The 54,980-nt window shown below is 73.9% G+C and carries 41 protein-coding genes; 9 read left to right on the top strand and 32 right to left on the bottom strand.

The window, feature by feature from the left end; all coding sequences use genetic code 11:
- Positions 1-27: 27 nt before the first annotated feature.
- From ABZW03_RS02285 to ABZW03_RS02210, 16 genes are all read right to left on the bottom strand, one after another.
- A complete protein-coding gene (locus tag ABZW03_RS02285; RefSeq protein WP_355250847.1) occupies positions 28-4,374 on the bottom strand; it encodes a LamG-like jellyroll fold domain-containing protein in 4,347 nt (1,448 codons plus the stop codon).
- A 275-nt stretch (positions 4,375-4,649) separates the two neighbouring features.
- Positions 4,650-5,783 (bottom strand): MAB_1171c family putative transporter, encoded by a 1,134-nt coding sequence (locus ABZW03_RS02280; RefSeq protein ID WP_355250844.1) that lies wholly within the window; start codon positions 5,781-5,783, stop codon positions 4,650-4,652.
- Positions 5,776-6,291 carry a ParH-like protein gene (locus ABZW03_RS02275; protein ID WP_355250841.1) on the bottom strand — a complete coding sequence of 172 codons (516 nt, stop codon included), beginning with the start codon at positions 6,289-6,291 and terminating at the stop codon, positions 5,776-5,778. Before ABZW03_RS02275 ends, ABZW03_RS02280 begins: the two co-directional genes overlap by 8 nt.
- Positions 6,292-6,400: 109 nt before the next feature.
- Positions 6,401-6,823, bottom strand: coding sequence for an XRE family transcriptional regulator (locus tag ABZW03_RS02270; protein ID WP_355250838.1), 423 nt, complete (start codon positions 6,821-6,823; stop codon positions 6,401-6,403).
- 190 nt (positions 6,824-7,013) lie between these two features.
- The gene (locus ABZW03_RS02265; protein WP_355250835.1) at positions 7,014-7,208 is read right to left on the bottom strand and encodes a hypothetical protein; all 195 of its coding nucleotides are present in this window, start codon (positions 7,206-7,208) and stop codon (positions 7,014-7,016) included.
- Between the two features lie 22 nt (positions 7,209-7,230).
- The gene (locus tag ABZW03_RS02260) at positions 7,231-7,422 is read right to left on the bottom strand and encodes a hypothetical protein (protein ID WP_355250832.1); all 192 of its coding nucleotides are present in this window, start codon (positions 7,420-7,422) and stop codon (positions 7,231-7,233) included.
- Between the two features lie 37 nt (positions 7,423-7,459).
- Positions 7,460-7,648 carry a hypothetical protein gene (locus ABZW03_RS02255; protein WP_355250829.1) on the bottom strand — a complete coding sequence of 63 codons (189 nt, stop codon included), beginning with the start codon at positions 7,646-7,648 and terminating at the stop codon, positions 7,460-7,462.
- A 37-nt stretch (positions 7,649-7,685) separates the two neighbouring features.
- Positions 7,686-7,877 (bottom strand): hypothetical protein, encoded by a 192-nt coding sequence (locus ABZW03_RS02250; protein WP_355250826.1) that lies wholly within the window; start codon positions 7,875-7,877, stop codon positions 7,686-7,688.
- 103 nt (positions 7,878-7,980) lie between these two features.
- Positions 7,981-10,191 carry a peptidase domain-containing ABC transporter gene (locus tag ABZW03_RS02245; RefSeq protein ID WP_355250823.1) on the bottom strand — a complete coding sequence of 737 codons (2,211 nt, stop codon included), beginning with the start codon at positions 10,189-10,191 and terminating at the stop codon, positions 7,981-7,983.
- Positions 10,188-13,565 carry a type 2 lanthipeptide synthetase LanM family protein gene (locus ABZW03_RS02240; protein ID WP_355250820.1) on the bottom strand — a complete coding sequence of 1,126 codons (3,378 nt, stop codon included), beginning with the start codon at positions 13,563-13,565 and terminating at the stop codon, positions 10,188-10,190. Before ABZW03_RS02240 ends, ABZW03_RS02245 begins: the two co-directional genes overlap by 4 nt.
- A gap of 336 nt (positions 13,566-13,901) precedes the next feature.
- A complete protein-coding gene (locus ABZW03_RS02235) occupies positions 13,902-14,597 on the bottom strand; it encodes a formyltransferase family protein (protein ID WP_355250818.1) in 696 nt (231 codons plus the stop codon).
- 38 nt (positions 14,598-14,635) lie between these two features.
- Positions 14,636-14,833 (bottom strand): MbtH family protein, encoded by a 198-nt coding sequence (locus ABZW03_RS02230; RefSeq protein ID WP_355250816.1) that lies wholly within the window; start codon positions 14,831-14,833, stop codon positions 14,636-14,638.
- Positions 14,830-16,071, bottom strand: coding sequence for a cytochrome P450 (locus ABZW03_RS02225; protein ID WP_355250814.1), 1,242 nt, complete (start codon positions 16,069-16,071; stop codon positions 14,830-14,832). The genes ABZW03_RS02230 and ABZW03_RS02225 overlap by 4 nt, the downstream gene beginning before the upstream one ends.
- Positions 16,068-17,846, bottom strand: coding sequence for a type I polyketide synthase (locus tag ABZW03_RS02220; RefSeq protein WP_355250810.1), 1,779 nt, complete (start codon positions 17,844-17,846; stop codon positions 16,068-16,070). Before ABZW03_RS02220 ends, ABZW03_RS02225 begins: the two co-directional genes overlap by 4 nt.
- A gap of 38 nt (positions 17,847-17,884) precedes the next feature.
- Positions 17,885-19,708 (bottom strand): non-ribosomal peptide synthetase, encoded by a 1,824-nt coding sequence (locus tag ABZW03_RS02215; RefSeq protein WP_355250807.1) that lies wholly within the window; start codon positions 19,706-19,708, stop codon positions 17,885-17,887.
- The gene (locus tag ABZW03_RS02210) at positions 19,705-25,782 is read right to left on the bottom strand and encodes an acyltransferase domain-containing protein (protein ID WP_355250805.1); all 6,078 of its coding nucleotides are present in this window, start codon (positions 25,780-25,782) and stop codon (positions 19,705-19,707) included. Before ABZW03_RS02210 ends, ABZW03_RS02215 begins: the two co-directional genes overlap by 4 nt.
- Positions 25,783-26,437: 655 nt before the next feature.
- Here ABZW03_RS02210 and ABZW03_RS02205 point away from each other — a divergent pair.
- Positions 26,438-27,808 carry an MFS transporter gene (locus tag ABZW03_RS02205; protein WP_355250802.1) on the top strand — a complete coding sequence of 457 codons (1,371 nt, stop codon included), beginning with the start codon at positions 26,438-26,440 and terminating at the stop codon, positions 27,806-27,808.
- A 177-nt stretch (positions 27,809-27,985) separates the two neighbouring features.
- Here ABZW03_RS02205 and ABZW03_RS02200 read toward each other — a convergent pair whose 3' ends face one another.
- Positions 27,986-28,711 (bottom strand): helix-turn-helix transcriptional regulator, encoded by a 726-nt coding sequence (locus ABZW03_RS02200; RefSeq protein WP_355250799.1) that lies wholly within the window; start codon positions 28,709-28,711, stop codon positions 27,986-27,988.
- 403 nt (positions 28,712-29,114) lie between these two features.
- Positions 29,115-29,789: a TetR/AcrR family transcriptional regulator gene (locus ABZW03_RS02195; RefSeq protein ID WP_355250796.1), complete on the bottom strand. Its 675-nt coding sequence runs from the start codon at positions 29,787-29,789 to the stop codon at positions 29,115-29,117.
- Positions 29,790-30,000: 211 nt separating this feature from the next.
- On the opposite strand from ABZW03_RS02195, the gene ABZW03_RS02190 reads away from it, so the two are divergent.
- From ABZW03_RS02190 to ABZW03_RS02165, 6 genes are all read left to right on the top strand, one after another.
- Entirely contained in the window at positions 30,001-31,524 is a 1,524-nt protein-coding gene (locus ABZW03_RS02190) for an MFS transporter (protein ID WP_355250793.1), read from the top strand.
- 249 nt (positions 31,525-31,773) lie between these two features.
- Positions 31,774-32,580, top strand: a complete 807-nt coding sequence (locus tag ABZW03_RS02185) for a TIGR03084 family metal-binding protein (RefSeq protein WP_355250790.1) — start codon at positions 31,774-31,776, stop codon at positions 32,578-32,580.
- A 38-nt stretch (positions 32,581-32,618) separates the two neighbouring features.
- Positions 32,619-33,989, top strand: a complete 1,371-nt coding sequence (locus ABZW03_RS02180) for an FAD-dependent oxidoreductase (protein ID WP_355250787.1) — start codon at positions 32,619-32,621, stop codon at positions 33,987-33,989.
- Between the two features lie 126 nt (positions 33,990-34,115).
- On the top strand, positions 34,116-34,484 hold the full coding sequence (locus tag ABZW03_RS02175) for a YciI family protein (protein WP_355250785.1): 369 nt from the start codon (positions 34,116-34,118) through the stop codon (positions 34,482-34,484).
- A gap of 116 nt (positions 34,485-34,600) precedes the next feature.
- Positions 34,601-35,374: an SDR family oxidoreductase gene (locus ABZW03_RS02170; RefSeq protein WP_355250782.1), complete on the top strand. Its 774-nt coding sequence runs from the start codon at positions 34,601-34,603 to the stop codon at positions 35,372-35,374.
- Positions 35,375-35,658: 284 nt separating this feature from the next.
- Complete coding sequence (locus ABZW03_RS02165; protein ID WP_355250779.1) at positions 35,659-37,191, top strand: MFS transporter; 1,533 nt, start codon at positions 35,659-35,661, stop codon at positions 37,189-37,191.
- Positions 37,192-37,264: 73 nt separating this feature from the next.
- On the opposite strand, the gene ABZW03_RS02160 is transcribed toward ABZW03_RS02165, so the two are convergent.
- From ABZW03_RS02160 to ABZW03_RS02140, 5 genes are all read right to left on the bottom strand, one after another.
- Positions 37,265-37,462: a ferredoxin gene (locus tag ABZW03_RS02160; RefSeq protein ID WP_355250776.1), complete on the bottom strand. Its 198-nt coding sequence runs from the start codon at positions 37,460-37,462 to the stop codon at positions 37,265-37,267.
- A gap of 11 nt (positions 37,463-37,473) precedes the next feature.
- The gene (locus ABZW03_RS02155) at positions 37,474-38,688 is read right to left on the bottom strand and encodes a cytochrome P450 (protein ID WP_355250774.1); all 1,215 of its coding nucleotides are present in this window, start codon (positions 38,686-38,688) and stop codon (positions 37,474-37,476) included.
- 30 nt (positions 38,689-38,718) lie between these two features.
- Entirely contained in the window at positions 38,719-39,909 is a 1,191-nt protein-coding gene (locus tag ABZW03_RS02150; RefSeq protein WP_355250771.1) for an acyltransferase, read from the bottom strand.
- Between the two features lie 278 nt (positions 39,910-40,187).
- The gene (locus ABZW03_RS02145; protein WP_355250769.1) at positions 40,188-40,832 is read right to left on the bottom strand and encodes a dihydrofolate reductase family protein; all 645 of its coding nucleotides are present in this window, start codon (positions 40,830-40,832) and stop codon (positions 40,188-40,190) included.
- Between the two features lie 156 nt (positions 40,833-40,988).
- Entirely contained in the window at positions 40,989-42,551 is a 1,563-nt protein-coding gene (locus ABZW03_RS02140) for an MFS transporter (protein ID WP_355250766.1), read from the bottom strand.
- Positions 42,552-42,762: 211 nt separating this feature from the next.
- On the opposite strand from ABZW03_RS02140, the gene ABZW03_RS02135 reads away from it, so the two are divergent.
- Positions 42,763-43,125, top strand: a complete 363-nt coding sequence (locus ABZW03_RS02135; RefSeq protein ID WP_355250763.1) for a YciI family protein — start codon at positions 42,763-42,765, stop codon at positions 43,123-43,125.
- A gap of 4 nt (positions 43,126-43,129) precedes the next feature.
- Complete coding sequence (locus ABZW03_RS02130) at positions 43,130-44,380, top strand: sigma-70 family RNA polymerase sigma factor (RefSeq protein WP_355250760.1); 1,251 nt, start codon at positions 43,130-43,132, stop codon at positions 44,378-44,380.
- Between the two features lie 19 nt (positions 44,381-44,399).
- Here the strand turns inward: ABZW03_RS02130 and ABZW03_RS02125 are convergent, their stop codons facing one another.
- The 9 genes from ABZW03_RS02125 to ABZW03_RS02085 form a co-directional block, all read right to left on the bottom strand.
- On the bottom strand, positions 44,400-45,791 hold the full coding sequence (locus tag ABZW03_RS02125; RefSeq protein ID WP_355250757.1) for a nucleotide pyrophosphatase/phosphodiesterase family protein: 1,392 nt from the start codon (positions 45,789-45,791) through the stop codon (positions 44,400-44,402).
- The gene (gene eboE / locus ABZW03_RS02120) at positions 45,788-46,906 is read right to left on the bottom strand and encodes a metabolite traffic protein EboE (protein WP_355250754.1); all 1,119 of its coding nucleotides are present in this window, start codon (positions 46,904-46,906) and stop codon (positions 45,788-45,790) included. Before eboE ends, ABZW03_RS02125 begins: the two co-directional genes overlap by 4 nt.
- On the bottom strand, positions 46,903-47,775 hold the full coding sequence (locus ABZW03_RS02115; protein ID WP_355250751.1) for a TatD family hydrolase: 873 nt from the start codon (positions 47,773-47,775) through the stop codon (positions 46,903-46,905). The genes eboE and ABZW03_RS02115 overlap by 4 nt, the downstream gene beginning before the upstream one ends.
- Positions 47,772-48,476 (bottom strand): EboA domain-containing protein, encoded by a 705-nt coding sequence (locus ABZW03_RS02110; RefSeq protein ID WP_355250749.1) that lies wholly within the window; start codon positions 48,474-48,476, stop codon positions 47,772-47,774. The genes ABZW03_RS02115 and ABZW03_RS02110 overlap by 4 nt, the downstream gene beginning before the upstream one ends.
- The gene (locus ABZW03_RS02105; protein ID WP_355250747.1) at positions 48,473-49,378 is read right to left on the bottom strand and encodes a sugar phosphate isomerase/epimerase family protein; all 906 of its coding nucleotides are present in this window, start codon (positions 49,376-49,378) and stop codon (positions 48,473-48,475) included. Before ABZW03_RS02105 ends, ABZW03_RS02110 begins: the two co-directional genes overlap by 4 nt.
- Positions 49,375-50,271 (bottom strand): SCO3242 family prenyltransferase, encoded by an 897-nt coding sequence (locus ABZW03_RS02100; RefSeq protein WP_355250745.1) that lies wholly within the window; start codon positions 50,269-50,271, stop codon positions 49,375-49,377. Before ABZW03_RS02100 ends, ABZW03_RS02105 begins: the two co-directional genes overlap by 4 nt.
- Entirely contained in the window at positions 50,268-51,434 is a 1,167-nt protein-coding gene (locus ABZW03_RS02095) for an inositol-3-phosphate synthase (RefSeq protein WP_355250743.1), read from the bottom strand. The genes ABZW03_RS02100 and ABZW03_RS02095 overlap by 4 nt, the downstream gene beginning before the upstream one ends.
- A 45-nt stretch (positions 51,435-51,479) precedes the next feature.
- A complete protein-coding gene (locus tag ABZW03_RS02090; RefSeq protein WP_355250740.1) occupies positions 51,480-52,760 on the bottom strand; it encodes a hypothetical protein in 1,281 nt (426 codons plus the stop codon).
- Between the two features lie 680 nt (positions 52,761-53,440).
- On the bottom strand, positions 53,441-54,980 hold a 1,540-nt coding region (locus ABZW03_RS02085), incomplete at its 5' end, for a PQQ-binding-like beta-propeller repeat protein (RefSeq protein WP_355250737.1).

Below are 54,980 nucleotides of genomic sequence, written 5' to 3'. Positions count from 1 at the left end.
GCCGCCCGGCCCGCGGAAGGAGGGGGATCAGACGCCGGTGGAGGTGTTCAGCTCGACGTTGTAGTCGGCGAGCTTGGCGATCTGCGCGGGGCTCAGCACGCCCTGGTACAGCCAGACGTCGTCCAGTTCACCGGAGAAGTACTCGCCCCAGGCACCGGCCGCCCTGTTCCGGCCGAACTGCACGCCGCCGCCCGCCTCGTAGGGCTGCGGGGCGCCGGTCCAGGAGATGTGCGGGGTGCAGCCGGTCGAACCGTCCGGGCAGCCCTGGTTCTCGATCTGGCCGCCGACGTACAGGGCGAGCCGGTCCGCGAAGGCGTCGTACGTGACCGCCAGGTGCGTCCAGTTCTCCAGGACGGAGGTGGCCGGGGTGTGCGCGGTCAGGGTGCGGACCGCGCCGGTGGCGTCGGAGTCGCGCACCTCGGCCTGCCACTGGCCGGTCGGCTGGCCGTTGGCGTCCTTGCCGAGGCTGTGCCAACGCAGGGTGACGGCGCTGTTGTCGGCGCCCGCCACGGACAGCACCGTCATGTCCCGGGCCGGGACGCCCGCCGTGTTCGCCCAGCCGGCCAGGGTGAAGCTCTGGCCGGTGTGCAGCGGGGTCGAGGCGGTCGCGGCGTAGCCGGTGGTGCCGTCCAGCAGCAGGGTGCCGGGGGCGGGCAGCAGGCCGCCGTCGGCCTTGACCGAGGCGCCGCCGCCGAGCTGGGCGCCGGCCTTGGCCGGGCCCTCGTCCGGGGTGACGGCCGGGGTGCCGGTGGCCGAGGAGAGCTTCCAGCGGCCGGCCAGCTGCGGGCGCTGCTGGACCATCGCGGTGGCCTCCGGGCCGGTGACGACGCGGTCGTAGAGGCGCACGTCGTCGATGTCGCCGCCGAAGAACTCGCCGTTGGCGCCCTCGCGGTTGACGGCGCCGATCTGGATCGGGCCGGGGTTGGCCCACGGCGCGTTCTGGGTGTAGTCGGACTCGCCGACCAGGAAGCCGTTGATGTAGAAGCGCAGCTTCTTGGCGGCGGTGTCGGAGACGCCCAGCAGGTGGGTCCACTCGCCGGTGGTGCCGGCGAAGCACGGCACGCCGTTGATCTGGGTGCCCGCCGTGCAGGCGTCCTGCCAGGTGCGCACCAGGGTGTCGGTGGAGCTGTCCTCCTTGTAGCGGCCGAAGATCCAGCGTCCCCAGTAGGGCGAGTAGTACAGCGAGAACTCGTTGTTGTGCTGGCCGATCTGGGTGACCGCCATCTTCGGGGTGGTGTCGCCGGGGGTGGGAGCGGGCAGCTTCACCCAGGCGGAGACCGAGAAGTCCCGGCTGCCGTCCACCTGCGGGCGGGTGCCGCGCAGGTAGTCGTCCGCGCCGTCCAGGTGGATCGCCTTGTCGGCGATGCCCGGGCGGCCGAGCGCGACGCCGTTGTAGGCGGTCAGGTTGTCGGTCTCGGTGGTGCCGATCGGCTTGGCGGAGGCGTCGTCGAAGTGCCAGACCGCCCTGGCGGGCAGGCCGGTGGCGAGCTGCTTGTCGGCGGCGACGTCGGCGGCCTCGGCCTTGCTGAGGGGGCGGTCCCAGACGCGGACCTCGTCGACCGAACCCTTCCACGGGTCGGTCCAGGTGCCGAAGTACTTGGAGCGGCCGAACTCCAGCGCGCCGTGGACGTCCCAGGTGGCGGCGACGGTCACCGGGGTGCCGGGCACGCCGTTGACGTACAGGGTGCCGGCCTTCGTGGCCGGGTCGTAGACGCCCACCAGGTGGGTCCACTGGCCGAGGACCACGGGGGCGTCCGAGCTCGCCGGTTCGAGGGCGTAGTCGGTGGGGTTGTCCCGGCTGGAGGTCCACATGGTCCACTTGCCGCCGAAGAGGCCGAGGGCGAAGCGCGCCGCGGAGCTGCCGTTCTCGCTGACCGCGACCCGGTTGCGGGTGTTGTCGGTGAGGTTGACCCAGGCGGAGACGGCGAAGCCGCGGGTGGTGTTCAGCACCGTGCCCTGGGTCTCGGCGTAGCCGTCGGCGGTGCCGTCGAGCTTCAGCGCGGTGCCGCTGTGGGCGTCGGCCGGGGTGCCGGCGGAGGAGAGGGCGGCTCCGGAGCCGAGGGTCGCCTCGAAGCCGCCGCCGGTGCCGGTGACGCCGGTGCCGCTCGGGTCGTCCATCGACCAGCCGGTGCGCTGGGTCTGCCCGGAGAGCACGGTGAAGTAGTACGTCTCGGGCTGCGAGGCGTTGCCCGCGCCGTCGACGGCCCGGGCGGACAGGAAGTGCACGCCGGCGGTCTGCGGCTGGATGCGCACGCTCTGGCCGGCGCCGCCGCTGGTGGCGACCTCGTTCGCCGCGGACGGCGAGGTGTCCAGGCCCCACTGGTACTTGACCACGTCGGTGGCGGCGGACTTCAGGGTGAACTGGCCGCTCCTGCCGACGCCGTCGGTCCACGGCAGTGCCGCGGTGGCGTCCTTGGAGCCCGGGTAGGCGTCCGAGGTGATCGCCGGGCCGTCCGGGGCGGAGGTGTCGACGATGAAGTAGCAGCCGGTCGGGTCGCCGTCGGCGGACCACGGCCCCCACTGCGAGCCGTCCCAGGCGCGGGCCTCCCAGTCGAGCTGGAGGTTCTGCGGCAGGCCGGCCGGCAGCGGCCAGGAGAACATCGATCCGGAGGCCTTGAAGGTGTTGCCCGCGGGTGCGGCGTCCTCCGATCCGGTGGACCACCAGCGCCGGCGCAGGCCGGTGCCGTCGTCCCAGCCGACCGCGAACTGCACGCCGATCGCCTCGCCGTCCGGGTCGGAGGCCCGGGTGGTGACCTGCGGCATCCTGTTGATCCTGATGCCCGGGTACTGGCAGACCGAGCCCGGCGACATCGTCATGTCGGACATCGGGATCTGGTTGGGCCGCAGGTTGTAGTACACCGACAGGTAGGCGTCGTCGGTGAAGCGCTTCCAGGCGAGGGTGTCGCCCTCGTTCTGGGCCTTCAGGCCGAAGGTGATGGTCGGCCAGCCCCAGTTGGCGGCGTCCTGGACGAGGTTGCGCACCGCGCCGTCCTCGCCGTACTCCAGCCAGCCGCCGGGGCAGTTGCCGCTCCAGCCCTTGGCGGTGTTGATCGTCTGCAGGTAGCGGCTCCAGAAGCCGGAGGCGTTCTGGGCGTTCCAGTTCAGGCCGGGGGATATGTAGCCGGTGCTCCACAGCTCGACGGGCCGGGCGTCGCAGGAGTACGACCAGCTCTCGTAGGTGCCGAAGGTGGCGGAGAGGACCTGCTTGCCGACGAACGGGTTGGGCACCTGGAAGAACGCCCGCTTGACGTCGGTCGGTGCGCACCGGGAGGTGTCGCCGCAGTAGCCGACGCCCCAGTCGTGGACGTAGCTGCTGTTGTACGTGAAGTGCCAGTACACCTGGTTCGGGTAGGTGCGCGAGACGCCCGCCCAGTCGCCGGCGTGCGGGGTGTTCCACGCCGGGTCGATCATCACCGGGTACACGGTGTCCGGGGCGTCCAGCATGGCCTGGTCGGGTGTGAGCAACAGGCCGTCCTTGGGCAGGTCGACCTTGAGCCGGGTCATCTTGGCGCCCTCGCCCGGGAGGTCGCCGTAGCCGGCCGTGGCGGGGTCGGACTGGGCGGGGGCCTCGGCCTGCGGGGCGGCCTTGAGGTTCTTCGGGGCGGCGGCCGGAGCGGTCGCCGGAGCGGGACCGGTCGGCTTGGAGGAGTCCCACATCACCGGGACGGGCGCCTCGAAGACGGTGCCGCCGCCGGACGGGTCCTTCGCCGTGAGGGTGCCGTCCGCCTCCTGGCCGACCGTCAGGCCGGTGCCTTGCAGGCCGAGCCGGAGCTGGTCCAGCTCGGGGTTCTTCGCGGCCTCGGCGGTGTGCACCACGATCACCTGGGTGAACCCGGTCTTCGTGGCGGACAGCCGCAGGTCCACGTCCGGAAGGATCGCCCGGTACTCGGCGGTCGCGCCGTTGACCGTCGGCTTGGGCAGCGGCTTCGGCCAGCTGAGCTTCAGCTCCTTGCCGGCCCGGGCCATGGTGACCAGAGGTTCGCTGCCGCCGCCGGAGAACCGCAGGTCGGCGGTGGACCCCTTGGGGGCGACGGCGCCGCCGGGCAGCGTTCGCAGCGTCGGGTCGAGGTCCACCCAGGCGCCGTTCTTGCGCACCCGCTTGGGCTGGACGTAGGTGGTGGTCTTCAGCCTGCCGTCGGGCTGGGCGACGGTGTCACTGGTTTCGCTGCGCTTGGCGAGCACCTCGACCGGCTTGCCGCTGCGGGCGGCTTCCCGGACGGCCAGGCTCTCGGAGGTGTCCTGGGCGTCCGTGACGCCGGGCGGCGGTGTCCCGCCCGCCGCGGCGGCGGCCGGCACCACCGCGGTGGCGGCCAGCGCGACCGCGGCGAGGGCCGCGGCGAGCAGGCTGCCCGACCGTCTTGCTGCTGTTCTCACTGTGCGTAAGCTCCGACTTCCGGTATGTGGGCGAAGTTTGAGCGGATCTTCATGGACGCTTGACGGGGTGTCAAAGGTTCGTAGAAAACCGGTGCGGATGTGCGCACGTGTCGACCTGTCGACAGAAGGGGAGCAGCTCAGGTAAAACCGGATAAACCGACTGTGGGATTGTGATGGACATCACAGGGATAAGAGGAGTTGGAAGGTCCGGTTCCGGATCATGGGTGCGACGGCGAGCGGTAACCGACAGCGGCCGCCGCTCGGACCTCCGGAGGTCAGTCGGCCGTGGTGGCGTGCGGCGGCAGGGTGCGGAGGGCCCGGGCGATCTGGGCGAGCCAGCGGGCCTCGGCCTCGATGGTGCCGGTGTGGGGCGGCTGGGGGTCGGCCGGAGGCGGGGTGGTGGCGGCCCCGGTGCGGGCGTGGTGCAGGGCGGCGGCGATCCGGGCGGCCTCGGCCGGGGCGCCGTCCGTGGTCGGGGGCGCCTCGGGGGCCGTGCGGTAGCGGCGCAGGATGAGCAGGCCGTCGCGGATCTCGATGACCCGGCGGTAGAGCGCGAGTTCGGCGTCGGCCGGGGGCAACCGGCCGGCGGTGAGGGCGATCTGCGGGAAGGCCGCGTGCAGCGCCCGCCACAGCGGCCCGAGCGAGCGGTAGTCGCGGTACGCGGTCCGCCAGCGCCGGGCGGCCCGAGCGGCCCGGGCCCACAGCAGGGTGGTGGCGCCGGCCAGCAGCAGGACCGCGCAGAGCCGGCCGAGCGTCAGCGAGACCGGGTCCTCGGTGGTCCGCTGGCCGCCCGAGCGCAGGGCGCCGAGGACGTCGTCGAGCCCCCACGCGGCCCAGAGCAGGCCGACGGCGTTGGTGAGGGTGATCAGGCCGAGGGCCGTACGGAGGGCGGCGGTGCCGGCCTGCCGGGTCCAGTACAGGGCCTGGCGCAGCAGGGTGACCAGGCAGCAGGTCACGTAGCCGGTGATGACCAGGTCGTAGCCGGCCAGCGCCACCGGGCCGAACCGCCCGGTGGCCGCCATCCGGCCGCCGGACTCCGCGATCCCGGCGAGCAGGAACAGCGCGGTCGCCGAGAGGACCGCGAGGGCGGTGCCGGCTTGGCGGCGGCGCAGCGAGCGGGCGTCGGCCGCGGGGCGGCGCAGTGCGACGGCGGTCAGCGCGAGGAACCCGGCGGAGCCCATCTTGAGGTGGTCGGCGAGCATGCCGGACAGGCCCGCCAGGCCCGTCCCGTGGTCGATGCCCGCCCTGGTCTGACCGGCCATCAGGGCCAGGAAGGCGCCGAAGCACCAGGCGAAGCAGCAGGTGTAGCGGAGGGCCGGTGAGGTGCCGCGGTGGCGGCCCGCGAAGAACCGGTACGTGCTCAGGCCGAGCAGCAGGGCCGCGGCGCCGGCCAGGACGGGGTCAAGCATGCGGGCCCGGCGGGCGGCGGGTGCCCAGCAGCGGGGCGAGCCGGTGCGCCCACTCGGCGTCGCGGGGCTCGGCGCCGGACGGGCGGCCGCCGGGCAGCAGGGCGCGCTTGAGGATCAGCGAGGCGAGCAACTCGGCCTCCTGCTCCTGGGGTTCGAGGTAGACGGTGCGTCCCAGGACCTTCCCGACCAGCTCCGGGGAGAGGTGCGGCAGCAGGCCGACGGTGAGCCCGGGGTCGGGCGAGGGGGCGTCACCGTGCCCCAGCAGGAGGTGGGCGTACTCGTGCACCAGGATGTGCTGGCGGTGCACCTCGCTGGTGTCCTCGGCGTACACGATGTAGTCGGCCTGACCGGTCGTCACCAGCAGTCCGCAGGGCGCTCCGGGCCGGGCGGGGACGGCGATCAGGTCGATCGGCCGGCCGCGGTCGTGGGCGAGGCGGGCGACGAGCTCGGCGGCGTCGAACGGGTCGGGGAGTTCGAGCGACCCGCTGATCGCGCGGCAGCGCCGCATCAGTCCGCCGTGGCGTCGGATCCACCGCAATGCGCGCCTCGCCTATCCGCCGGGCCGACGTGGCCGGCCGACCGTCGCGGGGTGCCCGCTCGGTGGCACCACGTCCTGCTCACGGGGAGGGCTTGCCCCTGGCAGCCTCCCGGCGAGCGATAGTCTCGATCACATCGGAGACGGTGTCCAGAGCCTCGGGCGAGAGTTCCACCGCCCGCAGCGCCATGTTCCGGACGCCGGCGTCCCGCAGCGCCTCCAGGAGGGCGAGTTCGGCGACTACCTCCTCGGAGCGGTCGTCGAAGAAGTAGGCGGGGGAGACGTGGAAGAACGCGGCCAGCGCCTCCAGGTGACGCTTGGTCGGGTTGTCGCGCTTGCCGGTGCGCAGCTGCCACAGGTAGGTGGCCGAGAAGGTCTCGCCGGTGGCCTCGCGACAGGCGCGCGCCACGTCCTCGTTGCTGTACTGCTCCCGGTTCGGCCGCCGGACCGTGCGGAACAGCGCCTCGATCCTCTCGGCGAGCGTGCTCGCCCCGGCTTCCGCCATCTCCGCCTCCTGCGCCACCCCTGCCGGCTCCGGCGGCGCTGGGGCACGGGCCGGCCGCCGGGTGACCATCGTAGCTTCGGGCGTCGCACCGGCGGCGGGCGGTGCCGCTCCCGGGGCGCGAACGCGGGCCCGGGCCCTCCGGGGGGAGGGACCGGGCCCGCGTCCGGTGCGGGGGTGCCGCGCCCGAGCGTCAGCAGCAGCCCACGCTGAGGCTGCCGCAGGTGCCGCACCAGCTCTGGTCGGTGGCGCTGCACAGGTCGTTGTTGGTGAAGGCCTCCTCGCCGCCGCTGAGGGCGCTCAGGTCCGGCTCACCCAGCGGGTGGCCGGGCGCCGTGCGCGGCGCCTCGGGGTCCTTCCAGGACCGGACGGTCAGCTCGTCGCTCATGGTTCGGTTCCTCCCGGTCCGCTCAGCAGCAGCCGATGGAGAAGCTGCCGCAGGTGCCGCACCCGGTGATGTTGGTGGTGCAGATGTCGTACACGGTGATCTGCTCCTCGCCGCCGGTGAGGGCGGTCAGGTCCGGCTCGCCGATCGGGTGGCCGGGGGCGGTGCGGGCCGCCTCGGGGTCCTTCCAGGACCGGACGATCTGCTCGTCGCTCATGGTTCGGTTCCTTCCTGGTCGCTCGGCAGCGGCTGGATCAGCAACAGCCGAAGGTGAATCCGCCGCAGGTGCCGCAGGCGGTCTGGCCGGTGCACATCTCGAAGACGGTCTGCTCCTGCTCGCCGCCGGTGAGGGCGGTCAGGTCCGGCTCGCCGATCGGGTGGCCGGGGGCGGTGCGCGGCGCCTCGGGGTCCTTCCAGGACCGGACGGTCCGTTCGTCGCTCATGGTTCGGTTCCTTTCGTCGCGGGAGGCGGTGCGGCCGTCAGCAGCGGCCGCCGGTGGCCCAGGTGGGGCAGCAGCCGGCGGTGCCGAGGGCCTCGCTGCCGCCCTCCTCGTCGGCCAGGCCGCCGACCGCCAGGGCGAGGTCGACCTCGCCGGACGGGTGGGCGGGGGCGGTGGCGCGGGCGGCGTCCTCCGGGTCCTTCCAGGCGCGGGCGGTGCGGTCGTCGCTCATGGCGTTCCTGCCTTTCGGTGGTGGTGGTGTTCCGGTGGTGGTGCGACCGGGCGGCCGGGTGGCCGGCCGGGCTCGTGGGACGGGCGTCGGGCGCCCGTCGGGTTCAGCGGCTCGCGGCGGGGCGCGCGTCGGTGTCGGCGGCGCCGAACAGCCGGCGGTACGTGCCGTCCTGCTCGATCAGCTCGTCGTGGCGGCCGCGTTGGACGATCCGGCCGTGTTCCAGGACGAGGATCTGGTCGGCGTTGCGCACGGCGTTGAGCCGGTGGGAGACGACGATCCGGGTGACGGCCAGGTCGGCGAGCGCGCCGTCGACGTGGCGCTCGGTCTGCGGGTCGAGGTGGCTGGTCGCCTCGTCGAGCAGCAGCAGCCGCGGCCGGTGCACCAACGCCCTGGCCAGGGCGACCCGTTGGCGCTGGCCGGCCGAGAGGGCCGAGCCGCTCTCGCCGACGGGCGTGTCGTACCCCATCGGCAGCGCCAGCACGTCCTCGTGCAGCCCGGCGATCCGCGCGGCCCGGATCACCTCGGCGTCCTCGGCGTCCGGCCGGCCGAGGGTGAGGTTGTCCCGGATGCTGCCGCCGAACAGGCTCAACTCCTGCAGCACGGCGCCGCAGTGGGCGCGCAGGTCGGCCAGGTCGAGCCGGTCGATCGGCACGCCGTCGTGGCGCACCGTCCCCTCGTCGGGCCGCAGCAGGCCGAGCAGCAGCAGGGCCAGGGTGCTCTTGCCGGAGCCGGTCCGGCCGACGATGCCGAGCTTGCCGCCGGCAGCGACGGACAGGTCGATCCCGCTGAGGGCGGGCGGGCCGGACGGCTGGTAGCGGAAGGTCAGCGCGCGGACGTCCACGGCGGTCGCCCGGTCCGCGGCGAGGCGCAGCCGGCCGCCGGTCTCGGTCGGCGCGTCGAGGACGTCGAAGAGGCGTTCCACCTGGGCGTTGACGGTGAGGTAGAGCTGCCCGGTGGTCGACAGCGTCTCCAGCGGTGCCAGGACGGACAGCACCAGGCTGTTCGCGGCCAGCATGGTGCCCAGGGTGGAGCGGCCGGTCAGGACCGTCCAGGCGCCGACCCCGAGCAGGAGCAGCGGGCCGAGCGAGGTCGCCGCCCGCTGGGTCCCGGCGAGCACGGCGGTGGCGCGGCCGCGCCGCAGCATCGCGCCCTGGTAGCGGGTGAACAGCCCCTGCCAGTGCTCCACGGCGCGGCTCTCCACGCCGTTCGCCTTGAGCGGCAGGATCGCCTCCAGCGCCTCGACCAGGTAGCTCTGCTCCTCCGCCCGGGCGACCAGCTCCAGTTGGGCGAGGTTGCGCAGCCGCCGGTGGGCGCGGACGACCAGGAGCAGCTGCAGCAGGAACAGCGGGGCGACGGCGAGCAGGTACAGGGGCTGCAGCAGGACGACGGCGACCAGGTAGCCGACCAGCAGGACGCCGTCCAGCGCCACGGTCATCAGCTGCTGGGTCAGGGTCTCCCGGGTGCTGGAGACGCTGGACGTGCGCATCAGCAGGTCGCCGCGCCCCCGGTCGAGGAAGAACCGCAGCGGCAGCCGGAACAGGTGCTCGACGAAGGACCGGGTCAGCACCAGGTCGCCGCGCCGGCGCAGCGCGAGCAGCGCCAGCGCGCGCAGGGCGGTCAGCACTCCGGTGAGCAGGGCGACGCCGACGGCGGACAGCGCCAGCAGGACGGGCAGGTCGGTGCGGTGCTGCGGCAGCAGCGTGTCCACCACCGTGCGGGTGAGCAACGGGACGGCCAGGCCCAGCAGTTGCAGCGCTCCGGTGACCAGGGCGGTCAGCGCGAGCAGCGACCGGCCGCCCGGGGCGGCGAGGAAGCGCCGCAGGTAGCGGACCATCGGACGGTCGCGCAGCGGGGTGTGCCGCTCCTCGAACCGCTCGCCCGGTTCCAGGACGAGGACCACACCGCCGTACAGGTCGTCGAAGTCCGGCCGGGAGATCTGGCGGCGCCCGCCGGCCGGGTCGACCAGGCGGACCGACCGGTGGTCGACCTTCTCCAGGACGACGAAGTGGTGGGTCCTCAGGTAGGCGACGACCGGGCCCCGCAGCGGTTCGTCCAGGGCGGCCGGCCCGTGCTCGACGCGGGCGGTCAGGCCGCTGCGCCGGGCGGCGTCGACCAGGACGGCCACCGACGCGCCGTCGCGTCCGGCGCCGAGCAGCAGGCGGCAGTCGGCCACCGTGGAGTCGCGCCCGTAGTGGCTGAGCACCATGGCCAGGCAGGCGGCCGCGCACTCGGTGCGGGTGAACTGGAGCCGCTGCGGCACCCGGTGGGCGCGCCGCCGGGGGCGGGGCCGGGCGGCGGCCGACGGGGAGCTCACGGGGCCTCCTGCGGGGCGAGCAGGAGCACGGGGGCGACGCGGTCGGGCGCGGCGATCCGCAGCAGTCCGTGGCCGATGCCGGCCAGGCCGGTCATCAGGCCGGGCGTGACGATGCCGCCCGGGGTGCCGCAGACCGGTCCGCGCTCCTCGATCCCGGCCAGCAGGGCGTCGCGGGTGCGCCGGTAGTGCTCCCGGGCCGGTTCGACCCCGGCGCCGGCCGCCGCCGCGAACAGCTCCAGGTTGCCCAGCCCGCCGTGGCAGAGGCTGTCGTTGTCGGTCCGGTCGGCGGCGGCGGCGGTCGAGCGTACGGCCCGCCGCAGGGTCCGGTCGTCCGCCGGGGTGCGCAGCGCGGCGGGCAGGCCGGCCCGGAGCAGGCCGATGCCGGGGGCGCCGTGGCACCAGGCGTGCAGGTGCGCGGTGGTGCCGGGCGGCGGCGCGGCGAGCCAGGGCCGGGGCGCCTGCTCCCGGTAGTCCGGCCAGTTGTCGACGGCGGGGTCGAAGCCGGCCGCCTCGTGGGCCAGGGCGGCCCGGCCGGTGCGCAGCGCGGCCGCGTCCCCGGTGCGGGCGGCGTGCCGCAGCAGCGCCCAGCCGATCCCGCCGGTGCCGTGCGACATGCCCAGCAGCGGCCGCGCGCCGGTCATCGGGGTGCGCCAGGCGACGGTGTCCCCGGGCTGCGGCTCGGCCTTCTCCACCAGCAGCCGGGCGCAGTGCGCGGCGCAGTCGCGCACCGCGCGGCCGTGCCGGTGCGCGAGCGCCTCGGCCACGGCGAGGCAGCCGGCGGCTCCGCCGATCAGGTCCAGCTGCCGGTCGTCGTCGAGGCCGCGGACCGCCGCGGCGAACACCTCCGCCACGGGCTCGGCCAGGGCGGGGTCGTCGAGCAGGACGGCGGCGCAGTCCAGCGCGTAGGCGGTGCCCGGCAGCCCGCTGAACGCCCCCCAGGAGCGGTTCGGGCTGCGGCGCAGCGCGTGCGCGAGGTGCTCCGGGAACGGCGCCAGGACGCGCCGGGCCCACCGGGCGTAGCGCTCCTCCCCGGTGACGGCGGCGAGTTGGGCGAGGAGCAGGGCCGGGCCGGGGTAGCCGCCGAACAGGTCGTCGCGCAGGGCCGTGACCCGCCACTGGTCCCGGGCCAGGTCGAGCCCGAGCCAGCCGGTGCGTCCGCCGGCGCGGTGCGCGTCGGCCGTCAGGCGGTCGGCGACGGACCGGGCGAGGCGCAGGGCGCGCTCGGCGGGGGAGGCGTCGGCACCTCCGGCGGGGGAGCGGTCGGGGCCGGCCGCGGCCGCTCCCCCGCCGGCCTGCGGGTTGGTGGCGCGGGCGGCGAAGGCGGCCCGGACGATCCAGTCCTGGGTGGCCAGGTCGCGCTCGTCCATCGCGGCGACGATCCGCCGGGCCCGGTCGAGCCCCGACTCGGGCAGCACCCGCGGCAGCACGTGACCGCGGTGGGTGAACAGGTCGCGGGAGCCGACCACGGAGCGGAACAGCGGCACGTCGCCGCCCCAGAGGTCCTCGGCCTCCAGCCGCAGCAGCGGCCGGTGCGCCGGGTTCTCGGCGGACTGGGCGAAGAGCAGCCCGAGCACCCGGTCGCGGTCGAGCGCGTCCCGGGTGACGTCCGGGTGGGTGCTCTCGCTCAGCAGGTGGGCGTAGACGCGGGTGGCGCGCAGGATGGTGCGACAGGTGTCCGCCCGGAACCGCTCCAGCGGGCCGTCCGGCGCGAGCAGCGCCGCGCGGTGGGCGGCGATCGCCCGGTAGCCGGCCGCGAACCCGGCCCGCAGGGAGGGCAGGTGGTCGGCCGGGTCCACGTCCAGGCCGTCCAGGCTCGGCCGGTTCGCGCTGCCCTCGAAGGCGCGCTGCACCCGGGCCAGCCGCATCCCGTCGGTGCCGCCGTCCTCCCAGGCGGGCATCCTGAACGGCAGCACGGCGCCCTTGTCGGCGCCCATCCCGCCGACGTCCAGCACCGCGCCGCCGTCGCCGACCAGCACCGAGGGCAGCAGGCCCACCCGCTGCACCGAGTGGGCGAGCAGGTGCTGGGCCGGGTCGTCGTCGACCAGCGGGCTGCCGGTCAGCTGGGGCACGCCCACGTGGAACAGCGACTCCAGGTCGACCGCGATCGGCTGGTCCCCGACGGCGATCACGTTCTCGAAGTGGAAGTCGGTGGCGGCGAGCGCGTAGAGCAGGGCCAGCAGCGCCCCGAGGCGGTGGTAGAACCGCTCGGCGGCCGCGCGGTCGGCGCACGGCGCCGGCGCCGTGAACTCGATCCAGCCGTACCCGCCCCGGTCCCACACCGCCACGGTGCCGAGGCCGAGGCCCGGCAGCGCGGTGTCGTACCAGGCGACCAGCGCGTTGAAGTGCTCGTGGACGGCCAGCGGCCGGGGCTTGTACACCAGCCGGGCGCCGGAGGAGAAGGTCAGCAGCGCGACCGAGCGGCCCGCCTCGTGGCCGTCGCCGCGGCCGGTCCGGACCTCGGTCAGCTCGCCGGGGTCGCGCCCGTCGAAGAACCGCTCGACCAGGGCCGGCCGGTCGGCGGTGAAGCGTTCGAGGAACTCCCGGTGCGCCTGGACGGCGTTCACGGTGACGCACGCCAGCAGCCGGGCCAGCACGGCGTACTCGTCCAGCAGCGCGGCCAGTTGCTCGGGCTCGCGCTGCCAGGCGACGAAGGAGCGGAAGCGCTCGCGCGGGGTGCCGCCGGACAGCCGGTCGGACAGTCGGGCCACGTGGAGCTCCAGCACCAGGGTGCGGGCGAGCACCGAGACGAGCTGTTCGCGCAGGCTGTCGGTGAGCGAGCGCCGGACCGCCGCGCGGGCGGGGCCGGCGGCGCCCTCGGCGGGCAGCGGCGCCGCCAGCCGGCGGTGGGCCTCGGCGAGGAAGGGCTCGACGAGGACCGCGAAGTCGGCGGAGCCGTGCCGGTGCCGGCCGTCGTGCTCCGTGCAGTGGTCCTCGGCGTGTTCCTCGTCGGACGCCTCGTCGGGCCTGGGGGTCTGCCGCGGTGCGCGGGCCATGACGTCCTCGACGAACCGGGCCCAGGCCGGTTTGCCGGTGCGCGCCGCCAGGTCGTCGGGGTGCTCGGCGAGCAGCCGGCGCAGCAGCGCGGGGTCGACGCCGAGCGCGTGCCCCTGGGCGGCGGCCGTGTCCGGGGTGTGCTCCGGGAACGCCGTGCGCCAGCGGGCCAGCCGGCGGTCGGCGCGCCAGCCGAGGCTGCCCTCCGTCGGGTGGTCGGCCGCCGGGTGGTCGGCCACCGGGGCGGGCGGTCCGTCCTCGGCGGCGAGGCGCTCGGCCAGCCACAGGCCGCGCGCCCACCAACTGCCGGTCAGCGGTGCGCGGTCGACGCGTGACCAGGGGGCGGCGGTGTCCGCGGCATCGGGCGGGGTCTTCGAGGGCATGCTGAACTCCTGGGACGCGGAGGGCGGACGATCCGGAGGACCGGGCGGACTGGCGCGAGGGGGAGGGCGAAGCGGCCGACAGCTGGTGTGAACGAGAGTGATCGATCGATTCACATCAGCTGATGCCGTGGGGCGAGTCTGCGCGGTCCGGTGACGGCGCGTCAAGTGGTGTGAACGGCCGTGCCCGAGCCGTTCATCTCAGCTGTTGACCCGGCTTCGCCCACGCCGGGCGGCGTGACCTGCCGGAACGCGCGCAGGTGCCCCCGGAGTGCGAACACCCGGGGACACCTGCGGAGTCGGTCGAAACGATTCAGTTGTCGAGGCGGTGCACCGTGCTCAGCCCTCGTGCAGCGCCCGCCGGTCGCTGGTGACCCGGGCGGTGCCGGGCAGGGCGATGAGTTCCGGCTTGAACAGCGGCTGGGTGTCCATCGCGGGCTCCCAGGTCGCCAGCTTCTCGTCCTGGGGCACCTCGATCCGCCGGTCCGCGGCGAGGTCGGCGACCACCTTCACCAGCAGCCGGACGCCGAGCGGGGCCAGGTGGTCGCGCCACAGGCTCTGCGCGGTCGAGCCCGGGGGCACCAGCAGGTGCTCCTGGGCGGCGAGCGGCCCGCCGTCGGTGCGCTCGGTGAGGTGGTAGACGCTCCCGCCCGTCACCTTGTCGCCGTCCCGGATGGTCCACCGGATCGCGTCCCGGCCGCGGTGCAGCGGCAGCAGGCTGGGGTGGTACCCGATGGTGGCGACGGCGGCCCTGGCCCGGGTCTGACGGCCGAGGAAGGCGTGCGAGTGCGCGGCGACGATGACGTCCACCCCGTCCGGGATGTGCATCGCGCGCAGTTCGGCCGAGTCCGTCCACGGGATGTCCCGGGGGAACGCCCAGGCCCGCAGCCGGTCCCAGGCCATCGCGTCGCTCTCGTCGGACTTTCCCTTGCGCAGCCGGGGCGCGGCCGCGCCGACGATCTTGTGCCCGTTGTCCAGGAGGGCTTCCGCGACCTGCACCGCGAACGCCCCTTGTCCCGACATGTAGATGTTCATCCGCACTCCCGCGGTCGCTGGTCGGCTGGTGGTCGGCGTCAGGTGGCCGGCGTCCCCACCGCGGTGGTGAAGTGCCGCTCGACGTAGTCGAGGGCGCCGTCGCGGTCCGGGCAGGAGTGGACGGTCCGCCAGCCGTCCGGTACGGCCAGGTGGGGCCGCCACAGCGCGTACTGCTCGGCGGCGTTCACGACGACCAGCCAGTCGCCCTCCCCGCCGTCGAAGGGGTTGCCGCTCATCGGTCGGCCTCTTTCAGTCCGGAGTGGTCGGGTTCGAAGCGCACCGGCATGGTGGAGAAGCCGGTCAGGAAGTTGGAGCGGATGCGCAGCGCCTCCTCGGTCTGCTCGAACCCGAGGGTGAAGTCCCGCAGGGCCTTGAGCAGTTCGGCGATCTCCACCTTGGCCAGGTACGAGCCGACGCAGAAGTGCGGGCCGTAGCCGAAGGCCAGGTGCTTGTTGGGGGTGCGGCCGAGGTCGAACTCCCCGGGCCGGGCGAAGACCCGTTCGTCCCGGTTCCCGGAGGCGTGCCAGAGCGTGACGATGTCGCCCGGCCACAGCCGTACGCCGTGCAGCTCGGTCTCCCGCTCGACGCTGCGCCCGAAGTGCATGGTGGGCGACGCCCAGCGCAGCACCTCGTCCACCGCGGTCTCGACCGCGACCTCGCCGTGCTTGAGCCGCCGCCACTGCTCGGGCTGGGACGCCAGCGTGCGGACGCAGTCGATCATCGTCAGCCGGCTGGTCTCGTCGCCGCCGATGATCAGGCTGTAGCAGTTGAGCACGACGTCCTCGTCGGACAGCGGCACCCCGTCGATGGCGCTGCCGATCAGCATGCTGATCACGTCGTCGCCCGGCGACTCGCGCCGCTCCTCGACGATGTCCATGAAGTACATCAGGATCTCGTTGCGGGCCATCTCGGAGTCGACCTCGTCGACGTCCTCGTCGTCCGCCGACAGCGCGGTCTTGGTCAGGCTGAGCAGGTAGTCCCGGTCCCGCTCGGGCACCCCGAGCAGGTTGGAGATCGTGGTCATCGGGATCCGGCTGGCGATCTGCTCGGCGAAGTCGCAGCCGCCGGACTCGACCGCCTCGCGGATCCACAGCCGGGTGTTGACCCGGACGGTCCGCGCGACCTGGTCGAGCACCCGCGGCGAGAGCACCCGCTGGAGGATCTTGCGCAGCTCCAGGTGCCGGGGCCCGTCGGTGACGGCCAGCATCCGGCCGGCCCCGGCGTCGCCGCCCTCCAGGAGGGTGACGAGCACGTTGCCGCGCTGGGACGTGAAGTTCACGTTGTCCCGGTAGGTGGCCATGATGTCGTCGTAGCGGGAGAGCACCCAGAACCCCCGGCGGCCGCCGACCGGCGGGTTCCAGTGCATCGGCGCGGTGTCCCGCAGGGTGCGCCAGAACCCGTCGAGGTCGTGGTCCGCGAAGGTGGCCGGGTCGCCCAGGTCCAGGGCGTCCAGTGCCGGTGTGGTCATGGTCACCAGTCCGTCCGCCAGAACCGGCGGGGCTGGAACGGGTAGGTGGGCAGCGGCACCCGGCGGCTGGCCTCCCCGAGGTGCAGGGCGTCGAAGTCGACCTGCTGGCCGGTCACCCAGGCGGCGGCCAGGTCGGACAGCGCCCGCTCGTCCCGGCCGGCGGGCACGATCCCGTGGTCGTTGCGGGTGAAGGAGCCCGGGTCCGTCCGCGGGGCGGCGGCGGTCGTGGTGGCCGGGCCGCGGGCGTCGTCGGCGAGCGCCGCGATCAGCTCCTCGCGGCTGCGGACCACGGCGGCCCAGCGGCGGGGCATCACCTTGCGGCCGAGGTTGAGGGTGAAGCAGATGTCGTCCAGGCGCAGGTCGGGACGGGCCTCCAGCCACTCCTTCAGGCGGGTGCGCTGACGGCCCAGCGCGTCGTCGTCCAGCGCGGACAGCGTCGCCAGCCGCGGCCGGCCCTGCTCGGCGGCGCGCTCGGCGGGCTCCGGCGCCTCCTCCAGCACCAGGTGGGCGTTGTAGCCGCCGCCGCCGATCGAGGTGATGCCCGCGCGGCGGATGCCGGCCTCCGGCTCCCAGGCCGCGCCCTCGATCTGCGGCACGAACGGGGTGCTGGGGAAGTCGAGGTCCTGGTTGACCTCGGTCAGGTTGATCGTGGCCGGGAGCGTCTTGTGGTACAGCGCCAGCGCGGCCTTGACCGCGCCGAAGCCGCCGGACACCACGCCGCCGTGGCCCACGTTGCCCTTGACCCCGCCGATCGAGGTGGTCGCGGTCTGCTTGCCGAACGCCATGGTCGCCGCGTGCACTTCGAGCTCGTCCGTCATCGGCAGGCCCAGGCCGTTGGCCTCGTACATCGAGACGGTGTCCGGGGTGACGCCGCCCACCTCCATGGCGGCGGCGATGCAGGCGCTCAGCCGCTCGGGCTGGGCCAGGCCGTACGCCATCGCGCTGACGCCGTTGTTGTTGACGGCCGAGCCCCGGACCACCGCGTAGACGTGGTCGCGGTCGGCGACGGCCCGGCCGAGCGGCTTCAGCAGCACGGTGACGACGCCGCTGGACAGCGCGGTGCCGGTGCCGTTGGCGTCGAAGGGGCGGCAGTGGCCGTCCTTCGACAGGATGCGGTTCTCCTCCCACAGGTGGCCGCGCGGGTGCGGCAGGCGCACCATCGAGCCGCCGGCGATCGCCATGTCGCTCTGGCCGAGCAGCAGCGACTGACAGGCCAGGTGCACCGCGTAGTGGAAGCCCGCGCAGACGGCGGCGACGGTGACGGCCTCGCCGGTGAGCCCCATGTAGTAGAGCGCGTTGGAGGTCATGGTGTCCGGCGACCAGGCCAGGCTGGCCTCGATCGCCTCGGGGCCGACCGACACCCGGTCCGGCGGGGAGCTGTAGAGCGCGGCGGTCTGCGGGTTGTTGGCGCCGTACATGCCGATCTCGGCCTTGAGCCGGTCCGGGTCGTAGCCGCCGTCCTCCAGCGTCTCCCAGGCGCTCTCCAGGAACAGCCGGTTCTCCGGGGTCATCGCGGCCGCCATCCGGTCGCTGATCCCGAACACCGACGGGTCGAACTTGTCGTACGTGTCGAGCACGCCGCAGGCCCGGACGTAGAACGGGCTGTGGATCAGCGTCTCGTCGACCTGGATGTCGTCCTTGGCCAGGAAGGACACCGTCTCCCGGCCGTTGACGAGGACGTCCCAGAACTGCTCCTTGGTGCGGGCTCCCGGTGCCCGCAGGGACATGCCGATGACGGCCACGTCACCCGGGTCGTACTCCTGCTCGGGGCTGTCGGTCATGGTGAGCTCCTGCTTCGGTTCGAGGGGAGGGGGGTGGCTCAGCGGCCGGCGGTGCCGCGGCCGCGCAGCGCGGCACGGCGGGCGCCGGCGCGCTGGCGGGCCGACTGGACGACCTCGGGGGTGGCGCCGCTCTCGTCGTCGAGCCAGCGGGCGAGGGAGGCGATGTCGCGGAAGCTGAAGAGGTCGGGCACCCGGACGCGGCGGTCGAAGCGGCGGGTCATCAGCCGGGCGAGGCGGACCAGCAGCAGCGAGTCGCCGCCGAGGTCGTAGAAGGCGGACTGCACGTCGATGCCCGACGGTTCGAGGTCGAGCAACTGGCCCCAGATCTCCGACAGCGCCACCTCGGTCGGCGTGCTGGCGGCGGTCAGCGGCCCGTCGGTCTCGGCGGCCGGCGGCTCGGGCAGCGCGTTGCGGTCGAGCTTGCCGCCCGGGCCCAGCGGGAGGGCGTCCAGGAACACCAGGGTCGCGGGCACCATGTAGTCGGGCAGTTCGACGGCGAGCCGGCCGGTGACGGCGCTCTGCAGCGCGGGGTCGAGCCGGGGGCCGGCCTGCGGCGCGCCGTCGCCGGCGGGCACGACGTAGCCGACCAGCCGGTTGCCCCGGACGGCGGCGGCCGCCTCCCGGACCTCGGGGCAGGCGGTCAGCCGCGCCTCGACCTCCTCCAGCTCGATCCGGTAGCCGCGGAGCTTGACCTGGTGGTCGGAGCGGCCGAGGAACTGGAGCTCGCCGTCCTCGGTGAACCGGACCACGTCCCCGGTGCGGTACATCCGCTCGCCGCTGCGGAACGGGTCCGGCAGGAACCGCTCGGCGGTGGTGCGCGGCCGGTTGACGTAGCCGTGCGCGAGGCCGACGCCGCCGAGGTAGAGCTCGCCCGCCTCGCCGGCCGGCAGCGGCCGCAGGTCCGCGTCGAGCACGTAGACCAGGTCGGTGGTGGTCGGCGGGCCGATGGTCGGCTCGTCGGTGCCGTCCTCGGGCACCAGCCCGAAGGAGCAGAAGACGGTGCCCTCGGTGGGGCCGTAGGCGTTGAACACCCGGGTGGCGCCGGTCTCCCGGTAGGCCCGGTCCACCAGCTTGCGGCGCAGCGCCTCGCCGCCGAACACGATCGAGCGCACGTTCGGGGGCAGTGCGCCGGCGTCGAGCAGGCCGTTCATGACCGACGGGACGACGGACAGGTGGGTGATCCGGTCCACGTACCGGTTCTCCGGCAGGTGCACGGCGCTCTCGACCAGCACGACGGCGCCGCCGCGGCAGAGCGCGTTGAAGATCTCCATCACGGAGAGGTCGAAGCAGACCGAGCTGGCCGCCGAGACGCCGCTCAGGTCGCAGCCCTCCAGCACCCGGTCCATCTCGGCGAGCATCGCCACGGCGCCGGACTGCCGGACGGCGACGCCCTTGGGCTTGCCGGTGGAGCCCGAGGTGTAGATGACGTACGCGGTGTCCTCGGGCACGACCGGCACCGGCTTCCCGCCGGGCTCGGTGGTCACCGTCTCGCCCAGCACGACCACCGTCGTCCCGGGCGGGCAACTGGCCCGGGACGCGGGCGTGGTGAGCAGCAGCCGGGTCCCGCTGTCCTGGACCATGAAGGCCAGCCGGTCGGCGGGGTAGTTCGGGTCCAGCGGCAGGTAGCAGGACCCGGCGCGCAGCGCCGCCAGGATCGCGACCAGCAGGTCGGGGGTGCGCTCGACGCAGATGCCGACCGGGACGCCGGGGCCCGCGCCGTCGGCGGCGAGCCGCTCGGCCAGCGCCCGGGACCGCTCGTTCAGCTCGCCGTAGGTCAGGACGCCGGCGTCGGAGTAGACGGCGGTCGCGTCGGGGTTCTTGACGGCCTGGGCGATGAACTCGGAGTGCAGGGTTTCGGTCATTGCTCCGTCTCCTTGGGGAGGCCGGTCGACGCGATGTCGTCGAGAGCCTGGTCGGGTCGGGCGATCGAGTCGAAGAGCACGGTGCGGTACAGCGCGAGCAGGGCCGTCACGGTCTGCCTTTCCAGGTAGCTCGGTTTGAACTGGACGTGGCCGGCCACCCTGCCGTCGATGTCCGCCATCGAGATCTCCAGGTCGAACTTGGCGAGGTGCCGGCGCACCTGGAGCGGTTCGAGCGGCAGCGCGCCGTCCGGGGTGAGGGTCTTGCCGACGCCGTGGAAGAGCTTCACGGAGCGGGGGAACGCGTCCGAGGACAGCCAGTTCACCACCACGTCGAACCAGGGGGAGCGGCCCTCGGCCCGCGGCGGCTTCAGCTGGGAGGCCAGCAGGTCGAGCGGGTAGTTCATGTGCTCCAGCAGGCCGAGCGAGAAGGCGTGCACCTCGCGCAGCAGCTCGCGGAAGCTGCGCCGGCCCGCCGGGTTCGCCCGCACCAGCACGGTGTTGAGGTAGTAGCCGATGGCGGACTCCCAGCCGGGCTCGGCCCGTTGGGCGATCGCGGTGGCCAGCACCGAGTCCTCCGTCCCGGCCGCGCGGTTGAGCGTGGCGAAGAACCCGGCCAGCACGACGGTGGAGACCGACACGCCCTCGCGCACCGCGAACTCCCGCAGCAGGCGGGTCTCCTCGGCGCTCCAGCGGAACGCGATGTCGCGGCCCTCGTAGGTGACGCCCGGCGGCCGCTCCTTGCTGGAGAGGTCGAGGTGGGCGGGCGGGTCGGCGAGCTTCTCCGACCACCAGTCCAGCGCGGCCTCGGCGGCCGGCCCGGCCAGCCACTGCCGCTCCCACTCGACGAACTCGGTGTACGGGGCGACCGGCGCGCGGCCGGCTGGGTCGGCGCCCTCGTAGAACTCCTGGAGTTCGCGGATCATGACGTCGGCCGAGGCCGCGTCCGAGGCGATGTGGTGGACGAGCACCAGCAGGTAGTGGTCGGCCGGCCCGCGCCGCATCAGGACGATCCGCACCAGCGGGCCGTTGTCCATGTCGAGCGGCTCGTGGCCGTACTGGGCCAGTTCCTCGCGGGCCTGCTCGTCGTCCAGGTCGGCGGTGTCCACCACCAGGAACTCGTACACCGGCTCGTCGAGGATGACCTGGTACGGGCTGCCGCCCGCCTCCACGAAGACGGTGCGCAGCGCGGGGTGGCGGTCCAGCACGGCCCGGACGGCGCGCTCCAGGGCGTCCTCGTCGACCTCGGCCCGGATCCGGGCGGTCACCATGAAGTTGTACGGCACGGCGTCCGGCGCGACCATCTGCATGAACCAGAGCGAGGCCTGGCCGTGCGAGGCCGGGGCCACCTCCAGGCCGAGGCCGCCGGCCCGCAGCTGCTCCAGGGCCGGTGCGTCGGTGGCCTCCAGGAGCCCGCGCGCGTCGAGCTCCTCGACCAGTTCCTCGGCGTCCAGTTCGGACAGGTCCGCCAGGAACGACCGGGCCGGCTCGGGCTTCGTCCCGGGCGCCGGGGCCTGGGCCGGGGCTTGGGCCTGGACCTGGGCCGGGGCCTGGGCCCGGGGTGCCGCGGGGGCCTGGGGCGCCGGGGGCGCGGCCGGTCCGCCGGCGAGCCCGACGAAGTGGTCGACCACCTCGGCGATCGAGCGCCCGTCCAGGAACACCACCGGCGAGACCCGGTGCCCGAGCACCGCCTGCATCCGGTTGACCAGGCGGATCGCCAGCATCGAGTCGAGGCCGAAGTCGCGCAGGCCGGCGGCCGCGTCGAAGCGGCTCTCCGGCACGCCCAGCGCGTCGGCGAGTTCGGCGAGGACGACCTCCGCCACCGGGCGCTCCGCCGCTGCCGCCGGGGCCGCCACCGGCCGCGCCTCGACCGGTGCGGCCGCGGCGGCCACAGCGGCCACAGCGAGGGTCTCGGCGGCCGGGGCCGGCGCGAGGGCGGGGCGGGGCTCGGTGTCGATCCAGTAGCGCTCCTTCTGCCACTGGACCAGCGGGGTCTCCACCACCTCGACGTCGTCGGCGAAGAGCGGGTCGAAGGTCAGCGGCACGCCCCGGACGTACAGCGAGGCGGCGGCGGCCAGCAGGCAGCGGACGTCGCTCTCCTCGCGCCGCAGCGAGTTGACGGCGTGCACCTGGACACCGCGGGACAGCCCGATCTCCTCGACCGCGCCGCGCAGCGTCTCGTGCGGGCCGATCTCGACGAAGGTGGTGACGCCCCGGTCGACCAGCGCGCCGATGGTCTCGGCGAACCGGACCTGGTTGCGCAGGTTGTGCACCCAGTAGTCGACGTCGGCGACCGGGTTCACCGTGTCGGCCAGCGCCGTGGAGTGGAACGGGACGGTCGGCGCCAGCGGGGTGATGCCGTCGACGGCCGCGCGCAGCGGCTCGATCAGCGGGTCCATGCCGGGGCTGTGCACCGGCCGTTCGACCCGGATCCGCCGCACCGAGATCCCGTCCCGCCTCAGGTCCGCCTCCAGGGCGTCGACGGCCTCGGGCGAGCCGGAGACCGCCGCGCTGGTGGGGCTGTTGACCACGGCGACGGCGGCGTGCTCGGCGTACGGGGCCAGCCGCGGCAGCAGCTCCGCCTCCGGCAGGTCGACCGAGATCATGGCGCCCTCGGCGGCCTTGCGCTCCAGCAGGTGCGAGCGGGCGACCACGACGCGGGCGGCGTCCTCCAGCGAGAGCGAGCCGGCCACGCAGGCGGCCGCGACCTCGCCCAGGCTGTGCCCGACCACGGCGGCCGGCTCGATGCCGAGGTCGAGCCAGACCTTCGCCAGCGAGACCTGGAGGGCGAACAGCACGGGCTGCTGGAAGTCCATCTCCTCGTACCGGGCCTGCTCGGCCGGCGCGGCGAGGTGCTCCAGCACCGAGAAGCCGCCGGCTGCCCGTACGGCGGTGTCGCAGGCCTGCATCCAGGTGCGGAACCCGGCGTGCGAGCGCAGCAGTTCGCGGCCCATGCCGACCCACTGGGTGCCGCCGCCGGAGAACACCAGCGCCACCCGCCGGTCGGCGTTGCCGGAGACCGTGCCCGTGACGACGTCGGGGTGCGGCTGCCCGGCGGCGACCCGGGCGAGCCCGTCCAGGACGTCCTGCCGGGTGCGGGCGAACAGTGCGATCCGGTGGCCGTGGTGGGTGCGCCGGGCGGCGAGGGTGTAGGCGAGGTCGGAGACCCGCAGGCCCGGGTCGCGCTCGACGTGGTTGGACAGTTCGCGGCAGGTGTCGGTCAGCGCCTCCGCGGTACGGGCGGTGACGGGCACCAGGTGCAGCGGCCCGTCGGCCGCGGCGTCGCCCGGGCTCGGCGCGACGTGGCGGCCCCGGTCGCCGGCCAGGAACGGGTGGGTCGCGACGGGCAGGCCGGCGGTGTAGAGGGCGCCGAGCGAGCCGAGCAGGGTGGCGGCCTCGTCGGCGCCGCGCCGCAGCGAGGGCAGGGTGGTGGCGGCCGGCAGGATCTCCGACACCGACTTGAGCAGCAGCGGGTGCGGGCTGAGCTCGACCACCGCGTCGACCTCGTGGTCGCGCAGCTTGGTCAGGGCGTCGACCACCCGGATCTCCCGGCGCAGGTTGTCCGCCCAGTAGTCCGGCCCGAGCTCCGCGCCGTCGACCAGGTCGCCGGTGACGGTGGAGATCATCGGGATCCGGGTGCTCCGGGGCCGGAGGCCGTCGAGCTCGACCTTCAGCGGGGCGAGGACGTGGTCGACCAGCGGCGAGTGCGGGGCGTGGCCCATCCGCACCCGGTGGTTGGTGACGCCCGCCTCGGTCAGCCGCTGGACGAGGTCGTCGATCTCCTGCGGGGTGCCGGTGACCAGGGTGGAGCTCAGGCCGTTGCGGCCGGAGAGGGTGAGCCCGCCGGTCAGGTACGGCCGGACCTCGTCCGCCGGGGTCATCACCACGATGCCCTCGCCGCGGCCCACGGCCAGCAGCTGGAGGAGACGGCCGTGGTGGGCGGCCAGCCGGGAGGCGTCCTCGAAGTCGAGGGCGCCGGCGATGTGGGAGGCGGCGAACTCGCCGACGCTCTGCCCCACCACGACGTCCGGCTCCACGCCGAGCGAGCGCCAGGTGTCGGCCAGCGCGACCTGCAGCGAGAACAGCAGCGGCTGGAAGACGTCCATGTCGTCCAGCCGGCCGTCGGCGGCCAGCAGCTGCTCGACCGGGGAGAAGCCGAGCAGCTCCCGCATCCGCTTGTCGGACTTCATCAGGGACCTGCGGAACACCGGCTGGCCGGCCAGCAGTTGGCGGCCCATGCCGACCCACTGGGAGCCGTTGCCGGAGAACAGGAAGGCCACCCGCGGCCTGCGTCCGGCGCTCTGCCCGACGCTCAGTCCGGGGGCCTGCGCGTCGCTGCCGAAGGCGTCGAGGCTGCTCCGGAGTTCGGCCATGTCGCGGGCGGTGGCGGCGAGCCGGAACCGGCCGTCGCCGGGCGTCCGGCGGCAGAGCGCGCGCAGGTCGGTCTCGCCGCGCAGCGCCAGGGCCCGCTCGGCCAGCGCCTCGCGGGAGTCCGCGGCCAGCAGCAGCAACGAGGCCTCGGGGCGCGGCAGTTCCTCGACGGCGAGGTGGCAGATCGAGCCGCCGAACCCGAACGAGCTGACCCCGCCGCGGCGGGCGTCGGAGCGCCGCGGCCAGGGCGCCAACCGGTCCTGGACGGTGAGGTTGTACTCGTCGAACAGGATCTGCGGGTTCGGCGCGCTGTAGTGGAGGCTCGGCGGCAGCACGCCGTTGCGCATCGACATCGCGAGCTTGACCAGGCCGACGATGCCGGCGGCCGCCTCCAGGTGGCCGACGTTGGACTTCACCGAGCCGAGCCGCAGCGGCTCCGCGCGGTCGCCGCCGCCCAGGACGGCGCCGATGGCGTTGGCCTCGATCGGGTCGCCGAGCGGGGTCGCGGAGCCGTGGCACTCGATGTAGTCCACCAGGTGCGGCGCCATCCCGGCCCGCTGGTAGGCGGTGCGGAGCATCTTCTCCTGCGCCTGCGGGTTCGGGGCCGTCATGCCGTTGCTCAGGCCGTCGTTGTTGGAGGAGCTGCCCTTGATCAGGCAGTACACCGGCAGGTCGCGCTCCAGCGCCACGCTCAGCGGGGCGAGCACCACCACGCCGGCGCCCTCGCCGCGGACGTAGCCGTTGGCCCGGGCGTCGAAGGACTTGCAGCGGCCGTCCGGGGCGAGCGCGCCCATCGCGTCCATGGCGGTGTAGTAGTCCGAGACGAAGCTCAGGTTCACACCGCCGGCCAGGACGAGGTCGCTCTCGCCCAGCCAGATCGACTGGCAGCCGACGTGCACCGAGACCAGCGATCCGGCGCAGGCGGAGTCGATGGCCATGCTCGGGCCCTGCAGGCCGAGGACGTAGGAGACGCGGTTGGCGATGATGCCGTCGTGCATGCCGGTCGCGGTGTGCGGGGTGATCTGGCTGTCGGGGCCGCGGTAGTGCGCCAGGGCGGCGTAGTCGCCCCAACAGGAGGCCATGAACACGCCGGTGTCGCTGCCGACGAGGCTGTGCGGCGCGATGCCCGCGTCCTCCAGCGCCTCCCAGGACAGCTCGAGGATCAGCCGCTGCTGCGGGTCCATCTGGACGGCCTCGCGGGGCGAGATGCCGAAGAACAGCGGGTCGAAGCGGTCGATGCCGTCGATGAACCCGCCCCAGCGGACCCGGTCGTTGAGCAGTTCGCGGCGGGCGGCCGGCACCGGTCCGACGGCGTCGCCGCCCTCGACCAGCAGCCGCCAGAACGAGGACGGGTCCGGGCCGCCGGGGAAGCGGCAGCCGATGCCCACGATCGCGACGGGCTCCTGCGAGGGCGTGCGGCGCGCGGCGGCCGGGGCGGGTTCGGCGGCGCGCGGTCCGTCGACCAGGGCCCGGGCCAGCCCGTCGACGGTCGGGTACTGCCACATCCAGGTCGCCGGGACCTGCCAGCCGAGGAACTCGGACAGCGAGGCCGCGAGGTTCACCGACTTCAGGGAGTCCAGCCCGTACCGGTGCATCGGCGCCCACCGGTCCACGGAGTTCGCGGAGAGGTCCAACAGCTCGGCAAAACGTGATAGCAGGAAATCCGTGACGGCGGATATGTCTCGCGCCGCGCGTTCTTGGGGCATGGCGACTCCCTCACAGGGCGGATGGAATGGACGGGTGGAGCTTCGCAACCGATCGTGCACAGGGGGGGATGGCCAATGAGCAGGGGTCAGCGCGATTCGGCCGGGAATTGGACTGGACCTGCGCATGACACGGCCGGGCTCGCGATCAGGCGGCGCTGCTCCTCTCGTGGCAGGACGGAAGACCCGAAGCGCTGACCATGCGACTCGGTGGTGGGTGCCGAGGGCGGAGGGCTTCGAGGGGGCCTGAGCGATCGCGGACAGGCGGGCTCACTGTGGAATTCTCACCGGCGCGTGCGGCCTTGCCGATGGAGCTGTCGCGCATTCTCGCTGCGGGGATTTCGCAGCGCCGTTCTTTTCATCCGCCCCGGGGGGCGGAGAGTGCGTCCACTCCAGGATTGCGCACTTCGCGGGCCGGGTGCGGGAGTGGCGCGATTTGATCGACAAAGTGTCCGATTCGATCACCTGAAACGGTACCGCTCAGTGCCGTTCGGGAGCGCGGGACGGAGTGGACAGCGGACGATCGTCCAATGCAAGCTGTCCGCATGGCAGTTGACAAATTTGATACGGCGTCAGTCGGGGCCGACGGCTCCTTACCCGGACGCGGCGACCAGCTCGGGCGGGCACGCGCCGGCCGCGGACCCGACGGCAGGCCCGCATGACCGACACCACTGATACCGCAGGCGCCGGCACCGCGGTCGGGGCGGTCCGCCGGCCTGGACTGGCCCTCGGCGTCCTGGCCGGGGCGCTCGCCCTGGACGTGAGCGGCCTCGGCGTGCTCAACGCCGCCCTGCCGTCCGTCGGGGAGCGCTTCCACCTGGACGAGACCGCGCTGCAGTGGGTGATGACCGCCTACGCCGTCACCTTCGCCGGCTTCCTGCTGGTGGGCGGCCGCCTGGCCGACGTGCTGGGGCGGCGGCGGGTGTTCGAGGTCGGTGTCGCCCTGTTCACGGTGTCCGCGCTGGTCGGCGCGGTGGCGCCGAACACCGTGACGCTGCTGGGGGCGCGCGCCGTCCAGGGCGTCGGCGCCGCCCTCTCGGGACCGGCCGCGCTGGCGCTGCTCACCGACACCTTCCCGGCCGGCCCGGCCCGCAACCGGGCCTTCGGCGTGTACGCGGCCGTCGGCGCCGCGAGCTTCAGCGGCGGGGTGCTGCTGGGCGGCGTGCTGACCGAGTTCTTCGGCTGGCGTTCGGTGCTCTGGTTCTCGGTGCTGCTCGGGCTCGGCGTGCTGGGCGCGACCCGGATCGGACTGCCCGACGGCGCCGGCCACCGCGGTCGGCTGGACCTGCCCGGCGCGATCACCGGCACGCTCGGCCTCACCCTGCTGATCGTCGGGGTGAGCAGCAGCGGCGCGACGGCGTGGACTGTCCTCGCGGCCGCGGTGCTCTCCCTGGTGCTGTTCGTGGTGCGCGAGCACCGCACCCCCGACCCGGTGCTGCCGCTCGGCCTGTTCCGGATCACCTCGGTGCGGGAGGCGAGCCTGGCGGCCTTCCTCCAGTACATGGGCTCGGTCGGGATGCTGTTCTTCGCCCCGCTGTACCTGCAGGGGATGCTGCACTACTCGCCGTTCGAGTCGGGTGTGGCGCTGGTGCCGATGTCCCTGGCGGTGTTCCTCACCGCCAACTTCGCCACCGGCCGGCTGCTGGCCAAGCACTCGCCGCGGACGCTGATGGCCGTCGGGCTCGTCCTGATCGGGGTGGGCACCGGGCTGTGGCTGGGCACGCCGCAGGACGGCAGCTACCTGCTGCACGTGCTGCCCGGTCTGGTGGTCAGCGGCATCGGGCAGGGGCTGAACTTCCCCTCGATGACCTCCGCGGGCCTGTCCGGCGTCCCGGAGCAGCAGCAGGGCGTCGCCGGGGCGCTGAACGTGGTGACGCAGCAGATCGGCGCCAGCGCGGGCGTGGCGGTGATGGTCCTGGTCGCGGCGACCGGTGAGGACCAACTCGGCGGCTACCACCTGGCCTACGTCACCGCGGCCGTCGCCTGTGTGCTGGGCGCGGCGGTCATCGCGGTGCGACGGCGGGCCTGAACGTCCGGATGGCACGGCGGGCCTGAACGCCCGTACGCAGGGGGCCCGGAAGCGGCGGTCGGCAGCAGCCGGCCGCCGCTCGTTCGTGGTCGGCGGGGGGCGGGGGCGGGGGAAGCGGAGCTCCGGGTGCGAGGACCCGGGGTCGGACCTGGTCCCGGTCGGGGGCCGGGAAGCGGCTCAACTGGCCTTGGGGAGCTTGGTGTTCCTGACGAAGGCCGCCGCCCGGACGTCCAGCAGGGCGAGCAGGACCGGCGGGTCGAGGGCGTGCACCGGGCGCAGGCGCAGTTCGAGCGGGTCGAGCGGGACGTTCGGCCGGATCTCGATGGGGCCGACGGAGCCGACGGAGACCTCGCCGGTGAGGACCTCGTCGAAGGAGGCGGGGACGGAGTGCGCGAGGAGGTACCAGGTCCCCGGCGGAACGTGTTCGAGGTGGAAGGCGCCTGGGCGGGGGAGGACGGCGCAGGCGGCCGGCCGGCCCTCCGGGATGCGGGTGCGGAAGAGTCCGACGAAGACGCGGCCGAGTTCCTCGGCGACGGGCGCCCGGACCTCACCGCGGACGGTGGCGAGGTCCGTCGGCCGGCTCCAGCGCCGCTTGTCGAGTTCGATGCTGGTGGTGAAGCCGCGTAACTGGCGGAACATCGTGGGCGAGGTGCCGACGCTGCTGGCGAACCGTGAGCTGAAGGTGCCGACGCTGTTGTAGCCGACGCGGTGGCTGATCTCGGTCACGGTCAGGTCCGTCTCGATCAGCAGGCGTTTGGCGGCGTCGATGCGAATGGCGGACAGGAATCGTCGCGGCGAGACCCCGGTCACCCGTTGGAATTCCCGGGAGAAGTGGAATTTGCTGTAGATGGCCGCTTGTGCGATGTCGTCAATGGTCAGCAATTCACCGATGTTCTCGTGCATGACCTCGATGGCACGGGCCACGGCCTCTTCGATTGCTGGCTTCAAGGCTGCTCCAGATTCTCGCAGTACCGGTGGACGACGGAAACTCCGCTCCGGTATTGCGTCCTGGAACGCGGCTGAAGGGGGGTCCCTTGGCCAACCGGAGCGCGCGAGGTTTCGCCTCTCCCTTCTGTAAAGCGGCGGTGACACAACGTGTCGACGCGATAACGACTGATGACCGTAGCAGGTGCACATGACAAGTTCAACGGTTTCCGGTTGCTCTCATTCGGCAAAGTCGGGCGTTGAATACTGGCCGGTATGTGTTTGAAATACTGCAGCAATTGAAGAGATGCGCCGGAGGGGGGTGCGTGGACGATGTGGATGGGAAAGGTGGGGCGGAATGGGCCGGTGTGACGGCCGGGTCTCAGTCCTCCTCGGCGGCCACCGGATCCACCTCCTCCCACAGCCGATCCGCGGAGGCCGTCACCGACCCGACGGCGGCCTCCCGGGTGTCCCCGACGGCGACCATCAGCCCCACCAGCTGCGCCTCCAGCAGGCGGTCGGCGTCCCAGGGCTCGGTCAGGTAGCCGCCGAGCTCCAGGACGACCAGGCCGTGCACCGCCGACCACATCTGGTGCGCCACCAGATCGGCGTCCTCCGCCCGGAACCGGCCCGACTCGATGCAGCGGGCGGCGCACTCGGACACGCCCGCCAGCGTGTAACGGCCGTATTGCCGGTCCTCCTCGCCCAGGGAGAAGCCGGCCAGTGAGGAACCCCCGAACATCACCGCGTACAGGTGGGGGTTGGCGAGCGCATTGCACCGGTACGCGCGGCCCAGCAGCGCCAGGTCGCTCACCGGATCGTCGCTGAACTCCACCAGGGTGAAGTAGTGCTGGAGCCGGGTGAACCCTTCGTGGACCATGGCGCGCACCAGCCCGCGCATTCCGTTGAAGTGGGTGTACAGGGCCATCGTGGACATGCCGATCTCGCTCGCGATACGGCGGGCGGACAGCGCCTGCGGCCCTTCCTCCGCCAGCAAGCGGGCGGCGATGTCCACCAGCGCCGGGCGGGCACCGGGATCCGAGTGACGCGGACTCATTCCCTCAGTCAAGCAAAAGGCCGTTATCCCAGGGGGGTTCGCGCCCACAACCCTCGGATTCCCGCACAATGCGAGAAGCGGCCCGCGCGGCGCCGAGCATAACTTTCCAGTCACCCGGCGCGACTTTCGGGGGTCAACAGGCGGCCGGAGACGCTATCTTGACGGACCGTCGCGCGATCAATCCACCCCCTCGGTCAACGGAGGTCGCCCCTTGTCCACCACCGCCCCCGGCCGCGCCACCGGCGCCAGGCTGCTCCTCTCGCTGGGCAGCCTGGTCGTGCTGGTCTCCTCCGCAGTGGCCTTCTACCACTCCTTCGCCATGGACCCGTCGATGCCGATGGACCCCGGAATGCCGATGGGCTCCGGGACGTCGATGGACCACATGCCGGTCGGCGACGACGACCGGAAGCTGCACGGCATGGCGCTGTCGGACATGCCGGAGATGTTCACCGCCCTCGCCGGACTGCTGCTCGTGGTGGCCGGCGCCGCCCTGCGCGGGCGGCCGAAGGCCGACGCGGACGACGCCCGGACGGGCCGCGGCGGCCGGCTGCTGATCGCCGTCATCGGCACCGCCGCCCTCACCATCGACATCAGCAAGACCTCCACCCTGGGCTTCGTCATCCCCGGGCTGCGCACCGAGTACGGGCTCGACCCCCGGACGGCCTCCCTGCTGGCGGTCTGCGGGCTGACCGGCACGGCCGCCGGGGCGCTGCTGTTCGGCGTGCTCACCGACCGGATCGGCCGCCGCAGCTCCTACCTGATAGCCACCCTCGGCTTCACCGCCACCAGCATGTGCGGCTCGATGCCCTCCTTCGAGGGCAACCTGGTGATGTGCGGCCTGATGGGCCTGGCGGTCGGCGGCCTCGCCCCGCTGCTGATCACCCTGCTCACCGAGACCGTCGGCGGAAAGGTCCGCGGATCGGTGGTGGTGGCGCTCTCCGTGGTCGCCACCGCGGTCGGCTACCTGATCGCGGCCGGCTCGGCGCTCTGGCTGGAGCCGGTGTTCGGCTGGCGCGTCCTCTGGCTGATCGGCGCCCCCACCGGCGCCGCGCTCGCCCTGCTCACCCCCTTCGTCCCCAACCGCACGTCCGCCCCCGCCCCGGTGGCCGCGGGTGCACCGGTCGCCCGGCACCTGCCCCGGTCCTCCATGGCGCTCACCCACGGCCTGCAGCGCGCCTTCGCCACCCTGATCGGGCTGCTCACCTTCGGTCTCACCACCTGGGTGCCGAGCCTGGCCAGGATCGGCGGGGTGCCGGTGAAGACCGCGAACCTGATGCTCACCGTCGCGGCGATCGCGATGATCCCGTGCGCCCTGCTGCTGATGCTGGGCTACCGCCGCTTCGGCCCGACCACCATGGCGGCGGGCCTGGCCACCGCCACCGCCGTGCTGCTGCTGGCGCTCACGGCCAGCGGAGCGGTGGCCGAGGTGGGCTGGATCGCCGCGGGCGCGCTGGTGGCGGCGCTGTTCTCGGTGAACTCGATGGCGGCGATCTTCCTCCCGATCGCGGCCGACCTGGCGGAGCCGGAACGGCGCGGCCGGACCACCGGCTGGGTCTCCCTGTTCAACCGGCTGGGCGGCCTGATGGGACCGCTGCTGCTGGCGAGCCTGGTGTCCTCGGCCTCCGCCGTCCTGGTGGCGGTCTCCGCCCTCGCCCTGCTGTGCGGTGCGGCCGCCTGGTACATCAGCCGCCGGCACCGGCTCGCCGTGGCCACGCTCGAACCGGTCGCCGACTGACGACCTGACGCTCCGTCAATTCCCCTGTCCGGCCCGCCGATCGACGCATCCGTCGAGCGGCGGGTCGGCCGTCTTCGGTGGAGCTCCGGGCGCGTGGAGGGCCCCGGAGCAGGGGCGCGGGCGGACAGCACGAGCAGAGAAGCCCGCCGTTCCGGATCCGGCCGATACTGGGCAGGCCCCCGATCCGACGCCGCGCACCGCGCGTCGAGACGGCGTCGGCATCCCGGACCCCCGATGGAAGGAAGCGGCATGGCCGACTCGCAGGACGTGATCTCCGCACTGGCGGCCGACGGCGACGCCGTCGAAGCCCTGGTGGCGAACCTCCCGGACGCCGACTGGGAGCGGCCCACGCCGGCGCCCGGCTGGACCGTCGCCCACCAGATCGCCCACCTCGCGGCCACCTTCAAGCTGGCGGGCACGGCCGCGGCCGACCCCGAGGCGTTCAAGGCGCTGGTCGCCGGCGTCGGGCAGGACTTCGACGGCGCGGTGCAGCAGTCCCTCAAGCCCTACCTGGCGTCCGGCACGCCGAAGATCCTGCTGGACCGCTGGAACGCCGAGCGCAGGACGGCCGAGCGGGCGCTGGCGGCCGTCCCGGCGGGGCAGCCGGTGCCGTGGCTGGTCCGCCCGCTGCCGGCGCCGGTGCTGGCCGCCGCCGGCATGATGGAGCTGTTCGGCCACGGCCAGGACATCGCCGACACCTTCGGGGTGCACCGCGAGCCCACCGACCGGCTCCGCTACCTGGTCGAATTCGCCGTCCGCACCTGGGACTTCGGCTACCAGGCGCGCGGACTCGCCACGCCCGACAGCGAGTTCCGCTTCGAGATCACCGGCCCGTCCGGCGCCCGCTGGGAGTTCGGCCCCACCGACGCGGACCAGCGGATCAGCGGCCCCGCCCTCGACTTCTGCCTCCTGGTGACCAGGCGCCGGCACCGCGACGACCTCGCCCTGACCGCCGAGGGCAAGGAGGCCGACGCCTGGCTCGGCCTCGCCCAGGCCTACCGCGGCCCCGCCGGCGCGGGCCGCACCCCCGGCCAGTTCCGCCCGGCCGGGAACTGACCGCCGTACCCGTCCGGAATCCGAGAGAGGGGACCTTCATGGGCACCCGTACCGACGAAACTGCCGTGGTTCTCGGCGGAAGCATTGCGGGCCTGCTGGCGGCCAGGGTGCTCTCCGAGTCCTACCCCAGGGTCGTCGTCGTCGAACGCGACAGGATCCTCGGGGTCCGCGGTCCGCGCCGCGGCGTCCCGCACGGCAACCACGCCCACGGGCTGGTCGCCCGCGGCCACCAGATCATGGAGCAGCTGTTCCCGGGCCTCACCGACGAGTTGATCGCCGCGGGGGTGCGGCCCGGTGACTTCAGCGCCGACATCCGCTGGTACTTCAACGGGCTGCGGCTGCGCCCCGCGCGCACCGGCCTGCCGTCCGTGCCCGCCACCCGGCCGGTGCTCGAACACCACCTGCGCGAGCGGGTCCGGGTGCTGCCGCAGGTCGAGTTCCTGGAGGAGCACGACGTCATCGCCCCGGTGGCCGACGCCGCCGGACGCCGGGTCACCGGGGTCAGGGTGCAGCAGCGCACCCCCGGGGCCGAGGAGCGGACGCTCTCCGCGCACCTGGTGGTCGACACCACCGGCCGCGGCTCGCGGACCCCGCTCTGGCTGGCGGACCTCGGGTACCAGGCACCGCCCGAGGAGCGGATCGAGATCGACCTGGCGTACACCACCCGTCACTACCGCCTGGAGAAGGACCCGTTCGGCGACGAGATCGCCATCATCCCGGCCGCCACGCCCTCGCACCCGCGCGGAGCGTTCTTCTACCGGGTGCCCGGCGATGACAACCGGGTCGAGCTGTCGGTGACCGGGCTCCTGGGCGACCACCCGCCCACCGACCCGGAGGGGTTCCACGCCTTCGTCAAGTCGCTGCCCGTCCCCGAGATCCACGAGGCGATCCGCGATGCCGAACCCCTCGACGAACCGCTGCGGTTCCGCTTCCCGGCCAGCGTCCGGCGGGACTACCACCGGCTGGAGCGCTTCCCCGCCGGACTGCTGGTCATGGGCGACGCGGTCTGCAGCTTCAACCCCGCCTACGCCCAGGGCATGACCTCGGCCTCGCTGCAGGCGCTGGTGCTGCGGCGGCACACCGCGGGGCGGCGGCTGCCGCGCCCGCAGGCCTTCTTCCGCGACGTCGCGCGCCAGATCCGCGCCCCGTGGTCCTCCGGCGCGGTGTCCGACCTGGGCTACCCGGGCGTCAAGGGCCGGCGGTCGGCGCAGACCACCCTGGTCAACCGGTACGTCGCGCTGGCCCAGCGGGCGGCGGTGCACGACCCCCGGGTGACCGACGCACTGGTGCGGATCGCCGGACTGGTGGCCTCCCCGCAGTCCCTGATGCACCCTCGGACGCTGCTGCGCGTGCTGCGTGCCGCTCGGCGCCCCGTACCGCCCTCGGCCTTCGGCGTCCCGGCGAGGTGAGGCGGCCGACCGGCCGTCCCGCTGGTCCGGGAAAAAGTTTTTCGCGAGGATGTCGAGATCGGCGGATCGGCGCCGACAACTAGGTGAAGGCCCCACCGGGCGCCTCACGTCGCAAGGAGCGGAACGATGAAGTACCTGATCATGATGTACCCGAACGCCGACGTCCTGGCCGCGCTGCCGGAGGAGGAGCGCAACGCGGTCTTCCAGGGCCACGGCGCGTTCATGGAGAAGATCAAGGCCACCGGCGAGTTCGTCGGCACCCTGGCCCTGGCCGGCCCGGACCAGAGCTCCGTGGTCCGCGTTCGCGGCGGCGTGCCGGCGGTGACCGACGGTCCGTACGCCGAGGCCAAGGAATACGTGGGTGGTACCTACATCATCGAGGTCAAGGACCTGGAGCGGGCCCACGAGGTCGCCGCGATGATCCCGGACGCCGCTGTCGAGGGTCTCGGCATCGAGGTCCGTCCGATCGTCTTCAGCGAGGGTGCTTCCGCCTGACCGGGACGCCCGGGGGCCGCGCGGCCCCCGGGCTCCTCCTTGCCCTTCGGTAGTCCGTGCGCCCGGTTCCCGGGCGCTCTGTTATCGAGAGGACGAAACACATGAAGGTTCCGGAGTTGCTCCGAGACAAGGTCGTCGTCGTGTCGGGCGTGGGGGCCGGTCTCGGCCGGACGCTCGCCGTGCGGTGCGCCGAGGCCGGGGCCGACGTCGTGCTCGCGGCGCGCACCGCGTCGTACCTCGACGAGGTGGCCAAGGCCGTCGAGGAGACCGGGCGCCGGGCGCTGGCGGTGCCCACCGACATCACCGATCCGGCCGCCGCCGAGGCGCTGGTCGCCGCCGCGCTCGGCGAGTTCGGCCGGGTCGACACCCTGATCAACAACGCGCTCGTGGAGCCGCCGCACACCGAGCTCCGGGACACCGACCTGGACGACGTCCGCCTCGGCATGGAGGTGACCGTCTACGCGGCGCTGCGGCTGTCGAAGCTCTTCACCCCGGCCCTGCGGGACAGCCGCGGGTCGATCGTCATGGTCAACTCCTCGGTCCTGCGGCACTCCAAGCGGGCCTGCGGCGCCTACAAGATCGCCAAGTCGGGGCTGCTCGCGGCGGCCCAGATGCTCTCCACCGAGCTGGGCCCGGAGGGGATCCGGGTGAACACCGTGGCCCCCGGCCCGATGTGGACCGACAAGGTCAAGGACTTCATCGGCGGGCTCGCGGAGATGCGCGGCCTGACGCTGGAGGAGGGCTACCAGGAGGTGGCCGCCGACATGGACCTGCGCCGCCTGCAGACCCCGGAGGAGACCGCCGACGTGGTGGTCTTCCTGGCCTCCGACCTGGCGCGCGCCGTCACCGGCCACTGCCTCGACGTCAACTGCGGCGAGTACCACCACTGACCCCGCGTCCGCCCCCGGGCGACCGGGAGACCGGACGACCGGGGGCGGACGACCGGCCGGCGGGCCCCACGCGGCCTGGAATGCTCGAACAACTGTTCTCTCGTGGAGCCGATGGTGTCGACCACCATCGGCTCCACGCGTCTGACCAGCGAGGATGGCGGACCGGGCGGGGCCGTACGGAAGTCCCCCGAAAAAAGTTCCGCGAACCGGCGCAAGAATCGGCCCGCTGCTTCGACAACGTAGTGAGCGACATTCCGAAATGAGCGAAAGGACCCCACACGGCCATGTCCGTCACTACAGCGGAGACCGAACTCCCTCGCACCAGCGCGCGGCCCTGGCTGGCACTCGCCGTCCTCGCCCTGCCGACGCTGCTGGTCGCGCTCGACGCGAACGTCCTGTTCCTCGCGCTGCCCGAGCTCACCGCCGACCTGGGCGCCAGCAGCGTCCAGCAGCTGTGGATCACCGATGCCTACGGCTTCATGGTCGCCGGCCTGGTGATCACCATGGGCACGGTCGGTGACCGGATCGGGCGCCGCAAGCTCCTGATGGCCGGCATGGCGGTGTTCGCCCTGGCCTCGCTGGTCTGCGCCTGGGCGACCAGCCCGATCATGCTGATCGCGGCGCGCGGGGTGCAGGGCATCGCGGGCGCGACCCTGATGCCCTCCACGCTCGCACTGATCACCAACATCTTCCGCGACGACCGGCAGCGGGGGAAGGCCATCTCGATCTGGGCCACCTGCACCTTCACCGGCGCCGCGCTCGGGCCCGTGCTCGGCGGCGTGCTGCTCGCGCCGTTCTGGTGGGGCGCGGTGTTCCTGCTGGCCGTTCCGGTCGCCGCCGTGGTGCTGATCGCCGGTCCCGTGCTGCTCCCGGAGTTCCGCCCCGAGCAGTCCCGGCGCCTGGACCTCACCAGCGTGGTGCTCTCCCTGCTGGGGATCCTGCCGGTGGTGTACGCGATCAAGGTGCTCTCGCTGGGCAGCGGCAGCGTGGTGTCCGGCCTGGTGGCGCTGGCCGTCGGCCTGCTGTTCGGCACCGTGTTCGTGCGCCGTCAGCTCCGCGGCGAGGACCCGCTGCTCGACCTCCGGCTCTTCGCGAACAGCTCGTTCACCGTCATGCTGACCGCGCTGGCGCTGGCCGGCATGGTCCTGGCGGGCACCGCGCTGAACGTCACCCAGCTGCTGCAGACGGTGCTCGGCTACTCCCCGCTGGCCTCGGCGCTGTGGTTCGTCCCGATGGGCCTGTGCATGGCCGTGGGCACGATGTCCACGCCGGCCCTGACGCGTTCGATCAGCCCGCGCACCGCGATCATCGGCGGCATGTTCCTCTCCGCGATCGGCGCGGCGGTGCTGATCCTGGTGAACGGCGACCACGGCCCCTGGCCGATCGTGCTCGGCACCGCCGTCATCGGCCTGGGCGCCGGCCCGATGTTCGCGCTCGGCATCGGCCTGGTGGTCGGCTCGGTGCCGCCGGAGCGCGCGGGTTCGGCCGCCTCGATGGCGGAGACCGCGAACTACCTGGGCGGTGCGCTCGGTCTGGCCGTCCTCGGCACGATCGGCTCCGCCGTCTACAGCAGCGAGATGAGCGGCGCCGACTCCGCGCAGGCCCGGGAGACCGTCGCCGGCGCCGCCGCCGAGGCCTCGAAGCTCGGGGCGGACGCCTCCGCGGCGCTGCTGAAGACGGCGCACGCGGCGTTCGTGAGCGGGCTGAACGCCGTCGCCGCCGTCTCCACCGGGGTCTTCGTCCTGCTGGCCGTCCTGGCGGGCGTCTACTTCCAGCGCGCGAGCCGCGCCGCCGCCGGCGCCAACAGCGCCGAGTGAGCTGACGGAGCCGACCCGACGAGGCCGGCGCGGGACCCTCGGGCCCCGCGCCGGCCCCGTCCGTTTCCGGTTCCTACTCCTCGGTCAGCGAGAGGGTGCGGGTCGGGCAGTCCTCGACCGCCGCCCGCGCGTCGGCCAGCTGGGCCTGCGCCACCCGCTCGGACAGCACCACGACGGTCCCGTCGTGGTCGCTCTGGTCGAACAGCTCGGGCGCCGCCAGGTAGCACCGGCCGGCGCCGATGCACCGGTCGGCCTCGGTGCGGATCCGCATCGGTTCCCCCTTCACCAGGTGACCGGCAGCGCGTGCAGGCCGTAGTTGACGTGCTCCTCCTTGAACCGCAGCGACTCGACCGGCTCGACCAGCCGCAGCTCGGGGATGCGCTCGAACAGCGTCGACAGCACCACCTCCAGTTCCGTCCGGGCCAGGTGCTGGCCGATGCACTGGTGCGCGCCGAAGCCGAAGGACAGGCTGCGGTCGACGCGGTCGAGGTCGAAGGCGTCCGGGTCCGGGAACCGCCGCGGGTCCCGGCCGGCCGCCACCGTCAGGCCGAGCACGCCCTCGCCGGCCGCGATCCGGACCCCGCCGATCTCGACGTCCTCCAGCGCCACCCGGGAGTTGGCGATCTCCGCGATGGTGAAGTACCGCACCAGCTCGTCCACCGCGGCCGGCCAGCGCGAGGGGTCGGCGGCCAGCGACTTGCGCAGCAGCGGACGGTCGAGCAGCAGCATGGCCCCCAGGCCGATGACGTTCGCGATGGTCTCGTGGCCCGCCATCAGCAGCATGAAGGCCATCCCGACCAGGTCGCGGTGGTCGGGCACGCCCGGCTCGCCGCGCCGCGCCGCCAGCCGGCCGATCAGGTCGTCGGTCGGGGTCCGCTCCTTCTCGGTGACCATCCCGTCCATGTAGCCCATGAGTTCGGCCATCGCCGCCGTGCCGGCCTCGGGCGTGGTGGCGTTCATCACCGTGAAGGAGATCCGCAGGAAGAAGTCCCGGTCGGCGAACGGGACGCCGAGCAGCTCGCAGATCACCAGCAGCGGCACCGGGTTGGCGAAGGCGTCGACCAGGTCGACGGGACGGGGGCCGGCCAGCAGCCGCTCGACGTACTCGTCGGTGATCTCCTGGATCCGGGGCCGCAGCCGGTTGACGCTGCGGGGGGTGAAGTCCGCGGCCACCGCGCGCCGGGCCAGGGTGTGCTCCGGGGGGTCCATCCCGACCAGGGAGGTGGAGAACTCGGGCGGGGGGACCTGGTGGTCCATCATCAGCGGGTAGCCCGGGCGGCGCAGGTCCGAGCTGAACCGGTTGTCGCCCAGCATCGCCTTGACGTCCTCGTAGCGGGCCGCCGCCCAGGCGAGCCTGCCGCTGGGCAGCCTGACCTTGCCGAGGGTCGGCCGGTCGAGGAGTTCCTGGTAGCCGGCCGGCAGGGTGTACGGGCAGGTCCGGCGCATCGGGTAGTTCGGGTGCTCGGAGTGGGGGGTCAGGTCGGCCGCTTCGGCCATGGCTGTCTCCGATCGTGGGGTGACCGTGGGTCAGGTCTGTGGCTGGGGCTCCGGATTCGGTCGCTTGGGCGCGCGCTGGGCCGCCGGCCGGCTCCACCGGCGGATGGCCGGCATCTCGACGGTGACGTGCAGGACCCAGGAGACCGCGACGCACAGCACGTAGAGGGCGATGACGAACGCGACGGCGGCGGGCGTGTCGAACGCCGTCGGGGTGTACGAGTGGGCGTAGCCCACCAGTTCGCCCGCGAACGCCGCGTGCACCGCGAACATCACGGTGAGGTGGGTGATGTAGATGGCGAAGGAGAGGTCCCCGAGCCACACCATGAAGGGCGCGCTCAGGGCCGTGCGCCGGCCGGCCACGTCCTGGGCGGCGAGGGCGCCGATCAGCAGTGCGGCCGGAACGGGGTAGAGCGCCGCGATCCCGAAGGGGAGGGGCAGGTGGTACAGCAGGAGGAAGACGGCGAGGTTGAGCAGGACGGCCGGCAGGATCCGGATCCTCGGCCAGCTGCCGGAGGCGATGATCCGGGCGAGGAACATGCCGATGAGGAAGTCGACGCACCGGACGGGCGGGAAGAAGTACAGCGCCCACAGCTGGGGCCAGGAGCCCGCGGGGTAGAACTGGCTCGGCGGGAACCCCGAGAGCAGCGGGTAGCTGATCGCCGGGATCAGGACGGCGGTCGCGCCGAGACCGATGATCCAGGACCACAGCGCCCGGGTGCCGAGCCGCCGGACGAACCGGATCAGCAGCGGGAACATCGCGTAGCAGAGCATCTCCACCGCGAGCGTCCAGGTCGCGCCGTTGAACTGGTACATGATCAGGTCCTGGGAGGGCCACCAGTTCTGCACCAGGAAGAGGTTGGCGACGGCCGGTCCCCACCTGATCGTCTCGCCCGCGGCGGCGAACTGGGTCAGGGCGAGGACGGCGAGCAGGACGTGGGACGGTCCGATGCGCATCACCCTGCGCCGCCAGAAGCCGGTCGCGCTCTGGCCGGGCTTGGCCGACCAGGTGAGGACGAACCCGCTGATGACGAGGAAGAACGACACCGCGAGGAACGCGAGGCGCCCGTCGCCCGTGAGGGTGTTGAAGACGGAGACGGCGTTCGGGTCCTTGAAGGCTCCGAGGACGAGTGCGTGGCTCGCGAAGACGAAGACGACGCCGACGGCCCGCAGGCCCTCCAGTGACGGAAGCTTCGCCGTTCTCGCCGGTAGTGGTGAGTTCACGGGTAACCCCTTTCTCCGAGGTGGAACGCCGGAGCGGCACCATCCGGATGTCGGTGGGCGCGCGGCGCTACTCGCGTGTTAGTCGTAACCGGGGGACCGGATTCGACAACGTGGTTTCTTCCAACGTGCTGCTCGTGGATCTCCGGTCGGCGGCCGCGCCCGGGCCCGGACACGGCGGTGGCCGGGGCGAGGGCCCCGGCCACGGATGCGCGGTGACGGATCGTCAGGCGTGATGTCGAGTTGTCATGCGGGCGCGGCGCGGTGCTGCGCCCCGGCCGTCACCGCCGCCAGAACAGCAGGTGGGTGACGCCGCTGGGGCTGGGCACGGTGTCGAGGTGGTAGCGGTCGAGCAGCTCGGTGTGGCTCGTCCAGAGCCGCTCCCCGCGGCCGAGGTCGATCGGCGCGACGGCGAAGTGCAGGGTGTCGACCAGGCCGGCGTCGATGAACTCGCGGACGGTGGCGACCCCGCCGCTGATCCGCACGTTCCCGTCCCCGGCGGCCTCCCTGGCGTGCTTCAGCGCCTCGGCCGGCGTCGCGTTGAGGAAGTGGAAGGTGGTGTCGGACAGCGTGAAGGAGGGGCGCTCGTAGTGGGTGAGCACGAAGACCGGCGCGTGGAACGGCGGGTTGGCGCCCCACCAGCCCGTCCAGTCGTGGTTCTCCCAGGGGCCGCGCTGGGGGCCGAACTTGTTGCGTCCCATGATCACCGCGCCCGGCGGGCGGGCGTGGTCGCGGGTCAGGTAGTCGTCCAGGCCGCGGCTGCCGCCCGGGTCGGCGCGGTTCACCCAACTCGCGGTGGCGCCCGCCCAGGAGAAGAACGGGGCCGGGTCCGCGTGGCCGAACGGCCGTTCCAGGGACTGCCCTTCGCCGGCCCCGAACCCGTCGCGCGACAGGTTGAAGCACTGCACCGACACCAGCTGCGACATGCGTTCCACACCTTTCCTCGTGGGCGGTCCGGGCCATCCGGAGGGCCGGGCGCCCGCGCCCCCAACGACCTGGTCGCGGACGGGGGCACGGTGCGGTACGCCGTACGAGTGACCGCCCCGGAGGGCGGGCGGTGCGGGTGGGTGCGGTACGGACGGTCAGCCCGCCTCGGGGGCGGCCCCGTCCGAGGGCCGGCCGGTGGGCGGCAGGTGCCGCAGCAGGGCGGTCACCAGGGCGGCGGTGGCGAGCAGCAGGACCCCGGCGACGCCGACCACGGCGTGGAGTTCGTCGGCGAAGGCGGCCCGGGCGGGCGTCAGCAGGGTGCCGGCGAGCTCGCCGGACAGCGAACGGGCGGCCTCCCGCGCGCCGTTGAGGGAGTCCCGGGCGGCCCGGACGGCGTCGGCGGGCAGCCCGTCGGGGAGGGTGAGCGCGCCGCGGTAGACGGCGGCGCCGACGCTGCCGAGGGCCGCGATGCCGAGGGCGAAGCCGAGTTGGCCGCTGGTCTCGTTGAGCGCGGCCGCGGAGCCGGCCTTCTCCAGCGGGGCGGAGCCCATCACCAGGCCCATGCCGAGGGTGACCATCGGGCCGGAGCCGAGGAAGACCACCGCGAAGCCGGCGATCAGCACGGCCGGGCTGGAGCCGGGCTCGGCCCGGGTGATCACCAGCATGCCGAGCGTGCAGAGGACCAGGCCGCCGCCGATCAGGTAGGCCGGACGGAAGCGCTGGCCGAGCCGGGGCGACAGGGTGAAGGAGACGGTGTTGGCGGCGATGGCCGGCAGCATCCACAGGCCCGCGTGGAACGGGTCGCGCCCGTACAGCAGTTGCAGGGTCTGGGTGACGAAGAACATCACCGCGCCGGTGAGCATGGTGCCGAGGAACAGGCTGAGCAGCGCCGCGGTGAAGGCGCGGTGGCGGAACAGGCTCAGGTCGAGCAGCGGGTGCGGCAGCTGGCGCTGGCGGTGGACGAAGAGGATGCCGAAGCCCAGGCCGGCCAGCACGGCGGCGATCGGCATCGGCTGCCAGCCGTCCTTGGCGATCTCCTTCAGGCCCCAGACGGCGGGCAGCACGGCGGCCAGCGACTCCAGCACGCTGACCGGGTCCGGCCGCCCGGCGCCGGGGTTGCGGAACTCGGGCAGGACGACCGGGCCGAGCACGAGCAGCAGCAGCATCGCGGGGACGCCGAGCAGGAAGGCCGAGCCCCACCAGAAGTGGTCGAGCATGGTGCCGCCGATGACCGGTCCGGCGACGGCGCCGGCCGAGAAGCACGCGCCCCAGATGCCGAAGGCGGCGCCGCGCTGGCGGGCGTCCTGGAACATGGTGGTGATCAGCGAGAGCGTGCTGGGCGCGAGGGTGGCGCCGGCGATGCCGAGCAGGGCGCGCGCCGCGATCAGCATGGCGGGGCTGACGGCGTAGGCCGCGGCGACGGAGGCGACGCCGAACGCGGCGGCCCCGATCAGCAGCAGCCGGCGCCGGCCGATGCGGTCGCCGAGCGACCCCATGGTGACGAGCAGGCCGGCGAGCATGAACGAGTAGATGTCGGTGATCCACAACTGCTGCACGCCACTGGCCCCGAGGTCCTCCGCCAGGCCGGGCAGGGCCAGCAGCATGACGAAGACGTCGATCGAGACCAGCAGGGCGGGCAGGGCGAGGACGGCCAGCCCGGTCCACTCCCGCCGTCCGGCCCGGGGCGCGGGCGCGCTGGGGGGTGTGGTGTCGCTCATCACGGGGTCCTTCCGGATTCTCGGGGCAGGTGGCACCCGCGGGTGCCGTCACACCCGGTACGTCGGACCAGGCGACACGGTCTCGACGTCCGCGCCGGAAACCCGGGCGCGGGGCCGTGATCTCGGCTTGGATGTCGAGGGCGGGCCCGCGGCGGCGACGTCTCAAGTGCATGGATTCAGTCGCCCGCACGAGGGACCAAGGAATGATGAGATGAAGTACATGCTGTTGATCCACATGAACCCGATAGTCTGGGACCGCTTGTCCGAGAGAGAGCGCAACGAGGTCTTCTCCGGACACGCCACGTTCCAGCAGAGCATCCTCGACTCCGGTGAGATGGTGGTGACCCAGGCCCTCGCCGATCCGTCCGGCAGCGCCACGGTCCGCGTCCGCGAGGGCCGGCCGGCGGTCTCCGACGGTCCCTACCTGGCCGGCCAGGAGTTCCTGGCCGGTTACTACCTGGTCGAGTGCGCGTCCAAGGAACGCGCGATCGAGTTGGCCGGTCTGATCCCCGACGCCCGGTACACGGGCATCGAGGTCCGCCAGGTCGTGTTCGAAGCCGATACGGAGAGCTGAGCCGATGAACCGTGACGTCCGGGTCGAGGACCTGCTCCGATCGCTCGCACCGCAGGTCCTCGGCGCGGTCGTCCGCCGCTACGGGCACTTCGACGCCTGCGAGGACGCCGTCCAGGACGCCCTGCTGGCCGCCGCCGTCCAGTGGCCCGAACAGGGAGTCCCCGGCAACCCCCGGGCCTGGCTGATCACCGTGGCCGCCCGCCGGGTGATCGACGGGCTGCGCAGCGAGCAGGCCCGCCAGCGCCGGGAGGCGACCGCCGCCGCGCTCACCCCGACCGACGAGACGGTGACGCCCGGCCCGGGCGAGGAGCCGAAGGCGGCCGAGCAGGACGACATGCTCACCCTGCTGTTCCTGTGCTGCCACCCCTCGCTCACCCCGGGCTCGCAGGTCGCGCTCACCCTCCGGGCCGTCGGGGGTCTGACCACCGTGCAGATCGCGCACGCCTTCCTGGTCCCCGAGGCGACCATGGCGCAGCGGATCAGCCGGGCCAAGCAGCGGATCAAGTCCACCGGGTCCTCGTTCCGGATGCCTCCGCAGAGCGAGCGCAAGGAGCGGCTGGGGGTCGTGCTCCAGGTGCTCTACCTGATCTTCAACGAGGGCTACACCACCACCAGCGGCCCGGACCTGCTGCAGCCCGAGCTCGCCCGCGAGGCCATCCGCCTCACCCGCGAGCTGCACCGGCTGCTGCCCGAGGAGGGCGAGGTGGCGGGCCTGCTGGCGCTGATGCTGCTGACCGACGCCCGCCGTCCGGCCCGCACCCGGCCGGACGGCAGCCTCGTCCCGCTCGCCGAGCAGGACCGCTCGGCCTGGGACCAGTCCGCGCTCAAGGAGGGGCTGGCGCTGATAGCCGAGACCCTCCCGCGGACGGTGGCGGGGCCGTACCAGGTGCAGGCGGCGATCGCGGCCGTGCACGGCGAGGCCGCGCACGCCGAGGACACCGACTGGACGCAGATCATGGCGCTGTACGAGGTGCTGGAGGAGATGGCCCCCGGGCCGATGGTGACGCTCAACCACGCGGTCGCCCGGGGGATGGCGCTCGGCCCGGCGGCCGGGCTCGAACTGCTCGCCACCCTGGAGGCCGACGGCCGGCTCGCGGACCACCACCGGCTCGCCGCCGTCCGCGCCCACCTGCTGGAGATGAACGGGGACCTGGAGGCGGCCCGGAACAGCTTCCGGGAGGCCGCCCGGCGCACCGGGAGCATCCCCGAGCGCCGCTACCTGGAGACCAGGGCGGAGGCGCTCAACGACCGGTGACGGCCGCCGGCGTGCCGGCTCAGACCGGTCCCAGGCCCTGGAGGCCCAGCAGCAGGTCGGGGACGTCGGTGGCGGCGATCGCGCCGGTCGCGTCCAGGGCGGGCCGCCAGTCCGGGTCCGAGCAGATCAGCACGGGGCCGTCGGCGGGGGAGTCCGGGAGGCGGCCGTGCGAGCCGCGGACCCAGGTGGGGTCCAGCGGCACCGCGTTCATGGTGTACCGCAGGCCGAGCTTCTTGCGGGCCAGGCCGAGCGCGGCCCTGGCCTTGGCCAGCGGGTCCGCCGGGTCGAAGAACAGCTCGGCCGGGTCGTAGCCGGGCTTGCGGTGGATCTCGACGGAGCGCGCGAAGTCGGGGGCCCGCGCGTCGTCCAGCCAGTAGTAGTAGGTGAACCAGGAGTCGGGGGCCGCCACCGCCACCAGCTCGCCGGAGCGCGGGTGGTCGAGGCCGTGGCGGGCCTGGTCCGCGCGGTCCAGCACCTCGGCCACGCCGGGGAGCCGGAGCAGCTGGTCGCGCACCTTGGGCAGGTCCGCCTCGTCGGGGACGTAGACGTGGGCGATCTGGTGGTCGGCGACGGCGAAGGCCCGCGAGGCCCACGGGTCCAGGTACTCCATGCCGGCCTGGGTGTACACCTCCAGCAGGCCCTCCCGGCGCAGTTCGCGGTTGATGTCCACCGGGCGGCGGACCGGGGTGATGCCGTACTCGCTGAGCGCGACCACGCTCGCGCCGGCCCGCTCGGCCTCCGCCAGCAGCGGCGCCAGCTCGGCGTCCACCGCCCGGGCCGCCGCCACCGCCTGCGGCGAGTCGGGCCCGAAGCGCTGGAGGTCGTAGTCCAGGTGCGGGACGTAGACCAGCAGCAGGTCGGGCCGTTCGGCGCGCAGGATCCGGCGGGCCGCCGAGACGATCCAGCGGCTGGAGGCGATCCCGGCGGTCGGGCCCCAGTACTGGAACAGCGGGAACGGCCCCAGCTCGGCGGTGAGTTCGTCGCGCAGCGCGGCCGGCCGGGTGTAGCAGTCGGGGGACTTGCGGCCGTCCGCGTGGTAGACCGGGCGCGGGGTGACCAGCAGGTCGGTGGAGGCGCCCATGGCGTACCACCAGCAGACGTTGGCGACCCGGTAGCCGGGGTGCCGGGAGCGCGCCGTCTCCCACACCTTCGGCGCCCGGACCAGCCGGTTGTGCTGGCGCCACAGGTGGATCTCGCCGAGCTCCCGGAAGTACCAGCCGTTGCCGACGATCCCGTGCTCGGCCGGCAGCCGGCCGGTGAGCAGGGTGGACTGCACGCTGCAGGTGACGGCGGGCAGCACCGTGCGCAGCGGGGCGGACCCGCCGCGCTCGGCGAGCCGGGCGAGGTTCGGCAGGTACGGCAGCAGGCGCGGGGTCAGGCCGACCACGTCCAGCAGGACCACGGGTTTCAACCGTCCACCCTTTCACTGGTCAGGAACCGCTCGGCCCAGGTGAGTTCGGCGGCGATCCCGGCCGGGATGTCGACCGGGGCGTCCGCCCGCCGCCCGGGCAGCACCGGCCAGGTGTAGGTCTCGACCTCGACCACCGTCCGGTCCCGGACGGCCGCCACCGCCCGGCGGAGCACCTCGGTGGTGGCGCGCAGCGGCGCGGGGGGCGCGGCGTGCAGCGGCACGTGGAAGTGCACCCGCCAGGGCCCGCGGCCGGGCAGCCGGTCCAGTGCCTCCGGCAGGTCGTCGGCGGCGAGCACCCGGCCGGTGGGGTCCGCCTCCCGCACCTGGTGGAGGTAGCGCGGTTCGGCGTGGTCGGCGAGCACCCGCCGGGCCTCCGGGTCGCCCGGGTCGTCCACGTGCAGGGCGGCCGAGGCCTGGATCCGGACCACCCGGAGGCCGGCCCGCTCGATGGCGGCCACCGTCCGCTCCGGGTCGGCGAAGGAGACCGCCAGGTGGCAGGTGTCGAGGCAGAGGCCGACGAACTCCGGGTCCACGCGGGGGGCGAGCCAGCCCACGGCGTCCGCGACGTCGTCCAGCACGCAGCCCGGCTCCGGCTCGACGGCGAGCCGGATCGGGCGGCCCGCCCGGTGCGAGACCGTGCGGAACGCCGCCGCCGTCCGGCGCAGCGCCTGCTCGGCGGCCCGGTCCGCGGCGGGGGACCAGGGCCGGCGCCAGCCCAGCGGCAGGGTGGAGACGCTGCCGCTGTCGGCGTCCTCGGGCAGCAGCCCGGCCAGCACGGTCGCGCAGTCGGCGGTGTAGCGGGCCCGGGCGGGTTCGGTCCAGTCCGGCCGGTACACCGCGTGCTTGACCACCCGCTGGTGGAAGCCGCCGTACGGGAAGGCGTTCAGGGCGAGCACCGCCAGGCCCCGGGCGTCCAGTTCGGCGCGCAGCCGGCGGAGCCGGGACGGGTCGGCGGCCAGTTCGGCCGCGGCGTCGGCGGCCAGCCAGAGCCCGAGCCCGAGCCGGTCGAAGCCGGTCCGCTCGCGGATCGGGACGGCGCAGGTGTCGAGCTGCCGGAGGATGCCGGGCAGGTCCTCGGCGGGGTGGACGTTGGTGGAGTAGCAGAGGCGGTTCACGAGCCGCCCCGGAGCACCGAGTTGCCCGCGAAGGAGGCGCCGCCCGTGACGCCCGCGCCGTCGGTCAGGAGCTCCTCGTCGAGGATCAGCCGGCCGCCGCGGCCGTAGAACTCCACCGGGTTGCGCCAGAGCACGGTTTCCAGGTCCGCCGCCGTGAAGCCGGCCGCCAGCATCGCCCGGCCCACCAGGTGCGTCTTGAGCGGGTCCGAATTCCCCCAGTCGGCGGCCGAGTTGACGAGGATCCGGGCGGTGCCGTACTCCCGCAGCAGGGCGACCATCCGGTGCTCGTCCATCTTGGTGTCCGGGTAGATCGAGAAGCCCATCCAGCAGCCGGAGTCGGCGACCGACGCCACGGTGACCTCGTTGAGGTGGTCCACCAGGACGGCGCCCGGGTCGATGCCGGACTCGCGGACCACGTCCAGGGTGCGGCGGGTCCCGGCGAGCTTGTCCCGGTGCGGGGTGTGGACCAGGGCCGGCAGCCCGTGGTCGACGGCCAGCTCCAGCTGGCGGGCGAACGCCTCGTCCTCGGCCCTGGTCATCGAGTCGTAGCCGATCTCGCCGACCGCGACCACGCCGTCCTTGCCGAGGTAGCGCGGCAGCACGTCCAGCACCTCGACGCAGCGCGGGTCGTTGGCCTCCTTGGGGTTCAGGGCGATCGCGCAGTTGTGGCTGATCCCGAACCGGGACGCCCGGAACCGCTCCCAGCCGAGCAGGCCGTCGAAGTAGTCGGTGAAGGAACCCGGGTTGGTGCGCGGCTGGCCGAGCCAGAACGCCGGCTCGACCACGGCCCGGACCCCGGCCGCCCGCATGGCCCGGTAGTCGTCGGTGGTGCGCGAGGTCATGTGGATGTGCGGGTCGAAGATCCTCATGACCGGCACTCCTGCGGCCGCGGCGGGACGAGCGCCAGCAGGACGCCCATGCCGAGCAGCGCCCGCAGGTCGGGGTCGACCTCCCGGCCGGCCGCCCGGCGTTCCGCCGCCAGGTCGCGGGCCATCCGCAGCAGCTCGGAGTCGGTGCGGGCGACCAGCTCCGCCACGGCGGCCAGCGGCACCCCGGTGAACAGGCACTTCAGCACGCCGTGGCGCCACTGGGCCTGGTCCAGGTGCCGGGCCGCGAACGGGCCCATCGCCGCGGCGACCAGCCGCGGGTCGTTGGTGCGCAGGCCGTCGGCGACCAGCTCCAGGCCGAGCCGGCGCACGCTGTCCGGCAGGTCCGGCAGCGCGCGCAGCACCCCGCGCCGCTCGGCGTCGTCGCCGTGCCGGTAGAGCTTCTCGACCTCGGTCGCCAGGACGGCCCCGGGCAGGGCCTCGGCCAGCGCCGCGAGCAGCCGGGCCCGGGCCAGGTCGTCGACCGTGCCGTGCACCAGCCCCTGCGGGTCGGTGCCGGGGCGGACCGGCGCGCGCCCGACCATCCGGCCGGCCAGCGGGAACTCCTGGTGGACGGTGCCCGGCCAGTCGCGGACGCGGTGCTCGGCGCAGGTCAGCCAGTCGTCCTGCGGGTCCGGCGGCGCCGGCCAGCTCCCGCCGTAGACACTGGTCTCGAGCCAGCGGTGGTCCTCTAGGTTGGTCATGACGGGCGGTCTCCGATCGTGGACGACGCCGGGGCGCCCGTGCGCGCCGGCGGAACGGAAACGGATTCTCGGGCCCGGCGTATCGCCGCCAGGGCCGTTCGTGCGGTCTGCGGTGCGGCGTGGCTGTGCCGGGGCAGTTCGACCGCCGCGACGCCGGTGTAGCCGATCCCGTCGAGGGCGGCCAGCGTCGCGGCGAGGTCGAGCCGCCCCTGTCCGAACTCCAGGTGCTCGTGGACGCCCGGGAGCATGTCGTCCAGCTGGACGTTGACCAGCAGTCCGGCCGCGCGCCGCACGCACTGCGCGGAGTCCACCGGCTCCACGGCCACGCAGTGCCCGACGTCCAGGGTGATGCCGAGGGCGTCCGGCTCGCCGAGCTCGCGGCGCAGGTCGAGCGCCTGGTCGAGGTGCTGGACGACCATGCCGGGCTCGGGCTCCAGGCCGAGCCGTACCGACCGGCGCCGCGCCTCGGCGAGGACCGGGCCGAGGTGTTCGACCAGCCGCCGGCGGTTGGTCCGCCGGTCCGCGCCGGGCTCGCCGACGCCGGACCAGAAGGACACGCAGTCGGCGCCGAGCGACTCGGCGATCCGGACGGCGCGCCGCAGGAAGTCGATCCTCGGCCGGGCGTCCTCGGACACCAGCGTGGGGTGGTGCTTGCGGGTGGGGTCGAGCAGGAAGCGGGCGCCGGTCTCGACCACGCAGCGCAGTCCGCGGGAGGAGAGCAGCGCCGCCAGCCGGTCGGTCTCCCGGGCCAGGTCCGGGCCGTACGGGTCCAGGTGGTGGTGGTCGAGGGTGAGGGCGACCGAGCTGTAGCCGAGGTCGGCGATGACCCGGATCGCGTCGTTCAGCCGGTGGTTGGCGAAGCCGTTGGTGCCGTAGCCGATCGCGATCGCGCTCGTGCTCATGTCGGGCTCCTGCGGGCGGACAGTCGGCGGGCCAGTGGGAGGGCGGTCAGCAGCAGCGCGGCGGCGGGGAGCGAGCCCCGGCGGGCGGCCAGCCCGGCCTGCAGCGGCACCATGCCGTGGATGCCGGCCACTGTCGCGGTCCGGACCGCCGCCGCTGCCGCGGTACGGTCCGTCTCCTCGTCACTGAACCGCCGTGGGCCAACGGCGAGTTGGGCGGTTCCGGTGGTGGCCGCGTACCCCAGCGCGCAGAGCGCCGCGGCCGTGCGGTGCCGGGCCGAGGCGGCCCGGCCGGTCCCGGTCAGCACCGTGCCGGCCAGGGTGGCGGCCAGGGCCAGCCGGGCGTCGGCGGCGCGGCCTCCGTGCACCTCGCCGCGGGAGAGCGCGGTCACGCCCAGGGTGTGGGTGGCCAGGGCCAGGGCCGGGGTGGCGGCCGCCCGCCAGTGCCCGGACCCGGCGCCGAGCAGGACGTCCAGGCCGCGGCAGGCCGCCATGGCCAGCGGCGCGGCCGCGGTCGGCTTCAGCACGGTGTCGTACGCCCAGACCGCCGCGGTGAGCGGGACGGCGATCCGCAGCGCGTCGGCACCGCCCGCGAGGCCGGCCAGGGCCAGGCCGGTGGCACCGAGCCCGGCGGCCGCCGCGAGCGCGGGCCCGGGCGCGATCCGGCCGGACGGGATGGGGCGCTCGGGGCGCTCGCGGGCGTCGACCGCCCGGTCCGCCCAGTCGTTCAGCGCCATCCCGGACCAGTACAGGGCGACGGAGGCGAGCGGCAGGGCCAGCCGGCGGCCGCGCAGCGGACGGCCCGCCGCGACCGCGCCGGCCACGGTGTCCCCGAGGACGGTGAGCGCGGCCGGCGCCCGGACCAGGTCGAGCCACGGGCGCAGGGCGGCGCTCACCGGGCCACCGCGATCCGCCGCGTCCAGTCCACCAGGGCCTGCTCCTGCTGGGCGAGCCGGTGCTCGTCGCTGCCGAGCGGGTCCTTGAAGAAGAACGCCAGCGCGCCGAGCGGCCCGGACCGCCCGGCCGCGTGCGCCCCGGCCACCAGCCGGGCGAGGTCGAGGACCAGCGGCGCGGCCAGCGTCGAGTCGTAGCCGTCCCAGGTCAGTTGGAGGCTCATCCCGGTGCCGAGGAAGCCCTCGAAGGAGACGTGGTCCCAGGCGACCTTGCGCTCGCCGAGGTCGGGCACGTGGTCGATGTGCAGCGGCGCGGTGACCTCCCCGCCGAGCAGCGCGGCCAGCCCGCGGGTCTTGGACTCCAGCTTGCCCCGCGCGCGGCCCGCCACCCCGAGGTTGGCGCCGTCCCCGCCGCCGAGCAGGTTGGTCCCCGACCAGGACCGCACCCGCAGCCCGCGGGCGAGGAACATCGGTGCCAGCACGCTGCGCAGCAGGGTCTCGCCGGTCTTGCCGTCGCAGCCCGCGTACGGCAGGCCGTGCCGGTCGGCCAGCTCGGTGACCGCCGGGAGGCGCAGGCCCGGCGAGGGGGTGAAGTCGACGTAGGGGCAGCCGACCGAGAACGCGGCGTACGCGGAGAGCGCGCCCGGGCCGAGCACCTGGCGCCCCGGCTGGGCGAGGGCGCGTTCGAGCGCGGCCAGGTCGGCGTGCTCGGGCCCGGGCCGCAGCGGGGGCTCGGTGGCGGAGACGTTGACCACCACGACCCGCTCCAGGCCGTGCGAGTGCCGGAACTCCTCGATGTCGGCGGCGAGCCGGCCCGCCGCCTCGGCCTGGGTGGCCGGGACGTCGTCGGCCGGGTCGTGGCCGCGGCGGATCTCCCGGTCGGCGGCCGCGAGTTCCGCGGCGACCGCGGACGGGAGCCAGGCGGGCAGCACCCCCGCGGCGGCGAGCTCCTCCGCCCGCTTGCCCAGCGGGGTGGGGACGAGGTCGTGACCGCCGGTGACCAGCTCGGACCAGCCGGGGAAGACGCCCGGGTCGAGGTCGAGCCGTTCGCTGACGCTGCCGGTCGCGGGGGCGAGCCCGGCCCGCAAGGCGGCGAGCCCGCAGACGGCGGTGGTGGCCACCGACCCCCTGCCGCCGACCAGCCAAAGTCCGGTCCTGCCTGCCATGGTGCAACTCCCTTTCGGTGAGGCGGAGATGAGCCCGGAAGCGGGTTACGTTCGGTCCCAGCCCGCCCAGCGCCAGAGCTTGCCGGTGCCGGCCTTGGACTCGACGCCGTGGTCGGTCATCTCGAACTCGCCGAAGTCCAGGACCAGCAGCGCGTCGTCGCCCGGGGCGAAGCCGACGTCGATCGGCCGGTGCAGCGCCGGGCCGGGCGGCAGGCCCCGGGTGGACCAGTCGGCCGGGTCGACCAGCAGCAGGTCGCGGCCGAGCTGGGGGCCGCCCGGCGGCAGGGTCATCGGCGCCTCGTCCCCGAAGAGGGTGACCACCAGCTGCCCGGCCAGCGGCGAGCGCGGCGGCGCCACGGCGAACTTGGTGGCCGCGACGTGCGCCTCGAAGTCGAGCACCGGCCGCTCGGGCGGCGGGAGTTCGGCGTGGTTGGCGAGCAGGAAGGTCGGCTGGGGGCCGCGGGTGGGCTTGAACGCCGGGTCGGTCACCGGGATGCCGCCGATGAAGTCCGGCCAGCCGTACCAGGCGCCCTCGCGGACCTCGAACAGCAGGTCGGGGGCGTTGCCGATCGGGCGGCTGCCGCGGTCGTCCGCGCCCTGGTCGACGGCCAGCAGCCGGCCGTCCGGCAGGAACCCGAGGCCGAAGGCGTTGCGCATCCCCCAGGCCACCAGCTCCAGGTTGCCGCCGTCGAGGTCGCAGCGCAGCACGGCCGCGCTGCACGGCAGTCCGGCGGGTATCCGCTGCCCGGGCCGGGTCGGGGTGCCGAACGGGGCGAACGCGCCGGTGGTGGTGCGCGCGCCGGGCCGGCCGGCCAGCGGGTCGTCCGTGGTCACGTTGAAGCCGGTCAGTTCGATGTCCAGGCCGGGGATGTCGTACGAGTGCGGAAGCCGTCCCAGCCAGCCGAGTTCGTAGGCGTCCAGGCCGATGATCCCCAGGTTGGACATCGCGCCCTGGGCGAAGTAGAGCTTCCCGTCGCGGCCGGCGACGGCCATGTCGATGTGGTAGTTCCCGGGCCCCGGCATGCCGTCGACGATGACGGACCGCTGCCCGTCCGGAGCGATCCGGGTGATCCGGCCGGCCCCGCCCTCCGAGACGTAGAGGTGGCCCTCGTGCCAGAGCAGTCCGGTCACCGGGGCGGCCAGGCCGTCGGCGACCAGCGTGCGTGACGAGGCGTCGGTTCCCGGTCCGAGGCGCCAGACCCGGCCGCCGGGGGCGGCGCCCCCGAAGGGCAGTCCGGACTCGGCCAGGTACACCTGGCCCTGGTCGTCGAAGGCGAGGCTGGTCGGGAAGTCCAGTCCGTCGGCCAATACGGTGGGTGATTGCACCACGGCTCCTCCACGGTCGTGCCCACAGAAGATCCGCCGCCCTGTGCGGTCGGCGACGGGTCGATGTGTAGCAGCGTCCACGAAGCATGGTCAAGAACCGCCGGAGCGCCCGCCGGCCGCCGTACGGGCATCGGCAGGGCCGGGAAATGCGCAGGTCAAGCGGTATGTGAAGGCCGTGTGGAGCAGGTCGGACCGGGGTCGTGGGGCAGGCCGGGCACCGCACGACGCGAGAAGGCCCGGGCGGTCCCGCCGGCCGTCGACGGGCCTCGGGCGGATGCCGTCCGCGGGTGGGCCTCGGGCCGGGCCGCCGCCTTCTCGTCACTCTCGGTGGTTTCTGGCGGGTTCCCTTCCGGGCCGCGGCCGGGGTCGACGGTCGCCGGGGAGGGCGTCCACTCCGTCCCCGGCGGCCGTCGGCCGTGTCGAGGCGGGGGGCCTCGACTCGCCGGGGTCCAGGCCCGGCACTTGGTAGACGGAGCCGGTCGCCGCGGATCGACATCGGAGGCGAGATTTTTCGGGAGAACTTCTGCCGGGTGCCGTCGGGGGAACACCTGCGCGGAACGCCCGTACGGGACGCCGGCCGGAACGCACGCACGACGGCCACCGGCGCGGCGTGGGACGCCGGCCGGTGGCCGTCGGGTCGGAAGGGGTGCGGGACCGGTGGAGCGGTGTCCGCGAGGGGGTCAGAGCGAGTAGGCGATCAGCTCGAACGAGGGGTTGGTCGTGAACGCGGGGGCGCCCGCGCCGACCAGCAGCAGGTTGCCGCTCACCGCCGGGAAGGAGATGATGCCGGCCGGTGTCCTGGCGGTCCACAGGGTGGCGCCGGTGGCGGTGTCGAAGCCGTAGACCTGGCCGTCGAAGGTGGAGGTGAAGACCACGTCGTTGGCCACCGTGGCGGCGCCCAGGGCCATCTGCGGCAGCTCCCGCTGCCAGAGCACCTTGCCGGTGGCCACGTCGGCGGCGGTGAGGCCGCCCCGGCCGATGGTGTAGTCGGGCAGTGCCAGCCCGCCGGTGGCGTCGAGCTTGGCGGGGTTGTCGACCCAGGGCACGAAGAGCCGCCCGCGGGAGAGCGCCATCGGCGTCTCCACCCCGCCGATGATGCCCGGCAGGACGGTGGTCGGGGTGTTCGGCAGCGGGCCCTCGTCGTTCAGGTGGGCGCCGACCGGCAGGGTCCACAGCGGTGTGCCGTCGTCGGCCCGGTAGGCGAAGACCTTGCCCATCTTGCCCGCCGTCACCACGATCTCGGTGGGCACGCCGCGGACCTTGACCTTGGTCACGATCGGCGGGTCCTGGAGGTCGTAGTCGCGCAGGTCGTGCGGCGCGGTCGCCTGGTACCAGAGCAGCTTGCCGGTCCTGGCGTCGAGCGCCAGCAGGCAGTTGGTGTAGAGGTTGGGGCCCGGCCGGCTGCTGCCGTTGGGGTACTCGGGGGTGCCGGGCAGCGGGGCGGGGTTGGCGATGGAGACGAAGAGCCGGCCGTGCTCGTCCAGGGCCGGCGCGAACCAGGTCCCGCCGCCGCTGTTGATCTCCGGGTGGCCCCAGAGGTCGCCGTCCTTGACCGTGTTGAAGCTCCAGCGCGGCTTGCCGGTGGCGGTGTCCAGCGCGTAGATGGTCCCCATCGCCCCCGGCACGTACCGGCCGAAGGTGTTGGGGACGGTGCTGACCACGACGGTGTCCTCGTACACCTGGGGGGCGACGTCGATGCCGCCCGAGCCGGAGGCGATCAGCTCCCGCTCCCAGAGGGTCCGGCCGGTCCTCGGGTCGAGGGCGAACACGCCGGTGAACGTGGTGCCGTAGAGCACCCCGCGCGCGTAGGCCACGCCGTTCGGCCCGACCGAGGGGCTGTTGAACACCCGCTTCCAGCGGACCTTCCCGGTCTCCTTGTCCACTGCGTAGACGTCGGAGTTGAGGGTGATCAGGTAGACCGTGTCGCCCACCACGACCGGGTTGGAGGCCATGATGCCGGCGAAGGTGGGGTCCCCCTCCAGCGGCAGCCGCCACTTGACCTTGAGGTCCTTGACGTTGTGCGAGTCGATCGGGGTCCGGGTGACGTTGCGGGTGTTGGTCAGATCGCCGTTGGACAGGGCCCAGTCCCGTGGGTGGACCCGCTTGTCGTAGCTCCCCGGGCCGGCCTCCGGCTCCGCGACGGCCGGGCCCGAGGCGGCCATGCCGGGCCCGATCGCCAGCGAGAGGGCGGCCAGCGCCGTGACCGCCAGCCAGCCCGGC

The sequence above is a fragment of the Kitasatospora sp. NPDC004799 genome, assembly GCF_040609095.1.
GTDB lineage: Bacteria > Actinomycetota > Actinomycetes > Streptomycetales > Streptomycetaceae > Kitasatospora.
Note: the sequence above shows the minus strand (reverse complement) of the source record. Positions and strands in the feature narration are given on the sequence as shown.

Excerpts from the sequence above, each read along its gene's own strand:
- ABZW03_RS02210 (WP_355250805.1), bottom strand. The coding sequence starts at position 25,782 with ATGCCCCAAGAACGCGCGGCGCGAGACATATCCGCCGTCACGGATTTC.
- ABZW03_RS02095 (WP_355250743.1), bottom strand. The coding sequence starts at position 51,434 with ATGGCAGGCAGGACCGGACTTTGGCTGGTCGGCGGCAGGGGGTCGGTG.
- ABZW03_RS02175 (WP_355250785.1), top strand. The coding sequence starts at position 34,116 with ATGAAGTACCTGATCATGATGTACCCGAACGCCGACGTCCTGGCCGCG.
- ABZW03_RS02205 (WP_355250802.1), top strand. The coding sequence starts at position 26,438 with ATGACCGACACCACTGATACCGCAGGCGCCGGCACCGCGGTCGGGGCG.
- ABZW03_RS02130 (WP_355250760.1), top strand. The coding sequence starts at position 43,130 with ATGAACCGTGACGTCCGGGTCGAGGACCTGCTCCGATCGCTCGCACCG.
- ABZW03_RS02215 (WP_355250807.1), bottom strand. The coding sequence starts at position 19,708 with ATGACCGAAACCCTGCACTCCGAGTTCATCGCCCAGGCCGTCAAGAAC.
- ABZW03_RS02230 (WP_355250816.1), bottom strand. The coding sequence starts at position 14,833 with ATGAGCGGCAACCCCTTCGACGGCGGGGAGGGCGACTGGCTGGTCGTC.
- ABZW03_RS02165 (WP_355250779.1), top strand. The coding sequence starts at position 35,659 with ATGTCCGTCACTACAGCGGAGACCGAACTCCCTCGCACCAGCGCGCGG.
- ABZW03_RS02115 (WP_355250751.1), bottom strand. The coding sequence starts at position 47,775 with ATGAGGATCTTCGACCCGCACATCCACATGACCTCGCGCACCACCGAC.
- ABZW03_RS02185 (WP_355250790.1), top strand. The coding sequence starts at position 31,774 with ATGGCCGACTCGCAGGACGTGATCTCCGCACTGGCGGCCGACGGCGAC.
- ABZW03_RS02160 (WP_355250776.1), bottom strand. The coding sequence starts at position 37,462 with ATGCGGATCCGCACCGAGGCCGACCGGTGCATCGGCGCCGGCCGGTGC.
- ABZW03_RS02180 (WP_355250787.1), top strand. The coding sequence starts at position 32,619 with ATGGGCACCCGTACCGACGAAACTGCCGTGGTTCTCGGCGGAAGCATT.
- ABZW03_RS02110 (WP_355250749.1), bottom strand. The coding sequence starts at position 48,476 with ATGACCAACCTAGAGGACCACCGCTGGCTCGAGACCAGTGTCTACGGC.
- ABZW03_RS02265 (WP_355250835.1), bottom strand. The coding sequence starts at position 7,208 with ATGAGCGACGAGCTGACCGTCCGGTCCTGGAAGGACCCCGAGGCGCCG.
- ABZW03_RS02275 (WP_355250841.1), bottom strand. The coding sequence starts at position 6,291 with ATGCGGCGCTGCCGCGCGATCAGCGGGTCGCTCGAACTCCCCGACCCG.
- ABZW03_RS02200 (WP_355250799.1), bottom strand. The coding sequence starts at position 28,711 with ATGCACGAGAACATCGGTGAATTGCTGACCATTGACGACATCGCACAA.
- ABZW03_RS02250 (WP_355250826.1), bottom strand. The coding sequence starts at position 7,877 with ATGAGCGACGACCGCACCGCCCGCGCCTGGAAGGACCCGGAGGACGCC.
- ABZW03_RS02155 (WP_355250774.1), bottom strand. The coding sequence starts at position 38,688 with ATGGCCGAAGCGGCCGACCTGACCCCCCACTCCGAGCACCCGAACTAC.
- ABZW03_RS02280 (WP_355250844.1), bottom strand. The coding sequence starts at position 5,783 with ATGCTTGACCCCGTCCTGGCCGGCGCCGCGGCCCTGCTGCTCGGCCTG.
- ABZW03_RS02270 (WP_355250838.1), bottom strand. The coding sequence starts at position 6,823 with ATGGCGGAAGCCGGGGCGAGCACGCTCGCCGAGAGGATCGAGGCGCTG.
- ABZW03_RS02240 (WP_355250820.1), bottom strand. The coding sequence starts at position 13,565 with ATGCCCTCGAAGACCCCGCCCGATGCCGCGGACACCGCCGCCCCCTGG.
- ABZW03_RS02145 (WP_355250769.1), bottom strand. The coding sequence starts at position 40,832 with ATGTCGCAGCTGGTGTCGGTGCAGTGCTTCAACCTGTCGCGCGACGGG.
- ABZW03_RS02220 (WP_355250810.1), bottom strand. The coding sequence starts at position 17,846 with ATGACCGACAGCCCCGAGCAGGAGTACGACCCGGGTGACGTGGCCGTC.
- ABZW03_RS02255 (WP_355250829.1), bottom strand. The coding sequence starts at position 7,648 with ATGAGCGACGAACGGACCGTCCGGTCCTGGAAGGACCCCGAGGCGCCG.
- ABZW03_RS02140 (WP_355250766.1), bottom strand. The coding sequence starts at position 42,551 with ATGAGCGACACCACACCCCCCAGCGCGCCCGCGCCCCGGGCCGGACGG.
- ABZW03_RS02195 (WP_355250796.1), bottom strand. The coding sequence starts at position 29,789 with ATGAGTCCGCGTCACTCGGATCCCGGTGCCCGCCCGGCGCTGGTGGAC.
- ABZW03_RS02260 (WP_355250832.1), bottom strand. The coding sequence starts at position 7,422 with ATGAGCGACGAGCAGATCGTCCGGTCCTGGAAGGACCCCGAGGCGGCC.
- ABZW03_RS02235 (WP_355250818.1), bottom strand. The coding sequence starts at position 14,597 with ATGAACATCTACATGTCGGGACAAGGGGCGTTCGCGGTGCAGGTCGCG.
- ABZW03_RS02135 (WP_355250763.1), top strand. The coding sequence starts at position 42,763 with ATGAAGTACATGCTGTTGATCCACATGAACCCGATAGTCTGGGACCGC.
- ABZW03_RS02105 (WP_355250747.1), bottom strand. The coding sequence starts at position 49,378 with ATGAGCACGAGCGCGATCGCGATCGGCTACGGCACCAACGGCTTCGCC.